We start from the raw sequence: 45,945 nt of genomic DNA, 5'->3' as shown, positions 1-45,945 counted from the left end.
AAGTTTGAAGATTAGACATAAACAAATCCTCCGCATGGTCTAAGCCATACGGAGGATTAACTGTTTTACGGACACCCGTCTATGGTCGGGAGTGTTTTGCGCTTTATTCGGCCTCGTGGTGAGACTGACGCTCCGCCATGGGGATGTAGTGGCCGTGGGTGGTGACGGCGCGGTACGCCGGACGCATGATGCGGTGGCAGGTGATGAGCTCTTCCATGCGGTTGGCGCACCAGCCCGCGATACGGGCGGAGGCGAACAGCGGCGTGAACACGTCCTGAGGGATGCCCAGCATGGTGTACACCAGGCCGGAGTACATGTCCACGTTGGCGCACATGGGGGTGTTGTCACCGCGGCGCTCCTGCACCAGCAGGATGCCCAGCTCCTCCACCTTCTGCAGAAGGGCGAAGTCCTCGGCGTAGCCCTTGATCTCCGCCATGTGCTGGGCGTATTTCTTCAGCAGCACGGCGCGGGGGTCGGACATGGTATACACCGCGTGGCCCAGACCGTACAGCTTGCCGGACCTGTCGCCGGCCTCCTTGTCCAGCAGCTTCACCAGATAGTCGCGGATGGAGCCGTCGTCGTGGGGGTCCACATTCTCCTTGACATAGCGGAACATCTCCATGACCTTGGCGTTGGCGCCGCCGTGGAGCGGACCCTTCAGGGAGCCTACGGCTCCGGCGATGGCGCTGTACGTATCCGTGCCGCTGGAGGACATGGCGCGGCAGACGAAGGTGGAGTTGTTGCCGCCGCCGTGCTCCGCGTGGACCATCAGCATCATATCCAGCAGGTGGGCCTCCTCCTCGGTGTAGTTGGTATCGGGCCGGATCATCCGCAGGAAGTTCTCCGCAGTGGACAGCTCCGCCACGGGGAAATGGATGTGCAGGGAGTCACCCTGGAAATAGTGGCGCTTCACCGCGTAGGAGTTGGCCACGATGGAGGGGAAGCAGCCGATGAGCTTTACCGACTGCAGGAGCAGGTTCTCGATGGAGGTGTCGTCGGCACTGGCATCGTAGGAGTACAGGCTCAGCACGCTGCGGGCCAGCTCGTTCATCATGTTGCCGCTGGGATGCCGCATGATCATGCCCTCGGTGAAACCCTCCGGCAGCTTGCGGGCCTGGCTCATGATGTCCTTGAACCGCTTCAGCTCGGCCTCCGTGGGCAGGTAGCCCATCACCAGCAGGTACGCCACCTCCTCATAGCCGAAGGTGCCGGCTCTGCGGTGGGCCTCCACGATGTCGGTAAGCTCGATGCCGCGGTAGTACAGGCGGCCCGGGGTAGGGATGCGCTGTCCGTCCTGCAGCAGGTAGCCCTGCACGCTGCCTACCTTGGTGACGCCCACCAGCACGCCGGTGCCGTCGCTGTTGCGCAGACCCTTTTTGACCTCACCCTGATAGAACTGGGGGCCGATGGCATACTCCTCCTGAATGCGGCGGCTCAGCGGTTCTGTGTAGCGCTCCAGAATACCGGTATCCTTCTCAACCATAATGCTTTCCTTTCTCCTGCGGCGTCCGCAGGCTTTCATCCTGTTGGGGCGATTATAACGCGCCAATTTGCGTTTTGCAAGATGAAAATACGCAAAATTCATAAATGACGGAAAAATTTCTTAAAAACAGGGGAAAATCAGGGGACGCGACACACAAAATGCAATAATTAATTTTTTAACTTTCATTTTAGGGCTTGCACACGCAAAATTATCTGCTATACTATACCCATCAAAAATGATACGTCAAAAATTCTCCGAAAAGGAGCGTGACCATATGATCCAGCTGCACCACGGCGGCGTCACCCTGCAAAACGGGGTGCCGGCGCCCGCCAAGACTGCCGCACCGGCCCTGCGTGACAGGACCATGGCCTACCAGATCCTCCGCCGCCACGACAAGCCCGCGGGGGACGGCCTGCTGCACCTGACCTTTGACAGTCTCATCTCCCACGACATCACCTACGTGGGCGTCATCCAGACCGCCAAGGCCAGCGGCATGACGGAGTTCCCCGTACCCTATGTGCTGACCAACTGCCACAACAGCCTGTGCGCCGTGGGCGGCACCATCAACGAGGACGACCATGTGTTCGGCCTGTCCGCTGCCGTGAAGTACGGCGGCGACTACGTCCCCGCCAATCAGGCCGTCATCCACCAGTACGCCCGGGAGATGATGAGCGGCTGCGGCCGCATGATCCTGGGCTCCGACAGCCACACGCGCTACGGCGCGCTGGGTACCATGGGCGTGGGAGAGGGCGGTCCCGAGATCGTCAAGCAGCTGCTGCGGAACACCTACGACATCGCCGCGCCGGAGGTCATTCTGGTGTGGCTCACCGGCGAGCCGCCCCGCGGCGTCGGTCCCCACGACGTGGCCATCGCCCTGTGCGGCGCGGTGTACAAAAACGGCTTCGTGAAGAATAAGGTGCTGGAGTTCGCCGGTCCCGCCGTGTCCCGCCTGCCCATGGACTACCGTATCGGTATCGACGTGATGACCACGGAGACCGCCTGCCTCAGCTCCATCTGGGAGACGGACGAAGCCGTGGCGGACTATCTGGCCCTCCATGGCCGCCCCGAGACGTTCACCGCCCTGCATCCACAGGACGGCGCGTACTACGACGGCATGATCACCATCGACCTTGACCGCATGGAGCCTATGGCTGCCCTGCCGTTCCACCCCTCCGAGGCGGTGACGCTCCGCGAGCTGCTCCATGACCCCGGCGACCACCTGCGGGAGGTGGAGAAGCGGGCCGCCGCCCAGTTCGGCGGCAAGGCCGGCCTGCACCTGACGGACAAGCTGGCGGACGGCAAGCTGGTGGTGGATCAGGGCGTCATCGCCGGGTGCGCCGGCGGCATGTACGACAACATCGCCGAGGCCGCCGCCATTCTGGCGGGCCACGATACCGGCAGCGGCTACTTCTCCCTGTCGGTGTATCCGCCCTCCGTCCCCGTGAATCTGGAGCTGATGGAAAACGGCGTCCAGCAGTCCCTGCTGGCCTCCGGCGCACTGTTCAAGCCCTGCTTCTGCGGCCCCTGCTTCGGCGCGGGAGATGTCCCCGCCAACAACGGCCTTTCCATCCGCCACACCACCCGCAACTTCCCCAACCGCGAAGGCTCCAAGCCCGCCGACGGTCAGCTGGCCGGCGTCATCCTCATGGACGCCCGCTCCATCGCCGCTACGGCGCGAAACCACGGTGTCCTCACCTCCGCCGCCGACGTGGACTACACGCCGCCCGCGCCGGTGCAGCGCCGGTTCGACCGTGCGGTGTACGACTGCCGGGTCTACTTCGGCTTTGGTAAGGCGCAGCCGGACGCACCCTTGAAGTACGGTCCCAATATTGCCGAGTGGCCCGCCATTCCCGCCCTGTCCGACGACCTTCTCATGCAGGTGGCCTCCGTCCTGCGGGACGAGGTCACCACCACCGACGAGCTGATCCCCTCCGGCGAGACGTCCTCCTACCGCTCCAATCCCCTGAAGCTGGCGGAGTTTGCTCTGTCCCGCCGCGACCCGGACTATGTGCCTCGCGCCAAGGCCACGCAGGCGCTGGAGACGGCGCGTGCCGCCGGTACGGTGCCGCCGGAGCTGCAAGCGGTGCTGATGGCGCTGCACCTGCCGGAGAGCGCACTGGAGCGCATGCACATCGGCTCCGTCATCTTCGCCAATAAACCCGGCGACGGCTCCGCACGGGAGCAGGCCGCCTCCTGCCAGCGGGTGCTGGGCGGCTGCGCCAACATCTGCTATGAGTTCGCCACCAAGCGCTACCGTTCCAACTGCGTCAACTGGGGCATGCTGCCCTTCACGCTGGCGGATGGCGCACCCTTCAACGCCGTGCCGGGGGATTTCATCTTCGTCCCCGCTGTCCGGGAAAAGGTGGCGCGAGGCGACGGGGAATTCCCTGCCGTTTTGATCCATGACGGAAAGACGCAGCCCCTGACCCTGTACCTGAAAAACACCGGCGCGGAGGAGCGTGAGCTGCTGCTCACCGGCTGCCTCATGAACCACTACGCCGCGCAGAACCGGAGGTAACGATGGAAAAGATCAAAATGCCTGTCCCCATCGCCGAGCTGGACGGCGATGAGATGACCCACATCCTGTGGGGAATGATCAAGGATCAGCTGATAAAGCCCTTTGTAGACCTGAACACCGAGTACTACGACCTGTCGCTGCCCAACCGGGACAGGACGGAGGATGCCGTGACCCGGCAGGCGGCGGAGGCCATCAAGCGCCTGCACGTGGGCGTGAAGTGCGCCACCATCACCCCCAACTACCAGCGGCAGGAGGAGTACGGCCTCAAGCAGCTGTGGAAGTCCCCCAACGCCACCATCCGTGCGGCGCTGGACGGCACGGTGTTCCGCGCCCCCATCCTCATTTCCCGTGTGAAGCCGGTGGTGACCTGCTGGAAAAAGCCCATCACCATCGCCCGCCACGCCTACGGCGACGTATATAAGGCGGTGGAGTACCGCGTCCCCGGCCCCGGTAAGGCGGAGCTGGTGTTCACCGACGACCACGGCGCGGAACTGAGCCGCCAGACGGTCTACGACTTCACCGGCCCCGGCGTGTTGCAGGCCATGCACAACCGGGACGACTCCATCCTGTCCTTCGCCCGCTGCTGCTTCGCCTACGCGCTGGACGTGAAGCAGGATGTCTGGTTCTCCTCCAAGGACACCATCTCCAAGGACTACGACCAGACGTTCAAGCTGCTGTTCCAGAAGGTGTTCGATGAGGAGTACCGCGCCGCCTTCGACGCCGCCGGCCTCCACTACCGCTACGCCCTCATCGACGACGTGGCTGCCAAGGTCATCCGCTCCTCCGGCGGCATCATCTGGGCCTGCAAGAACTACGACGGCGACGTGATGAGCGACCTCATCGCCGCCGCGTCCGGCTCGCTGCCCATGATGACCAGCGTGCTGGTGTCGCCGGACGGCAATTTCGAGTACGAGGCAGCCCACGGCACCGTCACCGACCATTTCTACCGCTGGCGCAGGGGCGAGAAGGTGTCCACCAACCCGCTGGCGACGATGGCTGCATGGTCCGGTGCCCTGAAAAAGCGGGGCGAGCTGGATGGCAGCGCCGCGCTGGTGCATTTTGCCGATTGTCTCTATCAGGCGGGGCTGGACGTGTTTGAGGAGGGGTATCTCTCCGAGGATCTGGCGCCTCTGTGCGACCCGGCGGAGCTGAAGGAGATGCCGGACAATGACCGGCTCATCGCCCTCATCCGCGCGCGGCTGGAGATGCTGCTGGCCCGGTAAATACGCATAAAAAAACCCCCACGGCACCGCCGTGGGGGATTTTTTTTGCTCATTTGAAGAACTCAAACCGTGGGGAATCCCTGGTGACAACGCCGGCCTCGATCTCGATGCCATCCCCGAAGAACCTGCGCAGCAGCGCCGCCAGCTCGTCCGCGGCGGCCTGCACCTCGTCGGCGTTCACATCGGAAAAGCCGTCGATGGGGAACAGGATGGCTTTCGTCTCCTCTGTGATCTTGCCTCGCTCCGACTGCCGCCACGTCCAGCGGCGGGTGCGGATCTCGCTGCCGGAGGCGTACACCGCCTCGCCCATGTCCGGTGTCTCCTCCTCCGTACTGCCGAAAGGAATGAAGGTGTCGCCCTCCTTGGCCAGGCGCACGTCCAGCCCCTCATCGATGGTGTCCAGATCGTGGGCGCCCATGGGCAGCCGGTGCTTGATGGACACGGCGTTGCCCAGATCCACGGCGGCGTTGATGTGGGGGAAGCCCTTGCCCTTGGCAATACGGGTCAGCAGCGCTTCAATGGAGCACAGGAACTTGTTGGGGTTGATGCCCAGCGCCGTAAAGGCGTTGCGGTAGGGGAGGATATCCTCCGTCTCCTTGGGTTTCTTTCCCGCGAAATACGCTTCGCAGGCGGCCACGTTCTCCGCCAGCATCTGCTCCAGCTGGGGGATGTCGTGGGTATTGTCCAGACCCCGCACGGCCACCGCACCGAAGCAGGCGTTGGGCAGCTTCTCAAAAAATTCCTGGGATACCTGATAGTACATGTGGTTGCCTCCTTTTTTCCGGCTTTCCCGTTCTGTTGCGGGTATTATAGACCTCTTGCCGCCGTTTGCCAAGGGCCTGTAAAGAAAAAAGCACTGTCCTGTGTGAATGGTGTCGTTGTTTACCAAAATGTGAAAAATGCGCATGAGCGGGAATGGATCCCTGCGGCCGCCCCAGTCACGGTTGAAACAGCTGCCGAAAAAGTGTATACCGCCGTTATGCTTCAGCGTGATCCGCAGACGCAGAGACTATATCTGCATGATGCGATTACAGAAAAAGAGCTCGACATTCGTGGTACCGAGCACCTCAAAACCCATAGAGGGTCAGACACCACAAATAGCGAACTCTATACTGCAGATATACTACGAAATGCCTTGAATGTCAAGAGCGAGCAGCTTTCCGCCGGCCGGAGCATCGAGGAGATGACGGGGGAGGATCTTTCGAACGTCGGGCATATGAAAGAAGAAGCATTCCCCAAATTGACGGCTCTTCCGGAAACTCCGGCGCTCTGCGGGGGAATGCTTCTGCGAACAGTATACCCGCCTCCGACGGAAATGTCAACACGGAAAAGCTTTCCACCGGCCGGAGCATCGATGAGATGGCGGGAGAGGATGCGGACACATGGCGCGGCGTGGATACGGGGCGGGTCACGCAGGAGAACGGCCTGTTCCGACGTGACGCCGGCCGCCCAACACACATAAAGAGAGCCTGTGGCATTGCGTCACAGACTCTCCTTTTACATATGTATGATGCGATTCTCCGCAGACGGCTCACTTCTCGCCGAAGGTGTATGTCAGATCGCCCTTGCTGCAGATGTAGTGGACCTGATAGCCGGAGGTGGTATTCTGCGCCTCCGCCGTGGGCACGGCCACGGCCACGTAACCGGTCTGGAGCTTCACCGTGGTGCCATCGTCGTACGTGATGGTATCGGTGACGTTGTACTCCCAGCTGAGCCCGAAGTCGCGGTAGGTTCCGGTGGACATGTAGTCCTGCTGCAAATAGGCGTAATAGGCCCGCACGTTGGCCAGATCCGCCGATTCCCTGGCTTTGTGGATGCTCCTGCCCATGGCGGGGATGGCAATCGCCGCCAGCACCGCAATGATGGCCACCACGATGAGCATCTCCATCAGCGTGAAGCCCTGTTTCCTTTTATTATGTACCATCGAAACACCTCATAAAAGCCGAAATATCGGCGAAATCTTCAGGGCAAAACAGGCACGACTGGAGGTCGTGCCTGTTTTGTGGTCGGAGTGGGGGGACTTGAACCCCCGGCCTCTTGGTCCCGAACCAAGCGCGCTACCAACTGCGCTACACCCCGTCAGCCGTTCTATTATAGGCGCAAATGCGCCTGCTGTCAAGGAAAATTTCGCCGCCCCTACACCCCTTGTATTTTGCTGCCGATCCGGAGCCATTCCGGCGTCTAACGCCGGAATGGCGCGCATACACTGTGCCGGAAGGGAGGTGTATCCGTATGGCACAGCGTTCCACGGCGCCGCAGCGCCGGACGGCGGCCCGCCGCGCGGCCTACCGCGCCCGTGTCCGCACCACAGCAGACAGCCGCCGTCCGCCCCAGCCGCCGCGCCCTGCTGCGGGCAAGCCCGCAGCCCGGAAACCGGCATCTCCGCAGGAGAAGCGCCGCATGGTACAGCTGCTGGTCAGCGGTGTCCTGTTGGTGGTGGCTATCGCCGTCAAGCTGCTGATGCCCGACGTGCTGGACCGCTATCGCGCACGGGTGCTGGATCTGCTGGGGGCCGATACCGACTTTGTGGAGGTGTTCTCTGCTGCAGGCCGCGCCTTCTCGGAGGAGGGCGCCATCGGCGGCGCGCTGACCGATGCCTATACCGCGGTGTTCGGCTCGGGGGAGGTGACGGCGTCGCCGTCGCCCACGTCCGCCGTCTGCACGCCGGAGGCGCAGCCCACCGATGCGGAGCTGCTCCAGCAGGTACTGGGCTTCGCCTATACTGCGCCGGTAGAGGGGCAGCTGTCCTCCGGCTTCGGCCTCCGCACCGACCCGCTGGAGGGCGTCGGCCGCTTTCACTACGGGCTGGACATCGCCGCGCCGGAGGGCGCGGTGGTGTCCAGCTTTGCCGACGGGACGGTGACGGCGGTGGGGGAGAGCAGCGAGCTGGGCCGCTACGTCGCCGTCTCTCACGCCAATGGCTTTTCCACGCTGTACGCCCACTGCACCCGCGTCACCGCCTCCGCCGGACAGCAGGTGTCACGGGGCGATCCCATCGCCGAGGTGGGCGATACCGGCCGCGCCACCGGTCCTCACCTCCACTTTGAGCTGCACCGCGGCAGCACTTACCTGAACCCTGTTTATTATGTCACGCTCTCCTGATGTCACCGTCTGCGTCCGTCCCTCCGCGCTGCTGACGCCGGCGCTTTTCCTGCTGCTGACGGATACGCCCATCCTGCTGGCGGCGCTGCTGCCGGCGGCCCTGCTCCACGAACTGGCCCACTACGCGGTGCTGCGTCTGTGCGGCGTCCGTACCGCCCGCTTCACCCTCACCGGTCTGGGCGCATCGCTGTACGTGCCGGAGCTGCACCGCCTGTCCTACGGCGCGGAGCTGCTCAGCGCCGCCGCGGGGCCGCTGATGAACCTGCTGCTGTGGGTGCTGCTGAGCCTTACCGGCAGAGAGGAGCTGACGCTGTTCGCCGGAGCCCAGATGGTGCTGGGCGTTCTGAACCTGCTGCCGGTGCGTCCCATGGACGGCGGCCGCATCCTGTGGCTGGCCACGGCATACCTGACGGAGCCCTACACCGCCGACCGCGTGGCCGCCGCCGTAGGACTGGCCGCATCGTCGGCGCTGCTGGCGCTGTGCCTCTGGCTGGTGCTGACCACCGGCAGCGGCCTGTTCCTCCTGCTGGGAGCGCTGTGGCTGGCGTACCGCAGTTTGCCGCCGGAAGTTTTTTTGCCCCGCCGCCTTGCCAAACCGACAAAAAACAGGTAAAATAAACTGTTACCGAAATACACCGCAAGGAGAATGACCGTGGATAAGCGACTGGAACGCATCCTGCCTCGGGTGCAGAAGCCCGCCCGCTACGTGGGCGGCGAATATAACGCCGTGCTGAAGGACAAGACGCAGGTGGACACCCGCATCGCCTTCTGCTTCCCCGACACCTACGAGATCGGCATGTCCAATCTGGGCATGCGGATCCTGTACGGCGTCATGAACGAGATGGACGGCGTCTGGTGTGAGCGCGTGTTCGCCCCCTGGGGCGACATGGAGGAGGAGATGCGCAAGGCGGCTATGCCGCTGTTCGCGCTGGAATCCGGCGACCCCATCACCGATTTTGACATTGTGGCCTTTTCCGTGGGCTATGAGATGGCGTTCCCCGCCATCCTGAACATGCTGGATCTGGCGGGCATCCCGCTGCACGCGGCGGAGCGCACCGGCCTTTCGCCGCTGGTCATCGCCGGCGGCACCGCTATGTACAACGCCGAGCCCATCGCCGACTTCATTGACCTTGTGAGCCTGGGCGAGGGCGAGGACCTGACGGTGGAGCTGGTGGAGCTGTACCGCACCGCCCGGCGGGAGGGGTGGAGCAAGCAGCAGCTGCTTCGCGCCGCCGCCCGGCTGGACGGCGTCTACGTTCCCAGCCTCTACGATGTCACATACCACGAGGACGGCACCGTGGCCGCCATCACCCCGAAGGACGGCGCACCGGCCAAGGTGACAAAGCGCATCGTCCACGACATGGACAAGTCCTATTTCCCCGTCAAGACCATCGTCCCCAGCACGGAGATCGTGCAGGACCGCGTGACGCTGGAGCTGTTCCGCGGCTGTATCCGGGGCTGCCGGTTCTGTCAGGCGGGCTACGTCTACCGCCCTGTCCGCAACCGCAGCCGCGACCTGTGCGCCGATTACTGCGTCCGCACCTGTGATGACACCGGCTATCAGGAGGTGACGCTGTCCAGCCTGTCCACCAGCGACTACCCGCCGCTGACCACACTGTGCGATGAGCTGGAGCCCTTCTGCGACCAGCGCCACGTCAGCCTGTCCCTGCCGTCTCTGCGGGCGGACAACTTCTCCATGGAGCTGATGCAGCGTCTGGCCAAGGGCCGTAAGACGGGCCTGACCTTCGCGCCGGAGGCCGGCACCCAGCGCCTGCGGGATGTCATCAACAAGAACGTGACGCTGGATGACCTGCTGCAAAGCTGCCGCACCGCCTTTGCCGGCGGATACAGCGCCGTGAAGCTCTATTTTATGCTGGGCTTGCCTACGGAGACGGACGAGGACGTGCTGGGCATCGCCGATGTGGCCGCCCGCGTCATGCACGCTTGGCGGGAGAGCGCCCAGAACAAGCAGCGCGGCGTCCGCATCACCGTGTCCACCAGCTGGTTCGTGCCCAAGCCCCACACCGCCTTCCAGTGGGAGCCCCAGATCTCCAAGGAGGAGTACGAGCGCCGTGTGGCGCTGCTGCGGGAGGCCATCAAGACCAAGACCGTCACCTATAACTGGCACGACTCCGACACCAGCTTTCTGGAGGCGGTGCTGGCGCGCGGTGACCGGCGGCTGGGGAAGGTGCTGGAAACGGCGTGGCGTAAAGGTGCAAAGCTTGACGCCTGGGAGGAGTATTTCTCCCTGGACCGTTGGCTGGAGGCTTTCGACGAGTGCGGCCTTGACCCGCATTTTTACGCCAACCGCACCCGTCCGGAGGACGAGCTGATGCCGTGGAGCATGATCTCCTCCGGCGTCACGGAGCAGTACCTCCTGCGGGAGCGCCATAAAGCCTATGAGTCCGTGACCACACCGGACTGCCGCACCCACTGCAATGGCTGCGGCGCCAATCTGCTGGTAGGAGGAAAGTGCGATGTCTAAGCTGCGGCTGCTGTTTATCAAGGAGGCGCAGGCGTCCTATATCTCCCATCTGGACCTGCTGCGCACGTTCCAGCGCGCCTTTCCCCGCACAGAGCTGGATATCAAGCACTCCCAGGGCTATCACCCCCATCCCATCATCTCCATCGTCCTGCCCCTGCCGGTGGGCCAGTCCAGTGACTGCGAGCTGCTGGACTTCGAGGTGACGCAGGATACCGACGGCAGCGGCATCGCGGAGAAGCTGAACACCGGCATGCCCAGCGGCCTGCGGGTGCTGGACTGCTATCCCGCCGTCCGTCCCGTGCGGGAACTGACATATCTGCGGGCGGACCTGACACTGGAGTACGATAACGGCGTGCCGGAAAACGCCGCCGCCCGTCTGACAGAGCTGCTGGGGCGTCAGGAGCTGGTGATCCAGAAGCGCACCAAGCGCAAAGATCTGGCAGACGTTGATATCGCGCCCATGATAAAGGACTTTTCCTTTACAGAGGGAGAGGGCGTTGTCACCGGCACGGTGACGGCGCTGGCCCAGAATCCCGGATTGAACCCCCAGCTGCTGGAGAAGGCGGTGGAGCGGTATCTGCCCGAGCTGACGCCGGACTTCCTCCGCGTCCGCCGCCGCGCCATTCTGGACGCCGAGGGACGGGATTTTCGATAATGCCCCGTCATTTCCCGGATTCAGAGAGAAAGCACACAAAATTGCAGAAAAATATGAAGAAATCTCTTGCATTTTCCGAGCTTCTGTGTTATTCTATCATGGCGTAAAAAGGGCGGTCCTCTGTCGCCGGTGTCCCGAAAAGTGCGGCCATCACATAAATAGCGGCATGAACACCTATATTTTTAGGAGGAAAAATCCATGGATCTCATCAAAGCTCTGAACGAGAAGCAGCTGAAGGAAGTACCCCAGGTACTGGTGGGCGACACCGTCCGCGTACACGTGAAGGTCAAGGAAGGCGCCCGTGAGCGTATCCAGGTCTTCGAGGGCACTGTCATCGCCAAGAAGCACGGCGGTATCGAGGAGACCATCACCGTCCGCCGCCTGTCCTACGGCGTCGGCGTGGAGAAGGTGTTCCCCGTTCACTCCCCGTCCATTGAGAAGATCGAGACGGTGCGTCACGGCTATGTCCGCCGCGCCAAGCTGTACTACCTGCGCGACCGTGTTGGTAAGGCAGCCAAGATCCGCGAGAAGCTGTAAGCGACCCCCTGAGATCAGAAAAGCGCCCACGTCTGTGGGCGCTTTTTGCCGTCTTTCCCCCTTTGCAGCAGGGGAAAATTATGCTATACTGTTGGAAAATTCATCATGAAGGGCAAATACGGAAATAAAAGCTTCCTGATGCATTCATGATGAACGGAAATATTTACCAGAGGAGGTGTGCGCCGTGCAGATCGAAGGGCTCAGCTGGTTTCCCGGGCACATGACAAAAACCAAGCGGATGATCGTATCCGAGATCGGCCACATGGACGCGGTGTGCGAGATCGTGGATGCCCGTATCCCCCAGTCCAGCCGCAACCCCGACGTGGACGAGCTGACGGCGGGCAAGCCCCGCCTGATGGTGCTGAACCGCGTGGATCAGGCGGACCCCGCCGAGACGAAGAAGTGGGCCGCAGCCTTTCGCGCACAAGGCTTTGCGGTGCTGGAGGCCAACGCCAGGGGCGGCGTGGGCACGGAGAAATTCGCCGCCGCCGTGCGGGAGCTGCTGAAGGATAAGCTGGCGGCCTACGCCGAGAAGGGGCAGGTGGGCCGCACCATCCGCGTGATGGTGCTGGGCATCCCCAACGTGGGAAAATCCACGTTTATCAACAAGGTGGCCAAGCGCAAGACTGCCAGAGCCGAGGACCGGCCGGGTGTGACCCGCTCCAAGCAGTGGGTGCCGGTGGACGCCACGCTGGAGCTGTTGGATACGCCGGGTATTCTGTGGCCAAAGTTTGATGACACAGAGGTTGGCAAGCGATTGGCCTTTACAGGCGCTATCAAGGATGATGTGCTGGACATCGAGGAACTGGCCTGCTATCTGATGGACTATATGGCCGCCCATTACGCCGACGTGCTGCGGGAGCGGTACAGGATCGATGTGGAAGAAGGCGACAGCGGCTACGAGCTGCTGGAAAAAGCGGGACGGAAGCGGGGCTTCCTTATGAGGGGCGCGCAGGTGGATACCGAACGCATGGCCCGTATCCTGCTGGATGAATTCAGAGGCGGCAAGCTGGGACGCTTTACACTGGAGACGGTGGAGGACTGCGGAAAATGAGAGAGACGGCGGACCTCTGGGCCTATGAGCGGGAGGCGCGTGAGCAGGGCTATACCGCGGTGTGCGGCGTGGACGAGGCCGGCGCGGGCCCGCTGATGGGGCCGGTATATGCAGCGGCGGTGATCCTGCCGGAGGACTATGACCTGCCGGAGTTGAACGACTCCAAAAAGCTGACGGAGAAAAAGCGGGAAATGCTGTTTCCCTTGATAAAAGAGCGGGCCATCGCCTGGTCCGTTGCATGGGTGGAGGCATCGGAGATCGATGCGACTGACATCCTCAGTGCCCGCATGAAGGCCATGCAGATGGCCATCGACGGCCTTTCCGTGACATCGGACATGGCCCTCATCGACGGCAATCGGGACAAGGGACACAGTGCCGCCATCTCCACAGCGCACCGGTGTATCGTGGGCGGCGACGGCAAGTCCGCGTCCATCGCGGCGGCATCTGTCCTGGCCAAGGTGAGCCGTGACCACTACGTGACGGAGGTGCTGGACAAGGCGTATCCCCAGTACCAGTTCGCAAAGCACAAGGGCTACGGTACCAAGCTGCACTATGAGATGCTGGACAAATACGGCCCCTGTCCGGAGCATCGGCGGAGCTTCCTGAAAAAGTGGGAGGCAAAGCGATGAGCGCGGTAAAGCCCGCCCCGGAAAAGGGCGGACGGTCTGAGGGGACGTGGGGCGAGGCGCTGGCGGCGGAGTACCTGCGGCAGCGGGGCTGCCGGCTGGCGGCCCACAGCTACCACTGCCGGTTCGGCGAGATCGACCTTATCGTCTGGGACGGGGACGTCCTGTGCTTCGTGGAGGTCAAGACCCGCTCCAACACGGACATGGGTCTGCCCCGGGAGTATGTGACCCCGGCCAAGCAGAGACGGCTGAAAAAGACAGCACTGTACTACCTGTGTGAGAAGCAGCTGGACTGTCCGGCACGCTTCGATGTGGCGGAGGTCTATGCGGACAGCCCTTATAGCCGGGAGAACGTCCGCATAGAATATCTGGAAAACGCCTTTGAATAGGGGAGTGACCAAACGGTGATATCATATTTCGACGCCCACTGCGACACCATCTGGCGCTGCATGGAGACGGGGCCGGTGGCCGACTACGGTGAGACGGAGCAGGAACAGAGGGCCTTTTTCAAGACCGGCGGCGGCCTGCGGCAGAACTGCGGCCACGTGGACCTGCTGCGGGACAGGGGCTTTGCCAGACGTGGCCAGTTCTTCGCCCTGTACGACGACGTGAAGCGCCTGCCGGAGGGCACGGCGTGGCAGCGCTGCTGCGAGATGCACGACTGGTTTTTGCGGGAGCTGGCGGAGAACGGCGACATGGCCGTGCTGTGCCGCAGCGGCGCGGAGGCGGATGCGGCGGCGGAGAGCGGCAGGACGGCGGCATTCCTCAGCGTGGAGGGCGCGGATCTGCTGGACTGCGACACCGAGAAGCTGCGTCAGGCGGCGGCGTGGGGCGTGCGGCTGGTGAACCCCGTGTGGAACAACGCCAACGCCCTCAGCGGCAGCTGCGCCGACGATCCGGATCGCGGCCTGTCAGCCCAGGGCCGGGGCTTTATTCGCGAGATGGAGCGGCTGGGCATCTACGCCGACGTGTCCCATCTGTCGGACCCGGGGTTCTGGGAGCTGTACCGCATGACGGAACGGCCCATCGTGGCGTCCCACTCCAACGCCAGGGCCCTGTGTTCCCAGCGGCGGAACCTGACGGACGACATGTTCCGCGCCATACGGGACACCGGCGGCGTGGTGGGACTCAACCTGTACCGCGGCTTTGTGGGCGGCGCGTCCATGGACGCGCTGGTGGCCCATGTGGAGCACTTCCTGCATCTGGATGGGGAAAAGACCCTGTGCATCGGCGGGGATCTGGACGGCTGTGAGGCGCTGGCGGCGGGGATGAACGGCGCGGAGGACGTGCCGCAGCTGTACGAGGCGCTGGAGAAGCAGGGGTACGGGAAAGCCTTGCTGGAGGACATATTCTGGAACAATCTGCGCAGGCTGCTGTGAAGCGGCGGCCGGAGAAAGGAGGGACGCCATGGCGCTGTATGCCATCGGGGACCTGCACCTGTCGCTGAACAGCGACAAGCCCATGGACATCTTCGGGGAGAAGTGGCATGGCTATGTGGACAAGATCAGGGCGGGGTTCGCACCGCTGCACGAGGACGACGTTACCGTGCTGTGCGGCGATCTGAGCTGGGGCATGAGTCTGGAGGAGTCGCTGGAGGACTTCCGGTTTATCCACGCCCTGCCGGGAAAGAAGATATTGATGAAGGGGAACCACGACTACTGGTGGAACACCGTGGCCAAGATGCGGCGGTTCTTTGACGAGAACGGGCTGGATTCCTTTGAGATCCTGCACAACAACTGCCTGTTCTACGGGGACAAGGCTCTGTGCGGTACGCGGGGCTGGTTCTACGAGCTGGACAGCGAGGGGACCCACAACGGCAAGATGCTGGCCCGTGAGGCGGGGCGGCTGGAGACATCGCTGCAGGCGGCGGGGGATCGGGAGAAGCTGTGCTTCCTGCACTATCCGCCGCTGTATCAGGGCTACGAGTGTCCCGAGATCCTGCGGCTATTGCAGCGCTACGGCGTGAAGCGGTGCTTTTACGGCCATCTCCACGGCGCCAGCCACAAGCGGGCGCTGGAGGGGATGCACTACGGCACGGATTTTTCACTGGTGGCAGGGGATCGGCTGGACTTCGTCCCTAAAAAAATTTGCGAATAAGAGAAAAAACAGTGGAAATTCCCATTCTTATCTGGTATCATACTATATTGCATTGGTGTTGCTATGAAAACAGGCCGATGCGGAACGGAGGAATAAACAAATGACTGTGAAAAGCTGTGAGAAACTGGAGAAAAGCAGAGTTGCTCTGACCATCGAGACGAGCGCCGAGGAGTTCGAGGCCGCCGTCAATAAGGCGTATCTGAAGATGCGCGGTAAGATCAACGTACCCGGCTTCCGTGTCGGCAAGGCCCCCCGCAAGATCATCGAGAAGATGTACGGCGCTGAGGTCTTCTACGAGGAGGCTGTCAATATCATCCTGCCCGACGCCTACGAGGCGGCCGTGAAGGAGCAGGAGCTGGAAGTGGTGGGTTATCCCCAGGTGGAGCTGGAGTCCTGCACCAAGGACGGCGTGGTATTCAAGTGCACCGTGGCCGTGTATCCCGAGGTGAAGCTGGGCCAGTACAAGGGTCTGGAGGCCCCCAAGGCGGAGGTCAAGGTGGTCGCCGCCGACGTCAACGCCCGCCTGAAGGAGATGGCCGACCGCAACAGCCGTCTGGTGTCCGTGGAGCGCGCCGTGAAGAAGGGCGACACCGCCGACATCGACTTCGAGGGCTTCGACAACGGCGTGGCCTTCGACGGCGGCAAGGGTGAGAATTTCGATCTGGAGATCGGCTCCGGCAGCTTCGTGCCGGGCTTTGAGGATCAGCTCATCGGCATGAAGGCCGGCGAGGAGAAGGACATCGACATCACCTTCCCCGAGAACTATACCCCCGAGCTGGCCGGCAAGCCCGTGGTCTTCCATGTGAAGGTCAACGAGGTCAAGGAGAAGCAGGTCCCGGCCATTGACGACGAGTTCGCCAAGGATGTGTCCGAGTTCGACACCCTGAAGGATCTGAAGGCCGACATCAAGAAGAAGCTGACCGCCGAGCGTACCGAGTCCGCCCAGCGCGCCTTCGAGGACGTGCTGATGGCCAAGGTGGCCGAGGGCATCGAGGCCGACATCCCCGAGGAGATGGTGGAGCTGCAGGCCGAGCGTATGATGGAGCAGTTCAAGCAGCAGCTGGCCTCTCAGGGCATCCCCTTTGACCAGTATCTGAAGATGACCAACACCGCCGAGGCCGACTTCCGCAAGCAGGCGCAGGGTCCCGCTGCCGATCAGGTGAAGATGGATCTGGCAGTGGAAGCCATCATCAAGGCCGAGGGCCTGGAGGCCTCCGACGAGGACGTGGAGAGCGAGATGAAGTCCGTGGCCGAGAAATACGGCATGGATCTGGACACCGTGAAGAAGTACCTGCGTCCCGAGGATGTGAAGGAGCAGGTCATCCGCGAGAAGGTCGTGAAGCTGGTGGCGGACAGCGCCGTGGCTGTGGCTCCCGCCGAGGAGAAGGCCGAGCTGGAGGCCGAGGGCGAGGTCGTGGAGAAGAAGGCTGCCAAGAAGGCTCCTGCCAAGAAGCCCGCTAAGAAGGACGCGGAAAAAGACGCAGAATAAGAGAGAGCGCTTTTGAAAATCATATGCGGGTGGGTATAATCTGGTAGCTATCTTTTACAGGAGGTTTATTTTATGAGCTTAGTTCCCTATGTTGTGGAGCAGACCAACCGCGGCGAGCGGTCCTACGACATTTTTTCCCGTCTGCTCAACGACCGTATCGTATTCCTGGGCGAAGAAGTGAACGATACCACCGCCAGCCTGGTCGTGGCGCAGCTGCTGTATCTGGAGGCGCAGGATCCCGATAAGGACATCCAGATGTACATCAACAGCCCCGGCGGCAGCGTGACCGCGGGCATGGCTATCTACGATACCATGCAGTATATCAAGTGCGATGTGTCCACCATCTGCATCGGCATGGCCGCCAGCATGGGCGCCTTCCTGCTGTCCTCCGGCACCAGGGGCAAGCGCATCGCGCTGCCCAATGCCGAGATCATGATCCATCAGCCCTCCGCAGGTACGCAGGGCAAGGTGACGGACATGGAGATCGATGTGGAGCACTTCCTGAAGATCAAGCAGAGGCTGAACAAGATCCTGTCCGAGAATACCGGCAAGCCGGTGGAGCAGGTGAAAGCCGACTCTGAGCGCGACCACTGGATGATCGCCGAGGAGGCCAGGGAATACGGCCTGGTGGATAAGGTCATTTACAAGAGGTAAACAAGCATGGCGGAAGAAAAAAAGGTGCTGCGCTGCTCCTTCTGCGGAAAGGCGGAGGGGCAGGTACACCGCATGATCCAGGGCCCCGGCGTGCGCATCTGCGACGAATGCGTGCAGCTGTGCATGTCCATTCTGGACGATGGGTACAGTGCGGCGATGGACGAAGGCTTCGAGAGCGTGGAGGATCTGCCCACGCCGCAGCAGATCAAAGAGGTGCTGGATCAGTATGTCATCGGTCAGGAGGGGGCCAAGATCGCCCTGTCCGTGTCGGTGTATAACCACTATAAGCGCATCTATTTCGGCGGCAACGAGGATGTGGAGCTGCAGAAGAGCAACATTCTGATGATCGGCCCCACGGGCTCCGGTAAGACGCTGTTCGCCCAGACGCTGGCGCGGGTGCTGAAGGTACCCTTCGCCATCGCCGACGCCACCACGCTGACCGAGGCCGGCTATGTGGGCGACGACGTGGAGAACATCCTGCTGCGGCTTCTGCAGGCGGCGGATTTCGATGTGGAGCTGGCGGAGCGGGGTATCATCTATGTGGATGAGATCGACAAGATCGCCCGCAAGAGCGAGAACACCTCCATTACCCGAGACGTGTCCGGCGAGGGCGTGCAGCAGGCGCTGCTGAAGATCTTAGAGGGCACTGTGGCCAACGTACCGCCTCAGGGCGGGCGGAAGCACCCCCATCAGGAGTTCATTCAGATCGATACCAGCAATATCCTGTTTATCTGCGGCGGCGCCTTCGACGGTCTGGAGAAGATCGTGGAGAAGCGCGTGGGAAAGCAGGGCATCGGCTTTGAGAACACGGTGCAGAGCAAGGCAGACAAGGCCAGCACCAGTGAGCTTCTCAAGCAGGTGCAGCCTCATGACCTGCTGAAGTTCGGCATTATTCCCGAGCTGGTGGGTCGTCTGCCGGTGATCTCACCGCTGGAGGCTCTGACCAGAGAGGATCTGGTGCGCATCCTGACGGAGCCCAAGAACGCGCTGGTCAAGCAGTACAAGGCGCTGCTGGCTTACGACGGCGTGGCGCTGGAGTTCCAGCAGGGAGCGCTGGAGGCGGTAGCCGATAAGGCCATCGAGCGGAATATCGGCGCCCGTGGACTGCGGGCGGTGATGGAGGGAATGCTGACCAAGGTGATGTATGACATCCCGTCCGACCCCACCATCACAAAAGTCACCATCACGGCGGACTGCGTCAACGGCGCGGAGCCGGTGGTGGAGCGCGATCCCGAAAAGGTGACGCGCAAAGCAAAACTCAAGACCGGCGCTGCGGAAAAACAGACCGCACCGGCCTCTTGACGGACCGGCAAAGAGGAGAGGCGACACGCTTCTCCTCTTTTTCGCTCCGGTGAGAAAGGAGTACCTATGGAACCCATTACCATGAACATACCCGTGCTGGCACTGCGGGGCCTGACGGCCTTTCCCAACGAGACGCTGTCCTTCGATGTAGAACGGGACATCTCCATCTACGCCCTGGACAACGCCATGGAGAATGACCGCAGGCTGTTCCTCGTGACCCAGAAGGAAATTTCGGTGGCAGATCCCACCGAGGAGGACCTGTACCGTGTTGGCACGATCTGCCATATTCTGCAAATCATCAAGACATCCGAGAACAGCGTGCGGGTCATCGTGGAGGGAGAGGAGCGTGCGCGGCTGCACCGGATGTGGCAGGGAAAGCCGTTCCTGCAGGCCAATGTGGAGGTGCTGGAGGAGGAGTTCCCGGGCAAGATCACGCCGCGGGTGGAGGCCATGCTGCGGCGGACCTACGCGCTGTTCGGCGCGTATAAGGAGCTGGCGCCGCAGCTCAGCGACGACTTTATCGCAGCGGTGCTGGACTGCCGCGACACGGGACGGCTGGCGGACCTCATCGCACAGAACATCACCCTGCGCCATCAGGATAGGCAGCGGGCGCTGGAGGAGCTGCGGCCCAACCGGCGGCTCCAGATCGTCAACGATATCCTGACCCACGAGGTGGACGTGCTGTCGCTGGAGATGCAGATGGAGCAGAAGGTGCGCCAGCGGGTGGCTCAGGTGCAGAAGGACATGATCCTGCGGGAGCAGGTGAAGGTGCTGCAGCATGAGCTGGGCGATGACGGCGACGAGGAGATCGCCGAGTACACCGAGAAGATCCAGCGGGCCAAGCTGCCCGAGGAGGTACATAAGCGGCTGACCAAAGAGGTGGAACGGCTGGCGAAGCAGCCCTTCGGCAGCGCGGAGGCCTCCGTTATCCGGAACTATCTGGACGTGTGTCTGGAGATGCCGTGGAACAGGTTCAGCCGCGAACGGGCGGATGTGGAGCAGGCGCGAAAGCTGCTGGATCGGGATCACTACGGTCTGGAGAAGGTGAAAGAGCGCATTCTGGAGTTCATCGCCGTGCGGCAGCTGAATCCGGACGCCAAGGGCAAGATCCTGTGTCTGGTAGGCCCTCCGGGCGTGGGCAAGACCTCGGTAGCCATCTCGGTGGCCAAGGCTATGAACCGGAAGCTGGCGCGGCTCAGTCTGGGCGGTGTGCGGGACGAGGCGGATATCCGCGGTCACCGCAAGACCTACATTGGAGCCATGCCGGGGCGCATCATCGAGGCCATCAGCCGCGCAGGGGCTATGAATCCGCTGCTGGTGCTGGATGAGATCGACAAGTTGGGCAGCGACATGCGGGGCGACCCCGCATCGGCGCTGCTGGAGGTGCTGGACGGAGAACAGAACACTTCGTTCCGCGACCATTTTCTGGAGGTGCCGGTGGATCTGAGCCGCGTGATGTTTATCACCACGGCCAACACCACATCCACCATTCCCCGCCCGCTGCTGGACCGGATGGAGGTCATCGAGCTCACCAGCTATACCGACGAGGAGAAGCTGCAGATCGCCAGAACCCACCTGCTGCCCAAGCAGATGAAGGAGCATGGACTGAAAAAAAGCCAGCTGCGCATCAGCGACGACGCCATCCGCGCGGTCATCACCGATTACACACGGGAGTCCGGTGTCCGGACGCTGGAGCGTCTGCTGGGCAAGCTGTGCCGTAAGGCCGCTATGCGTCTGGTGGAAACGGATGTAAAGCGAGTTGACATTACACCAAGGGATCTACAGGAGTTGCTGGGCGTGCCCCACTATCAGGACAACGCACGGAGCCGTCAGGACCAGATCGGTGTGGTCAATGGACTGGCCTGGACTGAGGTAGGCGGCGAGCTGCTGGAGGTGGAGGCCGGCGTGATGGAGGGCTCCGGCAAGCTGGAGCTCACCGGCAATCTGGGCAAGGTGATGCAGGAGTCCGTGCAGGCGGCCTACACCTGCCTGCGCAGCCGCGCGGCGGAGCTGGGTATCCCCAGGGATTTCTACAAGACCAAGGACATCCACGTCCACTTCCCCGAGGGTGCGGTGCCCAAGGACGGGCCGTCGGCGGGCATCGCCATCGCCACGGCCATGCTGTCCGCCCTGACGGGGCGGCCGGTACGCCACGATGTGGCCATGACCGGTGAGGTCACACTGCGGGGACGCGTGCTGCCCATCGGCGGCCTGAAGGAAAAAACCATGGCGGCTAAGCGCAGCGGTATCCGGACGGTCATCATCCCCAAGGAGAACGAAAAAGATCTGGAGGAGATCGACCAGACCGTGCGGGCGGCGCTGCGGTTCGTGACGGCGGAGACGGTGGACGCCGTGTTTGCCCATGCGCTGGCGCTGCCGAAAAAGGAGGCGGCGGTGGAGCATCTCACCGCCATGGCCGGACTGGAACGGCAGGAGGTGCGCTGTGGCGATCAACTTTAACAAGGCGGAGTTCGTGCTGTCAGCTGTAAAGGCAAGCACCTTTATCCGCGACGGAAAACCGCAGGTCACGTTCGCCGGACGCAGCAACGTGGGAAAATCCTCCGTCATCAACCGGCTGCTGGGGCGGAAAAATTTCGCCCGCGTGGGCGCAACACCGGGCAAGACCAACCAGATCAACTACTTCGATATCGACGGGAAGATCTATTTTACCGACCTGCCGGGATATGGCTACGCCAAGGTGTCCAAGGAGGAGCGGGACCGGTGGGGGCGGCTGATGGAGAGCTATTTTGCCGAGCCGGACCTCATCACGCTGGGCGTGCTGATCGTGGACGCACGGCACAAGCCTACCGCCGATGATGTCACCATGTGCGACTGGTTCAAGGGCACGGGCTGCCCCGTCATCGTGGTGGCCAACAAGCTGGACAAGCTGAAAAAGAGCGAGATCGAGCCGAATCTGGCGCGCATCCGCGAGACGCTGTCGCTGGACGAGGGCGCGGCGCTTATCCCGTTTTCCGCGGAGAAGGGGATCGGCAAGGCGGAGCTGCTGGCGGCGATCGGAGACGGCTGCGGTAAGTGAATATGAAAACCCCAGCGGTCTGCCACAGGCAGACCGCTGGGGTTTTGCCGGTTATTGGAGCTCCTGCTCCAGTACGTCGAACTCCGGCGTGGAGAAAAATTCGCCGAGAGTGATGTCCAGACCGTCGCAGAGCATTTTGATGGTCAGCAGCTTGGGGTTCTGGCTTTTGCCGTAGAGAATGTTCTTGATACTGGACGGCGGCAGGGCGCAAATGGTCGCAAGGCGGTTGATAGTCAGGCCGCGCTCCTCACAGAGGTGCAGGATGCGGTCCCTGACGGCTTCGGTGGTAGTCATAACGGCCTCCTGTGTTTTTCCTCAGAATAGCCGAAAAGGATTGCAATTATAGGCTACGCATGCTACTATTAGGCTATGCATAGTCTATGAGGAGGGGGAATATGGCAGACTATCAAAAAATGTACGTCATCCTGTGCGCTGCAGCAAGTGATGCGGCAGATGAACTGGCGGATATTCCGCTGGCCATGCGGTGCCGAGATAAGCTGCAGAAGGCTTTGTTAGCGGCCGAGGATATTTATATGGAAACGACCGTCGGTGTGCTGGACTGTGAGGGTGAATAAAAAATACCTTGGACGAAAACGTCCAAGGTATTTTTTGTGTATGTAATTATTCCGCTTTTTGCTTGGTGGGGAACTGGATCTGGGCCAGAATGACAGCGGCGAACATGATGGCGCAGCCAATGTACTCCCGCACGGTCATCTGTTGCTTCAGGATGATGGCGCCGGCGATAACGGCGAACACGCTCTCCAGACTCAGCAGAATGGTGACAACGGTGGGGTTGGAGTCCTTCTGGGCCAAAATCTGAAGCGTGTAGCCCACGCCGCAGGAGAAGATGCCCACGTACAGCAGGGGCAGGGCGCAGCTGAGGATGGCGGCGAAGTCCACGTCCTCAAAAATGAACATGCAGATGGTGGAGATGATGCCGGCGAACAGGAATTGCAGACAGCTGAGCTTCACGCCGTCGCAATAAGCGGTGAAGTGGTCGATGACCAGAATGTGGACGGCGAAGCACACCGCGCACACCAGGACCAACAGGTCGCCGGGGGCCAGAGAGAAGTCACCCTTGATGCACAGCAGGTACAGAGCCACCACGGACAGCACCACGGCGATCCAGGTGGGAAGGCTGACCTTGCGCTTGAAGAACAGACCGAACACGGGGACCAGTACCACGTACAGCGCCGTGATGAAGCCGGCCTTACCGGCATCGGTGCCGGCCACCAGACCCGCCTGCTGAAAGTTGGAGGCAATGGCCAGCGCCGCACCGCAGCACAGGCCGCCCAGCCACAGCTGCTTGTTGGCGGCTTTCTTCTCCTGAGCGGTGAGGGTGGGCTTGTTTTTCTTCACCTTGTCGCTGATGAGAATGACCACCAGCAGGGCCAGCACGGCGATAAAGTAACGGGTGGCGTTGAAGGCGAAGGCCCCGATGGAGTCGGCGCACAGGTCCTGCGCCACGAAGGCGGTGCCCCAAATGAACGCGGCAAGGATCGGGAACACTACCTGACGCATCTGATTGTATTTCATGGGTCAGTTTCCTTTCTCTCTCTCTAAAAATGGTTATTTCTCGGGGCCGGTGTGCCAGTGGAACTTCCGCTCCTGGCCCCGCAGAAGGCGCTGGATATTCTCGCGGTGGCACCACAGCACCAGCGCGGCGATGATGACGGTCAGCGACGTGTACAGGCCATTGTGGCCGCAGAGGAACCAGGTGGACACCGGCATGCTGACGGCGGCGGTGATGGAGCCCAGGGAGACGTATCTCGTGGTCAGCCACAGCAGGGCGAACAGGCCCCAGGCGATCAGCGCCACCCGCCAGTTCAGCAGCCACACCAGCACGGCGCCGGACAGGATGCCCTTGCCGCCCTTGAAGCCGAAGAACACGGGGAACATGTGGCCCAGCTCGCTGCCCAGCCCACCCAGCAGGACGCCCAGCGTCCAGTCGCCCGCCAGATAGTTGAGGATGACACCGCCGATGAGGCAGGCCGCCACGGTCTTGCCCATGTCCAGCAGGATGACGCCCAGAGCGTACTTGGCGCCGTAGGTGCGGTAGAAATTGGTGAGGCCGGCGTTGCCGCTGCCATGCTGCCGCACGTCATCGCGAATGATGAAGTGGCTCACCAGCACGGAGCCGTTGAGGCAGCCCAGAAAATAGCCCAGCAGTACCACCACGAACATGGCGAACACCGCTGCCCAAACGAGGTAGGTCAACCGTCATCCTCTCCTTTCTGGCGAATGGTAATGGTGATGGGGGTGCCCTCCAGACCGAACACGCTGCGGATCTGATTCTCCAGATAGCGCTGGTAGGAGAAGTGGAACAGCTTTTTGTCGTTGCAGAAGATCACGAAGTGGGGCGGCTTGACGCCCACCTGTGTCATGTAGTAGATCTTCAGGCGTCGGCCCTTATCCGTGGGCGGCTGCACGCGGGTCTGGGCGTCGGCCAGCACGCTGTTGAGCATACCGGTGGTGATGCGCACGGCGGCCTGATCATTGACATAGTTGATCAGCTCGAACAGGCGGTTTACCCGCTGGCCCGTCAGAGCGGAGATGAACAGGATGGGGGCGTAGGGCATATAGCTCAGGTCGCGGCGGATGTCCTCCCGCATGCGGTCCATGGTCTTGCCGTCCTTCTCGATGAGATCCCACTTGTTCACCACGATGATGCAGGCCTTGCCGGCGTCGTGGGCCAGACCCGCTACCTTGGTGTCCTGCTCCGTCACGCCCTCCTGCGCGTCGATAAGGATCAGGCACACGTCGCTGCGCTCGATGGCCATGGTGGCGCGGAGGACGCTGTACTTCTCGATGCTGTCGTCCACCTTGGACTTTTTCCGCATGCCGGCGGTATCGATGAAGTTATATTTGCCGTAGGAGTTCTCAAAGTAGCTGTCGATGGCGTCACGGGTGGTGCCGGCCACGTTGCTGACGATGACCCGCTGCTCGCCCAGAATTTTGTTGGTGAGGCTGGACTTACCTACGTTGGGCTTGCCGATGATGGCCACCTGCACCACGTCGGAGTCCTCCTCCTCGCCGTCGTCCGGCGGCAGGTACTGGAAGCAGGCGTCCAGCAGGTCGCCGGTGCCATGGCCGTGGACGGCGGAGATGGCGATGGGGTCGCCCAGACCGAGATTGTAGAACTCGTAGAAATCCGGGTCGATGGTGCCGGTGGCGTCCATCTTGTTCACTGCCAGCACGATGGGCTTGCGGCTGCGCTGGAGCATGCCGGCCACCTCCTGGTCCGAGGCGGTGAGGCCGGTCTTGATGTCCGTGACGAAGATGATGACATCGGCGTTGTCGATGGCGATCTGCGCCTGCTCCCGCATGAAGGCGAGGATCTGGTTGTCGGTGTTGGGCTCGATGCCGCCGGTGTCCACCAGACGGAACTTCCGGCCGGCCCACTCGCTCTCGCCGTAGATACGGTCGCGGGTGACGCCGGGGGTATCCTCCACAATGGACAGGCGCTTGCCGATGAGCTTATTGAACAGCATGGACTTGCCCACGTTGGGGCGGCCCACAATGGCGATCAAAGGTTTTGCCATAAGTTTACCCTCCTTTTCAACTGACGGTGCTGGAGGCGTCCAGCATGGCGTCCAGCAGGTCGCCGCCGTCGATGCCTACGATCTGCACGGGGCAGCCCAGCTCGTCTGCCAGACGCGCCACGGTATAGTCGTCCAGAAACACCGTTTCGCCGTGGCGCAGCATATGCAGCGGCAGCAGCACCCGCCCCAGGGACGGGACCCTTTGCAGCTGCGCCGACAGGTCCTGCCCTGTCAGCAGACCGGCCACGTCGATGGTGTGACCGAAGAAATCGTTTTCCACCGCGATGACCTGCCCCTCCAGACGGGGAAAATACGCCTTGGCCTGCTCCAGCAGTCCCCGCAGGAACGGCGCGGCGGCGGTGCCGGTGGCGATGGTGAAGGGGGGCGGCGCGGCGGCGGGATCCTCCAGACGCATGGCGGAGAGGAAGTCCTGCTCCAAGGAGCGCAGCATGCCTACGCCGTTTTCCAGCTGGCGGTAGCCCTCGTAATAGTCCTCCTGCGGCAGCGGCAGCCCCGCCCGCAGGTACAGCTCGTCGGCGCAGAAGAAGCGCCGTGTGCCGAAGCGCCGCAGGTTCTCCTGTCCGAACTCCTCGGCGATGGCGATGATGTCCCGTGCATCCTCGGCGCTGACGGGGCGCAGCTTCGCAAGACCCTGCCGGTACTTGGTGATGCCCACCGGCACCAGCGAGCAGCTGGAAAACTGCCACTCCGTCAGGTCACGCAGAGTGCGGCGCAGCTGGTCGCCGTCGTTCCAGCCCGGGCAGATGACGATCTGGCCGTTCATGACGATGCCCGCCTTGCAGAAGGCCTGAATGTAGTCCAGAGAGCGTTCTGCGTTCTTGTTGCCCAGCATGGTGCAGTGGAGCTGGGGGTCGGTGGTGTGGACGGAGACGTTGATGGGGCTGATGTGCAGGTCAATGATGCGCTGGGCCTCCCGCTCCGTCAGGTTGGTCAGGGTGATGTAGTTGCCCAGCAGGAAGCTGAGCCGTGCATCGTCGTCCTTGAAGTACAGCGTGGAGCGCATGCCGGGGGGCATCTGGTCCACGAAGCAGAAGATGCAGTGGTTGGCGCAGGAGCGCATCTCATCCATCAGATAGGTGTCGAAGTTCAGGCCCAGATCCTGCCCCTCCGCCTTGCGGATGGTGACGGTACGCACATCGCCCGACGCAGTTTTCAATTCCACGCGGGACAGGGGGTCGTAGCCGTAGAACCGGTAATCCAGCACATCCACGATGGTATGGCCGTTGATGGTCAGAAGCTGTTCGCCCACCTGTATACCGGCTTTTTCCGCAGGGCTGTGCCGGTCGATGGCGGTGATGATGGTGCTCATAGATGCGTCCTCTCTCGTAAAAGGGCATACGCCCACATGATAACCATTTCATTATAGCCGCTTTTATGGCAGGACGCAAGCTATTTATCGTGTCCAGTATAAACAGCGGCGAGCGGATTGTAAAACGCATGATTTCGATGCATCTCATGAGGGAAAGTGGGGGAGCGGGCCTGCGGAAGGGAAGGGCTCCGCGCCTGCGGGGCGGAAGAAAATCAAACGGGCGGCGTGGGGGACAAAACGCGCAAAAAAGCAGGAGGGAAGCTGCGCTTCCCTCCTGCGTGGACACATAAGAATTTACTTGTCCGCTGCCACAGACTTGACGACCTTGACTTCGCGGCCGTTGTAGGTACCGCACTCCGGGCACATTCTGTGAGGCAGATGCAGAGCACCGCACTTGGGGCATGCCACCAGAGCGGGAGCTGCCAGCTTCCATACGGAAGAACGTCTCTTATTGCGTCTTTGCTTGGATACTTTTCCCTTAGGGACTGCCATGTTGACACCTCCTTGGTATTAACTGCCTGAGCAGCAATTTATAATGGATTCACTCGTCCTTCTGCAACAGCTGCGCCAGCTTGGCCAGCCGGGGATCCACCGCCTTCTTGCAGCGGCAGCTCTCGCGGTTCAGGTCGGCACCGCAGCCGGGACATAGTCCCTTGCAGTCCTCAGAGCAGAGAAATTTCGTGTCCATATCGAGGATAAAGGCGTCCCGCGCCAGTTCCGTCACATCCACCTCATCGTCGTCCAACAGCACGATGTCGTCATCCTCATCGGACTGACGCTCCTCGGCCAGCACACAGGCGTAGTCCGTGGATTTCTCCTGATCGAACGCCTGGGCGCATCGGTCGCAGATGCAGTGGAGCGTGGTGGTGATCTGAAGCTCACACAGCAGCATACCCGCCTGATTCCGCAGCTGGCCGTCCACAACAACCGGTCGCGTTACAGGATAAGTACCACCGAACTCCAGATCGGAAAGGTCCATCTCAAAATGGATCTCCTGCCGGGAGCCGGGGGTATGCAGCAGCTTGTTTACGTTCAGACGCATAGTACACCTCGCAATGACACGAGTAGTATTATAGCCGACACAAAATCCCTTGTCAAACATTTTCTCACAAATATTTTGACTTTTTTCCAAAAGCGGTTACAATGGACGGAGAACACAAGGGAGGTGCGCCCATGCGGGAGCTGACCATCGGGAAAAACGACGCCGGAGTACGGCTGGACCGCTTCGTGTCCAAGGCGCTGCCGCTGCTGCCGCCGGCGCTGATGCAGAAGTACATACGCATCAAGCGCATCAAGGTCAACGGCGCACGGGCCCAGCGGGACCAGCGGCTGGCCCAGGGCGATGTGGTGCAATTATACATCAATGACGAGTTCTTTGACAAGCCGTCGGAGGAGAATCTGTTCCTGACGCTGTTCAAGCCCCAGGTGGACGTGGTGTACGAGGACGAGAACCTGCTGCTGGTCAACAAGCGGCCGGGGCTGGTGGTCCACGCCGACGAGACGGAGAAGGTGAACACCCTCATCAACCACATCCAGGCGTACCTCTATCAGAAGCGGGAGTGGAACCCCCGCTGGGAGAACGCCTTCGCTCCCGCGCTGTGCAACCGCATCGATCGCAACACAGGAGGCATGGTCATCGCCGCCAAGAACGCCGAGACGCTGCGGATCATCAACGAGAAGATCCGGCTGCGGGAGATCGACAAGCGATATCTGTGCATTACCGTGGGACGGCCCAAGCCGCCGGAGGGCAGGATCGAGTGCTTCCTTCTGAAGGACGAGCAGAAAAAGCAGGTGGCGGTGTACCACAGACCGGTGCCGGGGGGCAAGACCGCTGTCACGGACTACCGCACGCTGGAGACACGGGGCGAGCTGTCTCTGGTGGAGGTGGGACTGGAGACAGGGCGTACTCACCAGATCCGGGCGTCCTTTGCCGATCTGGGCTGTCCGCTGCTGGGGGACGGTAAGTACGGACGGGGCGACGTCAACCGCCGGTACGGGGAGACGCGGCAGGCGCTGTATGCCTATGAGCTGACCTTCGACCTGCCCACGGACGCGGGGATCCTGAACTACCTGCGGGGCAGGACTTTCACGGTGGAAAACGTGCCGTTCCGGGCAAAATATTTCGGCTGAAAACGTCGTGCGGGGCTGCTGACGCAGCCCCGCGCGATTTTTTTTGGGAAAAGCGGGAAAAGGCATTGACTTTTGGGGGGATACCATATATATTGTACCTGCTTTCTTTCGACGGAAAAAGCGGCGCAGGAACAGGCGCCGGCGGTTTCCGGGGAGGAGGGTTATTTTATGTATGAACGGGGGAGGATAAATGGCCAAAGAGTTGATTCGCCTGCGGGATCTCTGCATGGCGTTTGACGACGAGCTGGTTCTCGATAACATCAATCTTTATATCAACGATTCTGAATTCCTCACACTGCTTGGACCCAGCGGCTGCGGCAAGACCACAACGCTGCGCATCATCGGTGGGTTTACCACACCCACTTCCGGTGATGTGACCTTTGACGGGGTGAGGATCAATGACGTTCCGCCACACAAACGGCAGATCAACACGGTGTTCCAGAAATATGCGCTGTTCCCGCATCTGGATGTGTTTGAAAACATCGCCTTCGGCCTGCGCATCGCAAAAGTGCCGGAGGAGGAGATACGGCAGCGTGTCACCGAAATGCTGGAGGTGGTCAGCCTGAAGGGCTTTGACCGCCGCCGCATCGACCAGCTGTCCGGCGGCCAGCAGCAGCGGGTGGCCATCGCCCGCGCACTGGTGAACCGTCCGAAGGTATTGCTTCTGGACGAGCCGCTGGGCGCATTGGATCTGCGTCTGCGCAAGGATATGCAGAACGAGCTGAAGCGTATCCAGCAGCAGATGGGCATAACGTTTATATATGTGACCCACGACCAGGAGGAGGCGCTGACCATGTCCGACACCGTGGTGGTGATGGACAAGGGCCGCATCCAGCAGATCGGCACGCCGGAGGATATCTACAACGAGCCGAAGAACGCCTTCGTGGCGGACTTCATCGGCGAGAGCAACATTCTCAACGGCGTCATGGTCCGGGATAAGGTCGTGAAAATGTACGGCAAGGAGTTCCCCTGCGTGGACGCGGGCTTCGCTGAGAACGAGCCGGTGGACGTGGTCATCCGCCCCGAGGATATCGACATTGTCCCCGTGGAGCAGGGCCAGCTCATCGGCACCGTCACCAACGTGACGTTCAAGGGGATGCAGTACGACATCATCGTGGACTTCCGGGGCTTCAAGTGGCTCATCCAGACCACCGACCACTCGCCGGTGGGCGCACGCATCGGCGTGAAGATCGACCCCGAGGGCTTCCACATCATGAAGAAGAGCGAATACTCCGGAATGTTCGGCGACTACTCCTCCTATTCCGAGGAGTATGAGGAATTGGCGGACGCCAGCGTGGAGCTGGAAGAGGAGGAGAGCGAGGATGAAGACTAAGCTCTCCCATTTCGCCATACCGTATGTGGTGTGGATGGCCATTTTCGTGGTGGCACCCATCATCATCATGGTCGTCTATGCCTTCTCCAACGGAGCGGGCGGAGCTACGCTGGACAACTTCGTGCAGATGGGCGGCTACGCCGCCGTGTTCGGCCGGTCCTTTAAGCTGGCCATCATCGCCACGGCCATCTGCCTGCTCATCGGCTACCCGGTGGCGTATTTCATCAGCCGCGAGGGCGCAGCCTTCCAGCGGATCGCCATGGTGCTGATCATGCTGCCCATGTGGATCAACTTCCTGCTGCGGACGTACTCGTGGATGACCATTCTGGAGAACAACGGGCTTTTGAACCAGCTGTTCCAGAAGATCGGGCTTATTGCGCTGTACAACAGCATCACGGGCAGCAGCATCGAGTTTTTTCCGATGATGGATACCCAGGGCGCGGTGGTGCTGGGCATGGTGTATAACTATCTGCCCTTCATGATCCTGCCTATCTACTCGGTCATCGGAAAGATGGACCGCTCACTGTTGGAGGCGGCCAGAGATCTGGGCGCCAACTCGGTGACGGTGTTCCGCAAGGTCATTCTGCCCCTGTCGCTGCCGGGCGTGCTGTCGGGCATCACCATGGTGTTCGTGCCATCGGTGTCCACCTTCGCCATCAGCCGGATGCTGGGCGGCGGCACGGAGCTGCTGCTGGGCGACCTCATCGAGCGGCAGTTTTTGGGCGGCGCGTACAACCCACAGCTGGGCGCGGCTATCTCGCTGGTGATGATGGTCATCGTGGTCATCTGCATGCTGGTGATGAATCGCTTCGGTGAAGGCGAGGAACAGGCGGTGATGCTGTGAAAAAGAAAAGAGACGTGCGGTTCGGCAGCCGCTTTTTCATGGCGCTGATCGGTATTTTCCTGTATGCGCCCATCGTGCTGCTGATCGTGTTTTCCTTCAACGCGGGAAACAGCAACACCGTGTGGAAGGGCTTCTCCCTGATGTGGTATGCAAAGCTGTTCCAGAACCGCATCATTATGCAGAGCGTGTATACCACGCTGCTGGTGAGCCTGCTGGCCACGGTCATCGCCACGGTGGCGGGCACCTTCGCGTCCATCGGCTTCCATGCCATGCGCCGCAGGGCCCGCGACCCGCTGATGATGGTGAACAGCATTCCCATGATGAACGCCGATATTGTCACCGGCGTCAGTCTGTGCCTGCTGTTCGTGGCCTTTTTCAACGGATGGGGCACTTTTGCCGGCTGGGTCAACAGCTGGCAGAGTCTGGTAGTCCTGCCGGAGCGGCTGACCATGGGCTTCGGTACCCTGCTCATCGCCCATGTATGCTTCAACATCCCCTATGTCATCCTGTCCGTAGGCCCCAAGCTGCGGCAAATGGACAAGAATCTGGTGGACGCGGCTCAGGATCTTGGCTGTACGTGGATGCAGGCGTTCTGGAAGGTCATCCTGCCGGAGATCAAGCCGGGCATCGTATCCGGAGCACTGACGGCATTTACCATGTCCATCGATGACTTTGTCATCAGTTATTTTACGGCGGGCTCGTCCGTATCCACGCTGGCCATGACCATCTACGGCATGACAAAAAAGCGTGTCAGCCCGCAGATCAACGCCATCTCCGCGCTGCTGTTCGGTACGGTCCTGCTGCTGCTGGTCATCATCAATGTGCGGGAATCCCGCCAGGAGCGCAAGGCCATGCAGCAGAGGTGAGCATGCGCTCTGACTATTTTATAACGTTCTATTTCAGGAGGATAAAGCATTGAAAAGAATCATCGCGTTTGCGCTGACGGTCATGATGACCGTGGGACTGCTGGCCGGCTGCGGCGACGGAGGCAAGGAGCAGCGTGTTGTCAACGTGTGCAGCTGGGGCGAGTATATCGACGAGTCTCTTATCGGCGAATTTGAGGCCCAGACCGGTATCCACGTCAACTATCAGACGGCGGAGAGCAACGAGACGCTGTACTCCCTGCTCCAGACCGGCGGCGCGGATTTCGACGTGATCGTGCCCTCCGATTACATGATTGGGCGGCTTATCGACGAGGGGATGCTGGCAGAGCTGGATTACAGCGCCATCCCCAACTATGACCTCATTGATCCGCAGTACAAGTCCCTGAGCTTCGATCCGGAGAACAAGTACACCGTGCCCTACAGCTGGGGTACTGTGGGCATCATCTACAACACCAAGATGGTGGATGAGCCCATCACCAGCTGGGGGGCTATGTTTGACGAGAAGTACGCCGGACAGGTGCTGATGATCAACAACTCCCGCGACGCGCTGATGGCGGCCCTGTGCTATCTGGGCTACGACATCAACACCACCGACGAGGCTCAGCTCGATGAGGCATTCCAGCTGGTGAAGAACGCCAAGGACAAGGGCGTGTATCAGGCCTTCGTCATGGATGAGATCTTCGGCAAGATGGAGGGCGGCAACGCGGCCATCGCCATGTACTACGCCGGCGACTATCTGACCATGCTGGAGAACAACGAGGATCTGGCCTTCGTGGTGCCCGAGGAGGGCAGCAACTGGTTCGTGGACGCCATGTGCGTCCTGAAGTCCAGCCAGCATAAGGACGAGGCCATGGAGTGGATCAACTTCATCGCCGGAACGGACGCCAGCCTGGCCAACATGGACTATATCTGGTATGCCTCCCCCAACGCCGAGGCGCTGGCGGAGTACCCCGCCTACTACGAGGAGCAGAACGGTGAGGCGCTGGATCAGGAGCTCTACAACATCATGGCGGCACCGGCCGACGTGCTGGATCGCTGCGAGCTGTATGTGAACCTGCCCCAGGAGACGCTGAAATACTACGACAAGCTGTGGACCCAGCTGGGCGTGTAACACGCAGGCTCTTTGAGGACAAAACAGCACCGCGCCTGTGGCCGCGGATACAGCTGCGGCCAAGGTGCGAGGAAAATTTTAAATCAGGAGGTACGAACATGATCGAGACCGGCATGACCCATACCGTGGAAAAGACCGTGACCGCCGACATGACCGCCAAAGCCATCGGCTCCGGCGGGCTGGAGGTGCTGGGCACCCCCTACATGATGGCCCTGATGGAGTGCGCCGCCATGTGGTGCGTGCAGAACGAGCTGCCGGAGGGCAAGGGCACCGTGGGCGTGGAGATCGCGTCCAGCCATCTGGCCCCCACTCCCGTGGGAATGAAGATCACCGCTACCGCCGAGGTGACGGGCGTCTCCGCCAACGGCAAGATGATCACCTTCAAGGTCAGCGCCTCCGACGAGGACGGCCTGATCGGCGAGGGCACCCATACCCGCGCCGTCATCGACAACGCGCGGTTCCAGCAGAAGTGCAGCGACAAGCTGCATAAGGTCAAGTAAAGCAGATACGGCAAAAAGGACTTCCTGTACGAGGGTACAGGAAGTCCTTTTTTGCGCCCTTGCGGCGGCGCGGCATATCTGGTACAATAATAAGGTTAAGAAAGCGGAAAGGGGAGAGCATATGCGCGTACTGGCCACCATAGCGTTCTCCTTTGCGGCAGGACTGTTTCTGGTACTGCTGCTGCCGTGGTCCGGATGGTATCTGTGGGCGGCGGCGGGGCTGGCGCTGGCCGCGCTGGGCCTGTATCTGTGGGGGCGGACGCAGAAGCGGTTCCGGCGGGGCCGGCTGATCCTGTGGCCGCTGGCGGCGTCGCTGGTGTATTTCACCGCGTATCAGGCGGTGGTGCAGCAGCCGGTGCTGGACCTCTGCGGCACGGAGACGGCGTTTGCCGGCACCGTCTGCACCTGGCCGTGGGAGACGGAGCGAGGCGCTGCGGTGACGGTGCGGCTCCATGGGATGCACGGGGCCAAGGCTACGTATTATGGCGGGGAGGAGCTGCTGACGCTGGAGCCGGGGCAGACGCTGTCCGGCGCGGCGTGGTGGCAGGATGCCTCCAATATCCGAGGCACAGAGCTGACGCAGTTCACTGCCCGAGGCGTATACGCCCTGCTCTATCAGCGAGACGAGCCGGAGGTGGGGCAGGGCAGCGCAGGACAGCTCCGCTGGCTGCCGCTTCGGGCGGCGCGGGCCATGCAGGAGAGGGGCGCCGCCATCTGGGACGACCAGTCGGTGCAGGGCTTTCTGATCGCGGAGCTCACCGGCGACCGTGCGGCGCTGCCGGAGGGCGACGCCGTGGTGATGGAGGAGACGGGACTTGCCCATCTGTTCGCGGTGTCCGGCCTGCACTGTGCGTTTCTGGTGACGCTGCTGGGGCTGCTGACCCCGGGGAACCGGCGGCGGACGCTGTGCGCCGTGACCATACCGGCGCTGCTGTTCTATATGGTGATGGTGGGCCTGTCGCCATCGGTGGTACGGGCCTGCATCATGCAGATATTCCTGCTGACTGCGCCGCTGTTCCGGCGGAGCAGCGACGGCCTTACCGCTCTGGCGGCGGCGCTGGGTGTCATCCTGCTGGCCAACCCCTTTACGGCGGGGAGCGTCAGCCTGCAATTGAGCTTTGCCGCCGCGCTGGGCATGGTGCTGCTGACACCGCGGCTCTATCAGACGCTGAGCGGCTGGTATCACGGGCAGCGGCGGCTGGTGGAGCGGATGATCCGCTTTTTAGCGGCCAACCTGGCGGCTACGCTGGGAGCCATGGTGTTCACCGCGCCGCTGATCGCATGGTACTTCAACATTTTCGTGATCGTGGCGCCGCTGGCCGGGCTGCTGGCGGTGCCTGCCGCGGGCTGGAGCTTCATGGCGGCCTTTATCACCACCCTGCTGGGGCTCGTGTGGCTGCCGCTGGGGCAGGTGCTGGGCTGGGTGTCCTTCGCGCTGGTGAAGTACATCCTGTGGGTGGCGCGGACGCTGACGGCGCTGCCGTTCCACGCCGTCTATTTCAACAACCGCATCCTCATCTACTGGATGCTGTACAGCTATATCGCGTTTATCGGCTGCGCCGTCACGAAGGACCGGCGGCGGAAGTACGCCATGGCGGCGGTGCTGTCGGCGATGATGCTGGCGGTGTCCGTATGGCTGGGAGATACCGGCCGGTACGGTGTCATGAACGCCCTGGCGCTGGATGTGGGGCAGGGCGAGAGCGTGGCCCTGTGGTCCGGCAAAGAGGCGGCGCTGGTGGACTGCGGCAGCAGCAACAGCTACGTGGACGCAGGCGGCGTGGCGGCGGATCAGCTGGCCAGTCTGGGCGTGCGCAAGCTGCGGTGCGTGGTGGTGACCCACTACCACGCCGACCACACCAACGGCCTGTACGAGGTGATGGAGCGCCTGCCGGTGGAGACGCTGTATCTGCCGGACATCGAGGACGAATACGGCGTGCGGCAGCGGTTGGTGGAGCTGGCGGCGCGCAAGGGCACGGACGTGGTGTTCGTGACATCCCCCACCGTTCTGACGCTGGGGGAGATGACGCTGACGGTCTATCCGCCGGTGGCGGCGGAGGGCGACCTTAACGAACAGGGCCTGTCGGCGCTGGCCACGGCGGGCGATTTCGACCTGCTGATCACCGGCGACATGGCGGGGAGCACCGAGCGGAAGCTGGCAGAGACATATCCTCTGCCGGATATAGAGGTGCTGGTGGTGAGCCATCACGGCTCGCGGTACAGCTCGGACGAGACGTTCCTGCGTGCTACCCGGCCGGAGGTGGGCATCATCAGCGTGGGCGACAACAGCTACGGCCACCCCTCCGGTCAGGCTATGGAGCGGCTGGAGGACATAGGTGCGGACATCTGGCGCACGGACAGGCAGGGCACGGTGCGCGTCACGGTGAAGGGAGAGGACTGACATGGCAAAAAAGGAGAGCCGCAGCGGCGGCTATGAGGCGCTGCGGGCCGCCGTGAAGGCAGGCGTACCGGCCAATCTCTATATTTTCTACGGTGAGGAGCGCTATCTGCTCCAGACCATGGCGCAGCGGCTGAAGGAGCTGCTGATCCCTGCGGGCTTCGAGGAGTTCAACTACCACCGTCTCACCGGTAAGGGCCTGACGGTACAGGAGCTGGCGGAGACGGCAGAGGCCATGCCTATGATGGCGGAGCACACCCTCATCACCGTCACGGACATGGACATCTTCAAGCTGGACGAGGGACAGCGGACGGCGCTGATCGATCTGCTGTCCGACTTCCCGCCCTACTGCACGCTGATCTTCCTGTACGAACAGCTGACCTACAAGCGGGACGGGAAGATGAAGAAGCTGTGCGCCGCCCTGAACGAGTACGTGCAGGAGGTGGAGTTCGTCCAGCAGGAGCGAAAGGACCTGCTGAACTGGCTGAAGCGGCGGTTCGCCGCCGTCGGCCACGACATCGACCAGACGGCGGCAGACCACCTGCTGTTTACCTGCGGCAGTCTGATGCGGGGACTGATACCGGAGATCGAGAAGATCGCCGCCTACGCAAAGCACGAGCGCATCACCATGGCGGACATCGACGCCGTGGCGGAGCCGGTGCTGGACGCCCGCATTTTTGACATGACCAACGCCGTCACGGCGCGGAACTATGACCGCGCCGCCGGTGTCCTGGCGGAGCTGCTGCGGATGCAGATGGAGCCTATCGCCATTCTGGCGGCGCTGGGCAAGGAGCTGCGGCGGCTGTATACGGCGCGTCTGGCGCTGGACGGCGGCAAGGACCGCGTTTGGCTGAAGGAGCTGTGGAGCATGAGCAGCGACTATCCCGCCAAGCTGCTGCTGCAGGCGGCGCGGAACGTGGATCACGACTGGTGCCGTCAGGCGGTGAAGCGCTGTCAGGTGCTGGACCGCCGTATGAAAAGCGAACGCAATATGGATAGTGAGGGCGAGCTGAAGCTGCTCCTCATGGAACTGGCAGGTGGGCGATGAAGCCCCGCGTCCGCGAGGTCATCGTGGTGGAGGGCCGCTACGATAAGAACACGCTTTTGCAGGCGGTGGACGCCGTGGTGGTGGAGACCGGCGGCTTCGCCGTGTTCCGCAACGGGGAAAAGGCCGCGTACCTGCGGCGGCTGGCGGAGAAGCGCGGAGTGATCCTGCTGACAGATCCCGACGGCGCGGGCTTCGTCATCCGGAACCATCTCAAGGGCATCCTGCCGCCGGAGCAGGTGAAGCAGGCCTATGTGCCGGACGTGTACGGCAAGGAGCGCCGCAAGAAAAAGGGCGGGAGAGAGGGGAAATTAGGCGTGGAGGGCATGCCGCCGCAGGTGCTGATCGAGGCGCTGCGCCGCGCAGGCGCTACGTTTGAGGACGGGACGGAGGCTCCGCAGAGGGCGGGACTGACCAAGGCGGACATGCTGGAAAAGGGGCTCATCGGCCCCGCGTCTGCGGAGAAGCGGGCGGCGCTGCAGCGGCGGCTGGGCCTGCCGGAGCATCTGACGGCCAACGGCCTCATGGAGGCGCTGGACACGCTGCTGACCCGAGAGGAATTCGATGCGCTGTGAGTTTTTTACAGGAGTGCGGGCAAACCCCTTGCAATTTCCGGCAGCGGCGGGTATAATAAACCATTGTTTTCACGCGAAAACAAATAACGACATACAAGGAGTGTGAGAAAGATCATGGCCGAGGAAATCAAGCCCCCCGAAACGGAGGAGTCCGGCAAAAACTTTATCCTGAATTTCATCGACGAGGACATCGCAGAGGGTGGTCAGTTCCAGGGAATGACCGTCCACACCCGTTTCCCGCCGGAGCCAAACGGCTACCTGCACATCGGACACTGCAAGGCGCTGACCATCGACTTCGGCACTGCCGAGAAGTACAACGGCCTGTGCAACCTGCGAATGGACGACACCAACCCCACCAAGGAGGACGAGGAGTTTGTGGAGGCCATCAAGCAGGACATCCACTGGCTGGGCTTTGACTGGGGCGACCGCTTCTTCTACGGCTCCGACTACTTTGAGGAGGACTACCGTCAGGCGGTGCTGCTCATCAAGAAGAGGCTGGCCTACGTGTGCCAGCTGACGCCGGAGGAATTCAAGGCCAACCGCGGAGATATCGGCATCCCAGCCGTGTCCCCCTACCGTGACCGGCCCATTGAGGAGAGCCTGGACCTGTTCGCCCGCATGCGGGCGGGGGAGTTCCCCAACGGCGCGATGACGCTGCGGGCCAAGATCGACCTGACCAGCGGCAACTTCAACATGCGCGACCCCGTCATCTACCGCATCAACCACATGAGCCACCACCGGCAGGGCGATAAGTGGTGCATCTATCCCATGTACGACTTTGCCCACCCTATCCAGGACGCGCTGGAGGGCATCACCCACAGCCTGTGCTCTCTGGAGTTTGAGGCCCACCGTCCCCTGTACAACTGGGTCATCGAGCACTGCGAGCTGCCGGCCCGTCCCCGCCAGATCGAGTTCGCTCGTCTGGGCATCGACCACACGGTGATGTCCAAGCGGAAGCTGCGCAAGCTGGTGGAGGAGAACTATGTCTCCGGCTGGGACGATCCCCGTATGCCCACGCTGTGCGGCCTGCGCCGCCGGGGCTATACCGCCGCGTCCATCCGCAATTTCTGCGAGCGCATCGGCGTGGCCAAATCCCCCAACGTCATCGAGTACGGCTTTCTGGAGCACTGCCTCCGCGAGGATCTGAACGCCAACGCCGAGCGCACCATGGCGGTGCTGCATCCGGTGAAGCTGACGGTCACCAATTACCCCGAGGGACAGAGCGAGACCTTCACTGTGGAGAATAACCCCACCGATCCCACCCAGGGCACCCACGACATCACCTTCTCCCGACACCTGTGGATCGAGGAGGACGACTTCATGGAGGTACCGGTGCCCAAGTACAAGCGCCTGACCCCCAACGGCCCCGAGTGCCGCCTGAAGGGCGCGTACCTCGTCACCTGCACCGGCTGCGTCAAGGACGAGAATGGCCGCGTGACGGAGGTGCTGTGTACCTACGACCCCGATTCCCGCGGCGGCGACCCCGCCGACGGCCGCAAGGTCAAGGGTGCTACGCTCCACTGGGTGGACGCGGAGAACTGCATGGACGCCGAGGTGCGCCTGTATGACAACCTGTTCTCCGACGCCACGCCGGACGGCCCCGACAAGGACTTTCTGGCCTGCCTGAACCCCGAGAGCCTGACGGTGCTCAGAGGCTGCAAGGTGGAGCCGGAGATGGCCGCCGTGGCCGCCGCCTTCGACAAGAAAGAGGGACGTACCGGCGTCAACGCCCCCACGTTCCAGTTCATGCGGGTGGGCTACTTCTGCCTGGACAATCGGGACAGCACGGCGGAGCACCTGGTATTCAACCGCAGCGTGTCCCTGAAGGACAGCTTCAAAAAGTAAACGGAAAGAGCGTCTCCGGCGGAGCCGGAGGCGCTCTTTTTTACCCGAACCACCCCTTTTTCCGGTGGGGCGGCGGTGGCGGCTGGCGCTTCTGGAAGGGCTTGTCGATGAGGATGATGTCGTCGCCGAACTTCTGAATGCAGTCCCACGGGACATAAAAATCCTCTCCGCGGCCGAACAGCCCGAAGAACCGGCACGGCCCAAAGACGATGATGCCTTTCACCGTGCCCTCCGGCACCTGTACGTCCAGATCGCCCACACAGCCAAGGCGGCAGCCGTCACAGAGATTGATGACCTCCTTGCGCCGCAGCATGGAAAATTTACACAGCATCGCGCTCACCCCGTGCAAGCCTATGCGCCGCGCCGCCTGTCCCATGCTGTCGTTTCCGGGAACATTCCGCCCCGCGGAATAGCCGCTGCAGCGGCGGGAAATACTGCCACTATCACAGTGGAAGGACGGGCGGACATGCGGGGAAAGGTGGAGATCTGCGGCATCAACACAGCCAAGCTGCCGGTGCTGAAAAACGATGAGATGACGGCCCTCCTGCGCCGCACCAAGGAGGGCGACAGAGCGGCGCGGGAGCAGCTGATCTGCGGTAACCTGCGGCTGGTGCTGTCGGTGATACAGCGGTTCCTGGGCAGAGGCGAGAACGTGGACGATCTCTTTCAGGTGGGGTGCATCGGCCTGATGAAGGCCATCGACAACTTTGACATCAACCAGCCGGTGCGGTTTTCCACCTACGGCGTGCCCATGATCGTGGGGGAGATCCGCCGCTATCTGCGGGACAACAGTGCCGTCCGCGTCAGCCGCAGCATGCGGGATACGGCCTACAAGGTATTGCAGGGGCGGGAAAAGCTGATGGCGGAGACCCAGCGGGAGCCTACCGTGGAGCAGATCGCCAAGTATCTGGACATCCCGCGGGAGGACGTGGTGATGGCCATGGACGCCATCGTGGACCCCGTCAGCCTCTACGAGCCGGTGTACGCGGACGGCGGGGGCGATGCGGTGTGTGTCATGGATCAGGTGCGGGACGACCGGAACACCGACGAGAGCTGGCTGGACCGCATCGCGCTGAAGGAGGCCATCTCGCGGCTGGACCCGCGTGAGCGGAGCATCCTGGCCCTGCGGTTCTGCCAGGGCAAGACCCAGATGGAGGTCAGCGGCGAGATCGGCATCTCTCAGGCCCAGGTATCGCGTCTGGAGAAGGGGGCCATCAGCGCTATCCGGCGGAATATGTGAGCGGACGCAAAAGGCGCGGCAGGGGAGACCCTGCCGCGCCTTTATGCCGTTATTCCGCCGGTTCTGCCGCGACCTCCGGAGCCTCCGGCTCTGCGGGCTCCTCCCACGGGACCATGGTGGCCACACAGCGGTTGATATTCTTGCCCTCATTGAAGAACTTCCGCTCATAGTCGGTCATGACGCCCACGGCGCCGTCCTTATGCAGGTCCGTAGTGACCTCCGACAGCTGAAAGCCGAACTGAGGGATCTCCTCCACTGACCAGGCGAACAGCTTGTCATTGTCTGTCTTGAAGTGGATCTGCCCGCCGTCGGCCAGCACCCTGCGGTACTGCTTGAGAAAATTGCCGTGGGTGAGCCGCCGTTTCTTCTGATTGCTCTTGGGCCACGGGTCACAGAAGTTGATGTACAGCCGGTCCACCTCACCGGAGGCAAACATGTCCGGCAGCAGCGCCGCATCGCCGTCCACGAAGAACACGTTCTTCAGGCCGGCGTCCATGGCCCGCTCCATGGCGACCACCATGGCGTCCGGCACCTTCTCCACGGCGATAAGCAGCACATCCGGCTCTGACAGCGCCGTGTCCACGGTGAAGCGGCCCTTGCCGCAGCCCAGCTCCACCCGCAGTTCCTTCGCATCGGGCATCAACGTCCGCCATTGGCCGCGCATGGTGAAGGGATCGCGGACGAGACAGCTGCTGCACGCCTCCATGCGGGGCAGCAGATTTTTCTTTTTACGCATACGCATGGCACAGAACTCCTCCTGTATATGGTGAATACCGGCGGTCATTCTACCATATCTGCTGCCTGTTTGTAAACCTCTGTTCCGCAGGTGACCGGATTTTTGAGGCGTTTCCGACAGTTCACCCTTCAAAATGCGCAAAGAACGGCCGCAACTTTTGTAAGAACTGCTGAAAAAGAAAAAGCACCGTCAGTTGCACTTGATAAAATTCTAACAGTCTACTATAATGCAGTATGTATGGGAGGGTCATGCCCTATGGGCGCGATCCCGCCCGCGACAGCTACCGCCGCCTGCGGGCTGCGGCGCACGAGGATGAAGGAGGAATGGATATGACCCATGTTCTGCTGGAAAAGAAGGAGCATATCGCCGTGGCTACCATTAACCGGCCCAAGGCGCTGAACGCTCTGAATTCCGAGGTATTGTCCGACCTGGATGAGCTGGTGGATATTGTCACCGCCGACCAGGACATTTATGCGCTGATTATCACCGGCAGCGGCGAGAAGGCTTTCGTGGCCGGCGCCGACATCGCCGAGATGAGCACCCTGACCAAGGAGGGCGGCGAGGCCTTCGGCAAGCACGGCAACGACGTGTTCCGCCGCATCGAGACCCTGCCCATCCCCACCATCGCCGCAGTCAACGGCTTTGCACTGGGCGGCGGCTGCGAACTGAGCATGAGCTGCGACATCCGCCTCTGTGCCGACACTGCCGTGTTCGGTCAGCCTGAGACCGGCCTGGGCATCACCCCCGGCTTCGGCGGCACCCAGCGTTTGGCTCGTCTGGTCAGCCCCGGCATGGCAAAGCAGCTGATCTACTCCGCCAAAAACATTAAGGCGGACGAGGCTTACCGCATCGGTCTGGTCAACGCCGTGTATCCGCTGGAGGAGCTGATGCCCGCCGCGGAGAAGCTGGCCCAGACCATCGCCAAGAACGCACCCATCGCGGTGCGCGCCTGCAAGAAGGCCATCAACGACGGTCTTCAGACCGACATCGATCAGGCCGTGGTCATCGAGGAGAAGCTGTTCGGCAGCTGCTTCCAGACCGCCGATCAGATCGAGGGCATGGGCGCCTTCCTGGAGAAGCGCAAGCACGAGCCCTATCAGAACAAGTAACACAGGTTAATTGACAGGCATCTGCCTGATGATTAAGTCATTCATGTAAAAATTTGATTTAGGAGGAACTATCATGAAAGTAGCAGTATTTGGTGCAGGTACGATGGGCAGTGGTATTGCTCAGGTTTTCGCAGCGAAGGGCCACACCGCCCTGATGTATGCTTCCAGCACGGCCAGCGCACAGCGTCATAAGGATAAGCTGGCAGCCTCCCTGAATAAGAAGGTCGCCAAGGGCAGGATGACCCAGGAAGCGGCTGACGATATTATGAGCCGCGTTCTGGTCGAGGAGTTCGACGCCGCCGCCGATGCCGATCTGGTCATCGAGTGCGTCGCCGAGAACATGGCCGTCAAGAAGGAGCTGCTGGCCAAGCTGGACGCTCTGTGCAAGGATGAGACCGTCTTCGCCTCCAACACCTCCTCTCTGTCCATCACCGAGATGGGCCAGGGCCTGAAGCACCACCTCATCGGTATGCACTTCTTTAACCCCGTGCCTGCCATGAAGCTGGTGGAGGTCATCGCCGGCGGCAACACCCCTGCGGAGCTGGTGGATTACATCAAGAACCTGTCCACCGAGATCGGCAAGACCCCCGTGGTGGTCAACGAGGCTCCCGGCTTCGTGGTCAACAAGATCCTGATCCCCTATTGCAACGAAGGCGTTTGCGTTCTGCAGGAAGGCGTTGCCTCTGCGGAAGATATCGATATTGCTATGCAGCTGGGCTGCAACCACCCCATGGGCCCCCTGCATCTGGGTGACCTGATCGGTTGGGACGTGGTCCTGAACATTATGGACGTGCTGTTCAACGAGACTCACGATAGCAAGTATCGCGCAAACGTGCTGATCCGGAAGATGGTTCGTGCGGGCAAATTGGGTATTAAGTCCGGCGAAGGCTTCTTCAACTACAATAAGTAAAAATCAGGAAAAGGAGAAAAGAGTATGGATTTCCATCTGACTAAGGAACAGCTGCTCGTTCGCAAGATGTACCGCGAATTTGCAGAGAACGAAGTAAAGCCCCTGGCCACTGAGATCGATGAGGAAGAGCGCTTCCCCATGGAGACCGTCGAGAAGATGGCGAAGCTGGGCATGATGGGCATTTACTTCCCCAAGCAGTACGGCGGCGCTGGCGCCGATGTGCTGTCCTATGCAATGTGCGTGGAGGAGCTGGCTAAGGTCTGCGGCACTACCGCTGTTATCGTTTCCGCCCACACCTCCCTGTGTGCTGCCCCCATCTTTGAGAACGGCACCGAGGAGCAGAAGATGAAGTATCTGCCCGACCTGTGCTCCGGCAAGAAGATCGGCGCTTTCGGCCTGACCGAGCCCGGCGCCGGTACCGACGCCCAGGGCCAGCAGACCACCGCTGTGCTGGATGAGTCCGGCGAGAACTACATCCTGAACGGCTCCAAGTGCTTCATCACCAACGGCAATGTGGCTGATACCTTCGTCATCATCGCCGTCACCGGCAAGACCACCGACAAGCGCGGCCGCACCATGAAGGAGATCTCCGCTTTCATCGTGGAGAAGGACGACAAGGGCTTCTCTCAGGGCAAGCACGAGAAGAAGATGGGTATCCGCGGCAGCTCTACCTGCGACCTGATCTTCGAGGATTGCGTGATCCCCAAGGATCGTATGCTGGGCAAGAAGGGCGAGGGCTTCAAGATCGCTATGAAGACGCTGGACGGCGGCCGTATCGGCATCGCTTCCCAGGCTCTGGGTATCGGTGAGGGCGCCGTTGAGGAAGCCATCAAGTATACCAAGGAGCGCGTGCAGTTCGGCAAGCGCATCTCCCAGTTCCAGAACACCCAGTTCCAGCTGGCGGATATGCATACCCGTATGCAGGCCGCTCAGTATGTGGTTTACGCTGCTGCCATGAAGAAGCAGAACCACGAGCCGTACTCCATGGATGCCGCCATGGCTAAGCTGTTCGCCGCTGAGGCCGCTTCCGATGTGACCCGCCGCGCCGTGCAGCTGTTCGGTGGTTACGGTTACACCCGTGAGTATCCTGTGGAGCGCATGATGCGCGATGCCAAGATCACTGAGATCTACGAGGGCACTTCCGAGGTCCAGCGCATGGTCATCGCCAGCAATCTGGGCGTTAAGTAATTGAGGAGGTAAAAGGTAAAATGAAAATCATCGTCACTGTGAAGCAGGTTCCCGATACCTCCGGTAAGGTGGCCGTGAACCCCGATGGCACCCTGGACCGTGCGTCCATGCAGACCATCATCAACCCCGATGACATGAACGCCGTTGAGGCGGCTCTGGCTCTGAAGGACGAGCTGGGCTGCAAGGTCGTGGCGTTCACCATGGGTCCCCCTCCCGCAGAGGGCATGCTGCGTGAGCTGATGGCCATGGGCGTGGACGAGGGCGTTCTGGTCACCGCTCGTGAGTTCGGCGGTTCCGATACCTACGCTACCTCCCAGATCATCGCCGCTGCCATCGACACCTACGGCATCGACGAGGATGACATCATCCTGGCTGGCCGTCAGGCCATCGACGGCGATACCGCACAGGTGGGCCCCCAGATCGCTGAGAAGCTGCATCTGCCCCAGGTCACCTATGCCGGTGAGATCACCAAGGACGGCGACACGCTGACCGTGAAGCGCATGCTGGAGGACGGCTACATGACCATCAAGGTCAAGACCCCCTGCATGATCACCTGCATCAAGGAGCTGAACACCCCGCGTTACCTGTCCGTGGGCGGCGCGTTCGAGTGCTACAGCAAGCCTCTGGTCACCATGACCTATGAGACGCTGAAGGATCACGAGCTGATCGATGCCACCACCATCGGTCTGAAGGGTTCTCCTACCAACATTCTGACCTCCTTCACGCCCCCTCAGAAGGGCGCGGGCATGATGCTCGAGGGCGCTGACAAGGCTACCACCGACAAGCTGGCAGGCATTCTGGCCGCCAAGCACATCATCTAAGGAAGGAGAAACGAAAATGGCTTTTAATAGTGCTGATACCGCTGCCTTCAAAAACGTATGGGTTTTCTGCGAGCAGCGTCAGGGCGTGATGATGCCCACAACCTTCGAACTGATCTCCGAGGGCCGGAAGCTGGCCAACGAGCTG

General features: G+C 61.6%; 45 protein-coding genes, 1 tRNA gene and 1 pseudogene. 34 read left to right on the top strand and 13 right to left on the bottom strand.

Translation table 11 applies throughout. The annotated features are described in order from the left end of the window. Window positions 1-103: 103 nt before the first annotated feature. Complete coding sequence (locus tag ACZM22_RS08275; RefSeq protein WP_489543718.1) at window positions 104-1,483, bottom strand: citrate synthase; 1,380 nt, start codon at window positions 1,481-1,483, stop codon at window positions 104-106. 274 nt (window positions 1,484-1,757) lie between these two features. Between ACZM22_RS08275 and ACZM22_RS08270 the strand changes: the two genes are divergently transcribed. Together ACZM22_RS08270 and ACZM22_RS08265 are read left to right on the top strand one after the other, a co-directional pair. Next, window positions 1,758-4,001, top strand: a complete 2,244-nt coding sequence (locus ACZM22_RS08270) for a hydratase (protein WP_489543717.1) — start codon at window positions 1,758-1,760, stop codon at window positions 3,999-4,001. Window positions 4,002-4,003: 2 nt separating this feature from the next. Then, window positions 4,004-5,224, top strand: coding sequence for an NADP-dependent isocitrate dehydrogenase (locus ACZM22_RS08265; protein ID WP_489543716.1), 1,221 nt, complete (start codon window positions 4,004-4,006; stop codon window positions 5,222-5,224). Between the two features lie 49 nt (window positions 5,225-5,273). Here the strand turns inward: ACZM22_RS08265 and ACZM22_RS08260 are convergent, their stop codons facing one another. From ACZM22_RS08260 to ACZM22_RS08250, 3 genes are all read right to left on the bottom strand, one after another. Beyond that, entirely contained in the window at window positions 5,274-5,987 is a 714-nt protein-coding gene (locus tag ACZM22_RS08260) for a B3/B4 domain-containing protein (protein ID WP_489543715.1), read from the bottom strand. Window positions 5,988-6,755: 768 nt separating this feature from the next. Further along, entirely contained in the window at window positions 6,756-7,148 is a 393-nt protein-coding gene (locus tag ACZM22_RS08255) for a prepilin-type N-terminal cleavage/methylation domain-containing protein (protein ID WP_483268399.1), read from the bottom strand. A gap of 79 nt (window positions 7,149-7,227) precedes the next feature. Further along, window positions 7,228-7,303 (bottom strand) — tRNA-Pro (locus ACZM22_RS08250). A 153-nt stretch (window positions 7,304-7,456) separates the two neighbouring features. Here ACZM22_RS08250 and ACZM22_RS08245 point away from each other — a divergent pair. The 15 genes from ACZM22_RS08245 to yihA all read left to right on the top strand — a co-directional run bounded on the left by ACZM22_RS08245 (window position 7,457) and on the right by yihA (window position 22,262). Continuing rightward, window positions 7,457-8,326, top strand: a complete 870-nt coding sequence (locus ACZM22_RS08245) for a M23 family metallopeptidase (RefSeq protein WP_489543714.1) — start codon at window positions 7,457-7,459, stop codon at window positions 8,324-8,326. Next, window positions 8,310-8,939, top strand: coding sequence for a zinc metalloprotease (locus ACZM22_RS08240; protein ID WP_489543713.1), 630 nt, complete (start codon window positions 8,310-8,312; stop codon window positions 8,937-8,939). The genes ACZM22_RS08245 and ACZM22_RS08240 overlap by 17 nt, the downstream gene beginning before the upstream one ends. A gap of 33 nt (window positions 8,940-8,972) precedes the next feature. Further along, a complete protein-coding gene (locus tag ACZM22_RS08235; protein WP_489543712.1) occupies window positions 8,973-10,811 on the top strand; it encodes a TIGR03960 family B12-binding radical SAM protein in 1,839 nt (612 codons plus the stop codon). Further along, entirely contained in the window at window positions 10,804-11,466 is a 663-nt protein-coding gene (locus ACZM22_RS08230) for a TIGR03936 family radical SAM-associated protein (RefSeq protein ID WP_489543711.1), read from the top strand. Before ACZM22_RS08235 ends, ACZM22_RS08230 begins: the two co-directional genes overlap by 8 nt. 198 nt (window positions 11,467-11,664) lie before the next feature. Beyond that, window positions 11,665-12,003 (top strand): 50S ribosomal protein L19, encoded by a 339-nt coding sequence (gene rplS / locus ACZM22_RS08225; protein ID WP_482680475.1) that lies wholly within the window; start codon window positions 11,665-11,667, stop codon window positions 12,001-12,003. Between the two features lie 220 nt (window positions 12,004-12,223). After that, entirely contained in the window at window positions 12,224-13,057 is an 834-nt protein-coding gene (ylqF, locus tag ACZM22_RS08220) for a ribosome biogenesis GTPase YlqF (RefSeq protein ID WP_489543720.1), read from the top strand. Beyond that, the gene (gene rnhB / locus ACZM22_RS08215) at window positions 13,054-13,686 is read left to right on the top strand and encodes a ribonuclease HII (protein ID WP_483269190.1); all 633 of its coding nucleotides are present in this window, start codon (window positions 13,054-13,056) and stop codon (window positions 13,684-13,686) included. The genes ylqF and rnhB overlap by 4 nt, the downstream gene beginning before the upstream one ends. Beyond that, entirely contained in the window at window positions 13,683-14,072 is a 390-nt protein-coding gene (locus tag ACZM22_RS08210; protein ID WP_489543710.1) for a YraN family protein, read from the top strand. Before rnhB ends, ACZM22_RS08210 begins: the two co-directional genes overlap by 4 nt. Before the next feature lie 15 nt (window positions 14,073-14,087). Continuing rightward, window positions 14,088-15,062, top strand: a complete 975-nt coding sequence (locus tag ACZM22_RS08205; protein ID WP_484424623.1) for a dipeptidase — start codon at window positions 14,088-14,090, stop codon at window positions 15,060-15,062. A 28-nt stretch (window positions 15,063-15,090) separates the two neighbouring features. Then, window positions 15,091-15,780 (top strand): metallophosphoesterase, encoded by a 690-nt coding sequence (locus ACZM22_RS08200; RefSeq protein ID WP_489543709.1) that lies wholly within the window; start codon window positions 15,091-15,093, stop codon window positions 15,778-15,780. A 100-nt stretch (window positions 15,781-15,880) separates the two neighbouring features. Beyond that, the gene (tig, locus tag ACZM22_RS08195) at window positions 15,881-17,269 is read left to right on the top strand and encodes a trigger factor (protein WP_484424624.1); all 1,389 of its coding nucleotides are present in this window, start codon (window positions 15,881-15,883) and stop codon (window positions 17,267-17,269) included. Between the two features lie 72 nt (window positions 17,270-17,341). Further along, window positions 17,342-17,923 carry an ATP-dependent Clp endopeptidase proteolytic subunit ClpP gene (gene clpP, locus ACZM22_RS08190; RefSeq protein ID WP_419518129.1) on the top strand — a complete coding sequence of 194 codons (582 nt, stop codon included), beginning with the start codon at window positions 17,342-17,344 and terminating at the stop codon, window positions 17,921-17,923. 6 nt (window positions 17,924-17,929) lie between these two features. Beyond that, window positions 17,930-19,225: an ATP-dependent Clp protease ATP-binding subunit ClpX gene (gene clpX, locus ACZM22_RS08185; protein WP_489543708.1), complete on the top strand. Its 1,296-nt coding sequence runs from the start codon at window positions 17,930-17,932 to the stop codon at window positions 19,223-19,225. A gap of 66 nt (window positions 19,226-19,291) precedes the next feature. Next, on the top strand, window positions 19,292-21,685 hold the full coding sequence (gene lon, locus ACZM22_RS08180; protein WP_489543707.1) for an endopeptidase La: 2,394 nt from the start codon (window positions 19,292-19,294) through the stop codon (window positions 21,683-21,685). Further along, window positions 21,669-22,262 (top strand): ribosome biogenesis GTP-binding protein YihA/YsxC, encoded by a 594-nt coding sequence (yihA, locus tag ACZM22_RS08175; RefSeq protein ID WP_419518124.1) that lies wholly within the window; start codon window positions 21,669-21,671, stop codon window positions 22,260-22,262. The genes lon and yihA overlap by 17 nt, the downstream gene beginning before the upstream one ends. Window positions 22,263-22,313: 51 nt before the next feature. Here yihA and ACZM22_RS08170 read toward each other — a convergent pair whose 3' ends face one another. Next, on the bottom strand, window positions 22,314-22,556 hold the full coding sequence (locus tag ACZM22_RS08170) for a helix-turn-helix domain-containing protein (RefSeq protein ID WP_419518122.1): 243 nt from the start codon (window positions 22,554-22,556) through the stop codon (window positions 22,314-22,316). 101 nt (window positions 22,557-22,657) lie between these two features. Between ACZM22_RS08170 and ACZM22_RS08165 the strand changes: the two genes are divergently transcribed. After that, window positions 22,658-22,837 (top strand): hypothetical protein, encoded by a 180-nt coding sequence (locus tag ACZM22_RS08165; RefSeq protein ID WP_483268516.1) that lies wholly within the window; start codon window positions 22,658-22,660, stop codon window positions 22,835-22,837. Between the two features lie 46 nt (window positions 22,838-22,883). On the opposite strand, the gene ACZM22_RS08160 is transcribed toward ACZM22_RS08165, so the two are convergent. The 6 genes from ACZM22_RS08160 to ACZM22_RS08135 form a co-directional block, all read right to left on the bottom strand. Next, window positions 22,884-23,798 carry a DMT family transporter gene (locus tag ACZM22_RS08160; protein ID WP_489543706.1) on the bottom strand — a complete coding sequence of 305 codons (915 nt, stop codon included), beginning with the start codon at window positions 23,796-23,798 and terminating at the stop codon, window positions 22,884-22,886. A gap of 33 nt (window positions 23,799-23,831) precedes the next feature. Then, window positions 23,832-24,479, bottom strand: coding sequence for a glycerol-3-phosphate acyltransferase (locus tag ACZM22_RS08155; protein ID WP_489543705.1), 648 nt, complete (start codon window positions 24,477-24,479; stop codon window positions 23,832-23,834). Next, complete coding sequence (gene der / locus ACZM22_RS08150) at window positions 24,476-25,804, bottom strand: ribosome biogenesis GTPase Der (RefSeq protein ID WP_484424629.1); 1,329 nt, start codon at window positions 25,802-25,804, stop codon at window positions 24,476-24,478. The genes ACZM22_RS08155 and der overlap by 4 nt, the downstream gene beginning before the upstream one ends. A gap of 16 nt (window positions 25,805-25,820) precedes the next feature. Beyond that, on the bottom strand, window positions 25,821-27,134 hold the full coding sequence (locus ACZM22_RS08145) for a DUF512 domain-containing protein (RefSeq protein WP_489543704.1): 1,314 nt from the start codon (window positions 27,132-27,134) through the stop codon (window positions 25,821-25,823). A gap of 294 nt (window positions 27,135-27,428) precedes the next feature. Next, complete coding sequence (rpmF, locus tag ACZM22_RS08140; protein WP_482681649.1) at window positions 27,429-27,626, bottom strand: 50S ribosomal protein L32; 198 nt, start codon at window positions 27,624-27,626, stop codon at window positions 27,429-27,431. A 49-nt stretch (window positions 27,627-27,675) separates the two neighbouring features. After that, the gene (locus tag ACZM22_RS08135; protein WP_483268521.1) at window positions 27,676-28,176 is read right to left on the bottom strand and encodes a YceD family protein; all 501 of its coding nucleotides are present in this window, start codon (window positions 28,174-28,176) and stop codon (window positions 27,676-27,678) included. A gap of 131 nt (window positions 28,177-28,307) precedes the next feature. Here ACZM22_RS08135 and ACZM22_RS08130 point away from each other — a divergent pair, with 131 nt between their 5' ends. From ACZM22_RS08130 to ACZM22_RS08085, 10 genes are all read left to right on the top strand, one after another. Continuing rightward, window positions 28,308-29,264, top strand: a complete 957-nt coding sequence (locus ACZM22_RS08130) for an RluA family pseudouridine synthase (RefSeq protein ID WP_489543703.1) — start codon at window positions 28,308-28,310, stop codon at window positions 29,262-29,264. 190 nt (window positions 29,265-29,454) lie between these two features. Continuing rightward, window positions 29,455-30,597 (top strand): spermidine/putrescine ABC transporter ATP-binding protein, encoded by a 1,143-nt coding sequence (gene potA, locus ACZM22_RS08125; RefSeq protein ID WP_484438314.1) that lies wholly within the window; start codon window positions 29,455-29,457, stop codon window positions 30,595-30,597. Beyond that, entirely contained in the window at window positions 30,587-31,441 is an 855-nt protein-coding gene (locus ACZM22_RS08120) for an ABC transporter permease (RefSeq protein WP_484438313.1), read from the top strand. The genes potA and ACZM22_RS08120 overlap by 11 nt, the downstream gene beginning before the upstream one ends. A gap of 38 nt (window positions 31,442-31,479) precedes the next feature. After that, on the top strand, window positions 31,480-32,307 hold the full coding sequence (locus ACZM22_RS08115) for an ABC transporter permease (RefSeq protein WP_484438358.1): 828 nt from the start codon (window positions 31,480-31,482) through the stop codon (window positions 32,305-32,307). Window positions 32,308-32,356: 49 nt separating this feature from the next. Beyond that, window positions 32,357-33,436 (top strand): ABC transporter substrate-binding protein, encoded by a 1,080-nt coding sequence (locus tag ACZM22_RS08110; protein WP_483269055.1) that lies wholly within the window; start codon window positions 32,357-32,359, stop codon window positions 33,434-33,436. A 98-nt stretch (window positions 33,437-33,534) separates the two neighbouring features. Continuing rightward, window positions 33,535-33,936 carry a thioesterase family protein gene (locus ACZM22_RS08105; RefSeq protein WP_483269054.1) on the top strand — a complete coding sequence of 134 codons (402 nt, stop codon included), beginning with the start codon at window positions 33,535-33,537 and terminating at the stop codon, window positions 33,934-33,936. A 121-nt stretch (window positions 33,937-34,057) separates the two neighbouring features. Next, window positions 34,058-36,334, top strand: a complete 2,277-nt coding sequence (locus ACZM22_RS08100) for a DNA internalization-related competence protein ComEC/Rec2 (RefSeq protein WP_489543702.1) — start codon at window positions 34,058-34,060, stop codon at window positions 36,332-36,334. Window position 36,335: 1 nt separating this feature from the next. Then, window positions 36,336-37,379, top strand: coding sequence for a DNA polymerase III subunit delta (holA, locus tag ACZM22_RS08095; protein WP_489543701.1), 1,044 nt, complete (start codon window positions 36,336-36,338; stop codon window positions 37,377-37,379). Then, window positions 37,376-37,951 (top strand): ribonuclease M5, encoded by a 576-nt coding sequence (locus ACZM22_RS08090; protein ID WP_484437915.1) that lies wholly within the window; start codon window positions 37,376-37,378, stop codon window positions 37,949-37,951. The genes holA and ACZM22_RS08090 overlap by 4 nt, the downstream gene beginning before the upstream one ends. A gap of 114 nt (window positions 37,952-38,065) precedes the next feature. After that, window positions 38,066-39,796, top strand: a complete 1,731-nt coding sequence (locus ACZM22_RS08085; RefSeq protein ID WP_489543719.1) for a glutamine--tRNA ligase/YqeY domain fusion protein — start codon at window positions 38,066-38,068, stop codon at window positions 39,794-39,796. 40 nt (window positions 39,797-39,836) lie between these two features. Here the strand turns inward: ACZM22_RS08085 and ACZM22_RS08080 are convergent, their stop codons facing one another. Further along, window positions 39,837-40,127 (bottom strand): YlmC/YmxH family sporulation protein, encoded by a 291-nt coding sequence (locus ACZM22_RS08080; RefSeq protein ID WP_483268968.1) that lies wholly within the window; start codon window positions 40,125-40,127, stop codon window positions 39,837-39,839. Between the two features lie 135 nt (window positions 40,128-40,262). Between ACZM22_RS08080 and sigG the strand changes: the two genes are divergently transcribed. Next, window positions 40,263-41,036 (top strand): RNA polymerase sporulation sigma factor SigG, encoded by a 774-nt coding sequence (sigG, locus tag ACZM22_RS08075; protein WP_483268964.1) that lies wholly within the window; start codon window positions 40,263-40,265, stop codon window positions 41,034-41,036. A 49-nt stretch (window positions 41,037-41,085) separates the two neighbouring features. Here the strand turns inward: sigG and trmB are convergent, their stop codons facing one another. Beyond that, window positions 41,086-41,778: a tRNA (guanosine(46)-N7)-methyltransferase TrmB gene (gene trmB, locus ACZM22_RS08070; RefSeq protein ID WP_489543700.1), complete on the bottom strand. Its 693-nt coding sequence runs from the start codon at window positions 41,776-41,778 to the stop codon at window positions 41,086-41,088. A gap of 323 nt (window positions 41,779-42,101) precedes the next feature. Here trmB and ACZM22_RS08065 point away from each other — a divergent pair, with 323 nt between their 5' ends. The 5 genes and pseudogenes from ACZM22_RS08065 to ACZM22_RS08045 form a co-directional block, all read left to right on the top strand. Further along, the gene (locus ACZM22_RS08065; protein WP_483268967.1) at window positions 42,102-42,881 is read left to right on the top strand and encodes a short-chain-enoyl-CoA hydratase; all 780 of its coding nucleotides are present in this window, start codon (window positions 42,102-42,104) and stop codon (window positions 42,879-42,881) included. A 73-nt stretch (window positions 42,882-42,954) separates the two neighbouring features. Further along, window positions 42,955-43,791, top strand: coding sequence for a 3-hydroxyacyl-CoA dehydrogenase family protein (locus ACZM22_RS08060; RefSeq protein WP_484424639.1), 837 nt, complete (start codon window positions 42,955-42,957; stop codon window positions 43,789-43,791). A gap of 24 nt (window positions 43,792-43,815) precedes the next feature. Further along, window positions 43,816-44,979 (top strand): acyl-CoA dehydrogenase, encoded by a 1,164-nt coding sequence (locus ACZM22_RS08055; protein WP_489543699.1) that lies wholly within the window; start codon window positions 43,816-43,818, stop codon window positions 44,977-44,979. Between the two features lie 20 nt (window positions 44,980-44,999). Beyond that, window positions 45,000-45,800: an acryloyl-CoA reductase electron transfer subunit gamma gene (gene acrB / locus ACZM22_RS08050; RefSeq protein WP_489543698.1), complete on the top strand. Its 801-nt coding sequence runs from the start codon at window positions 45,000-45,002 to the stop codon at window positions 45,798-45,800. Between the two features lie 16 nt (window positions 45,801-45,816). After that, window positions 45,817-45,945, top strand: a pseudogene (locus ACZM22_RS08045) (acryloyl-CoA reductase electron transfer subunit beta); the annotation flags it as partial.

The organism is Vescimonas sp. (genome assembly GCF_057856985.1).
Note: the sequence above shows the minus strand (reverse complement) of the source record. Positions and strands in the feature narration are given on the sequence as shown.

What these genes read in the sequence shown, in the direction of transcription:
- ACZM22_RS08275 (WP_489543718.1), bottom strand. Translation starts at nt 1,483, where the DNA reads ATGGTTGAGAAGGATACCGGTATTCTGGAGCGCTACACAGAACCGCTG.
- ACZM22_RS08270 (WP_489543717.1), top strand. Translation starts at nt 1,758, where the DNA reads ATGATCCAGCTGCACCACGGCGGCGTCACCCTGCAAAACGGGGTGCCG.
- ACZM22_RS08265 (WP_489543716.1), top strand. Translation starts at nt 4,004, where the DNA reads ATGGAAAAGATCAAAATGCCTGTCCCCATCGCCGAGCTGGACGGCGAT.
- ACZM22_RS08260 (WP_489543715.1), bottom strand. Translation starts at nt 5,987, where the DNA reads ATGTACTATCAGGTATCCCAGGAATTTTTTGAGAAGCTGCCCAACGCC.
- ACZM22_RS08255 (WP_483268399.1), bottom strand. Translation starts at nt 7,148, where the DNA reads ATGGTACATAATAAAAGGAAACAGGGCTTCACGCTGATGGAGATGCTC.
- ACZM22_RS08245 (WP_489543714.1), top strand. Translation starts at nt 7,457, where the DNA reads ATGGCACAGCGTTCCACGGCGCCGCAGCGCCGGACGGCGGCCCGCCGC.
- ACZM22_RS08240 (WP_489543713.1), top strand. Translation starts at nt 8,310, where the DNA reads ATGTCACGCTCTCCTGATGTCACCGTCTGCGTCCGTCCCTCCGCGCTG.
- ACZM22_RS08235 (WP_489543712.1), top strand. Translation starts at nt 8,973, where the DNA reads ATGACCGTGGATAAGCGACTGGAACGCATCCTGCCTCGGGTGCAGAAG.
- ACZM22_RS08230 (WP_489543711.1), top strand. Translation starts at nt 10,804, where the DNA reads ATGTCTAAGCTGCGGCTGCTGTTTATCAAGGAGGCGCAGGCGTCCTAT.
- rplS (WP_482680475.1), top strand. Translation starts at nt 11,665, where the DNA reads ATGGATCTCATCAAAGCTCTGAACGAGAAGCAGCTGAAGGAAGTACCC.
- ylqF (WP_489543720.1), top strand. Translation starts at nt 12,224, where the DNA reads ATGACAAAAACCAAGCGGATGATCGTATCCGAGATCGGCCACATGGAC.
- rnhB (WP_483269190.1), top strand. Translation starts at nt 13,054, where the DNA reads ATGAGAGAGACGGCGGACCTCTGGGCCTATGAGCGGGAGGCGCGTGAG.
- ACZM22_RS08210 (WP_489543710.1), top strand. Translation starts at nt 13,683, where the DNA reads ATGAGCGCGGTAAAGCCCGCCCCGGAAAAGGGCGGACGGTCTGAGGGG.
- ACZM22_RS08200 (WP_489543709.1), top strand. Translation starts at nt 15,091, where the DNA reads ATGGCGCTGTATGCCATCGGGGACCTGCACCTGTCGCTGAACAGCGAC.
- tig (WP_484424624.1), top strand. Translation starts at nt 15,881, where the DNA reads ATGACTGTGAAAAGCTGTGAGAAACTGGAGAAAAGCAGAGTTGCTCTG.
- clpP (WP_419518129.1), top strand. Translation starts at nt 17,342, where the DNA reads ATGAGCTTAGTTCCCTATGTTGTGGAGCAGACCAACCGCGGCGAGCGG.
- clpX (WP_489543708.1), top strand. Translation starts at nt 17,930, where the DNA reads ATGGCGGAAGAAAAAAAGGTGCTGCGCTGCTCCTTCTGCGGAAAGGCG.
- lon (WP_489543707.1), top strand. Translation starts at nt 19,292, where the DNA reads ATGGAACCCATTACCATGAACATACCCGTGCTGGCACTGCGGGGCCTG.
- ACZM22_RS08170 (WP_419518122.1), bottom strand. Translation starts at nt 22,556, where the DNA reads ATGACTACCACCGAAGCCGTCAGGGACCGCATCCTGCACCTCTGTGAG.
- ACZM22_RS08165 (WP_483268516.1), top strand. Translation starts at nt 22,658, where the DNA reads ATGGCAGACTATCAAAAAATGTACGTCATCCTGTGCGCTGCAGCAAGT.
- ACZM22_RS08160 (WP_489543706.1), bottom strand. Translation starts at nt 23,798, where the DNA reads ATGAAATACAATCAGATGCGTCAGGTAGTGTTCCCGATCCTTGCCGCG.
- der (WP_484424629.1), bottom strand. Translation starts at nt 25,804, where the DNA reads ATGGCAAAACCTTTGATCGCCATTGTGGGCCGCCCCAACGTGGGCAAG.
- ACZM22_RS08145 (WP_489543704.1), bottom strand. Translation starts at nt 27,134, where the DNA reads ATGAGCACCATCATCACCGCCATCGACCGGCACAGCCCTGCGGAAAAA.
- rpmF (WP_482681649.1), bottom strand. Translation starts at nt 27,626, where the DNA reads ATGGCAGTCCCTAAGGGAAAAGTATCCAAGCAAAGACGCAATAAGAGA.
- ACZM22_RS08135 (WP_483268521.1), bottom strand. Translation starts at nt 28,176, where the DNA reads ATGCGTCTGAACGTAAACAAGCTGCTGCATACCCCCGGCTCCCGGCAG.
- ACZM22_RS08130 (WP_489543703.1), top strand. Translation starts at nt 28,308, where the DNA reads ATGCGGGAGCTGACCATCGGGAAAAACGACGCCGGAGTACGGCTGGAC.
- potA (WP_484438314.1), top strand. Translation starts at nt 29,455, where the DNA reads ATGGCCAAAGAGTTGATTCGCCTGCGGGATCTCTGCATGGCGTTTGAC.
- ACZM22_RS08120 (WP_484438313.1), top strand. Translation starts at nt 30,587, where the DNA reads ATGAAGACTAAGCTCTCCCATTTCGCCATACCGTATGTGGTGTGGATG.
- ACZM22_RS08115 (WP_484438358.1), top strand. Translation starts at nt 31,480, where the DNA reads ATGGCGCTGATCGGTATTTTCCTGTATGCGCCCATCGTGCTGCTGATC.
- ACZM22_RS08105 (WP_483269054.1), top strand. Translation starts at nt 33,535, where the DNA reads ATGATCGAGACCGGCATGACCCATACCGTGGAAAAGACCGTGACCGCC.
- ACZM22_RS08100 (WP_489543702.1), top strand. Translation starts at nt 34,058, where the DNA reads ATGCGCGTACTGGCCACCATAGCGTTCTCCTTTGCGGCAGGACTGTTT.
- holA (WP_489543701.1), top strand. Translation starts at nt 36,336, where the DNA reads ATGGCAAAAAAGGAGAGCCGCAGCGGCGGCTATGAGGCGCTGCGGGCC.
- ACZM22_RS08090 (WP_484437915.1), top strand. Translation starts at nt 37,376, where the DNA reads ATGAAGCCCCGCGTCCGCGAGGTCATCGTGGTGGAGGGCCGCTACGAT.
- ACZM22_RS08085 (WP_489543719.1), top strand. Translation starts at nt 38,066, where the DNA reads ATGGCCGAGGAAATCAAGCCCCCCGAAACGGAGGAGTCCGGCAAAAAC.
- ACZM22_RS08080 (WP_483268968.1), bottom strand. Translation starts at nt 40,127, where the DNA reads ATGCTGTGTAAATTTTCCATGCTGCGGCGCAAGGAGGTCATCAATCTC.
- sigG (WP_483268964.1), top strand. Translation starts at nt 40,263, where the DNA reads ATGCGGGGAAAGGTGGAGATCTGCGGCATCAACACAGCCAAGCTGCCG.
- trmB (WP_489543700.1), bottom strand. Translation starts at nt 41,778, where the DNA reads ATGCGTATGCGTAAAAAGAAAAATCTGCTGCCCCGCATGGAGGCGTGC.
- ACZM22_RS08065 (WP_483268967.1), top strand. Translation starts at nt 42,102, where the DNA reads ATGACCCATGTTCTGCTGGAAAAGAAGGAGCATATCGCCGTGGCTACC.
- ACZM22_RS08060 (WP_484424639.1), top strand. Translation starts at nt 42,955, where the DNA reads ATGAAAGTAGCAGTATTTGGTGCAGGTACGATGGGCAGTGGTATTGCT.
- ACZM22_RS08055 (WP_489543699.1), top strand. Translation starts at nt 43,816, where the DNA reads ATGGATTTCCATCTGACTAAGGAACAGCTGCTCGTTCGCAAGATGTAC.
- acrB (WP_489543698.1), top strand. Translation starts at nt 45,000, where the DNA reads ATGAAAATCATCGTCACTGTGAAGCAGGTTCCCGATACCTCCGGTAAG.